49 protein-coding genes and 1 tRNA gene (1 of these 50 running past the window's edge) are annotated in these 57,671 nt (G+C 64.1%); 34 read left to right on the top strand and 16 right to left on the bottom strand.

The genetic code is table 11. The annotated features are described in order from the left end of the window. The first annotated feature begins 23 nt into the window (after window positions 1-23). The 8 genes from BerOc1_RS14285 (at window position 24) to BerOc1_RS14250 (ending at window position 9,448) form a co-directional block, all read left to right on the top strand. Window positions 24-962 carry a ribose-phosphate diphosphokinase gene (locus BerOc1_RS14285; protein WP_071546335.1) on the top strand — a complete coding sequence of 313 codons (939 nt, stop codon included), beginning with the start codon at window positions 24-26 and terminating at the stop codon, window positions 960-962. A gap of 98 nt (window positions 963-1,060) precedes the next feature. Then, window positions 1,061-1,699: a 50S ribosomal protein L25 gene (locus tag BerOc1_RS14280; protein WP_071546334.1), complete on the top strand. Its 639-nt coding sequence runs from the start codon at window positions 1,061-1,063 to the stop codon at window positions 1,697-1,699. Window positions 1,700-1,831: 132 nt separating this feature from the next. Beyond that, on the top strand, window positions 1,832-2,449 hold the full coding sequence (gene pth, locus BerOc1_RS14275; RefSeq protein WP_071546333.1) for an aminoacyl-tRNA hydrolase: 618 nt from the start codon (window positions 1,832-1,834) through the stop codon (window positions 2,447-2,449). An 82-nt stretch (window positions 2,450-2,531) separates the two neighbouring features. After that, window positions 2,532-3,047: a CarD family transcriptional regulator gene (locus tag BerOc1_RS14270; RefSeq protein WP_071546332.1), complete on the top strand. Its 516-nt coding sequence runs from the start codon at window positions 2,532-2,534 to the stop codon at window positions 3,045-3,047. 397 nt (window positions 3,048-3,444) lie between these two features. Beyond that, a complete protein-coding gene (rho, locus tag BerOc1_RS14265) occupies window positions 3,445-4,692 on the top strand; it encodes a transcription termination factor Rho (protein WP_084641697.1) in 1,248 nt (415 codons plus the stop codon). A 369-nt stretch (window positions 4,693-5,061) separates the two neighbouring features. Further along, window positions 5,062-6,504 (top strand): beta-barrel assembly-enhancing protease, encoded by a 1,443-nt coding sequence (locus tag BerOc1_RS14260; RefSeq protein WP_071546330.1) that lies wholly within the window; start codon window positions 5,062-5,064, stop codon window positions 6,502-6,504. A 68-nt stretch (window positions 6,505-6,572) separates the two neighbouring features. Further along, window positions 6,573-7,556, top strand: a complete 984-nt coding sequence (locus tag BerOc1_RS14255; protein ID WP_071546329.1) for a bifunctional riboflavin kinase/FAD synthetase — start codon at window positions 6,573-6,575, stop codon at window positions 7,554-7,556. Between the two features lie 5 nt (window positions 7,557-7,561). Then, the gene (locus BerOc1_RS14250) at window positions 7,562-9,448 is read left to right on the top strand and encodes a chloride channel protein (protein WP_071546328.1); all 1,887 of its coding nucleotides are present in this window, start codon (window positions 7,562-7,564) and stop codon (window positions 9,446-9,448) included. Between the two features lie 6 nt (window positions 9,449-9,454). Here the strand turns inward: BerOc1_RS14250 and BerOc1_RS14245 are convergent, their stop codons facing one another. After that, complete coding sequence (locus tag BerOc1_RS14245; protein WP_071546327.1) at window positions 9,455-10,645, bottom strand: response regulator; 1,191 nt, start codon at window positions 10,643-10,645, stop codon at window positions 9,455-9,457. Window positions 10,646-10,740: 95 nt separating this feature from the next. On the opposite strand from BerOc1_RS14245, the gene BerOc1_RS14240 reads away from it, so the two are divergent. The 6 genes from BerOc1_RS14240 to BerOc1_RS14215 all read left to right on the top strand — a co-directional run bounded on the left by BerOc1_RS14240 (window position 10,741) and on the right by BerOc1_RS14215 (window position 15,999). Further along, window positions 10,741-11,289 carry an O-acetyl-ADP-ribose deacetylase gene (locus tag BerOc1_RS14240; RefSeq protein WP_071546326.1) on the top strand — a complete coding sequence of 183 codons (549 nt, stop codon included), beginning with the start codon at window positions 10,741-10,743 and terminating at the stop codon, window positions 11,287-11,289. 9 nt (window positions 11,290-11,298) lie between these two features. Further along, window positions 11,299-11,838: an ATP-dependent protease subunit HslV gene (gene hslV / locus BerOc1_RS14235; protein WP_071546325.1), complete on the top strand. Its 540-nt coding sequence runs from the start codon at window positions 11,299-11,301 to the stop codon at window positions 11,836-11,838. A gap of 265 nt (window positions 11,839-12,103) precedes the next feature. Next, a complete protein-coding gene (gene hslU, locus BerOc1_RS14230; RefSeq protein ID WP_071546324.1) occupies window positions 12,104-13,486 on the top strand; it encodes an ATP-dependent protease ATPase subunit HslU in 1,383 nt (460 codons plus the stop codon). Window positions 13,487-13,498: 12 nt separating this feature from the next. Next, on the top strand, window positions 13,499-14,284 hold the full coding sequence (speB, locus tag BerOc1_RS14225) for an agmatinase (RefSeq protein WP_071546323.1): 786 nt from the start codon (window positions 13,499-13,501) through the stop codon (window positions 14,282-14,284). A 104-nt stretch (window positions 14,285-14,388) separates the two neighbouring features. Beyond that, complete coding sequence (locus BerOc1_RS14220) at window positions 14,389-15,774, top strand: sensor histidine kinase (protein ID WP_071546322.1); 1,386 nt, start codon at window positions 14,389-14,391, stop codon at window positions 15,772-15,774. Between the two features lie 27 nt (window positions 15,775-15,801). Continuing rightward, window positions 15,802-15,999, top strand: coding sequence for a 2-hydroxymuconate tautomerase family protein (locus BerOc1_RS14215; RefSeq protein ID WP_071546321.1), 198 nt, complete (start codon window positions 15,802-15,804; stop codon window positions 15,997-15,999). 7 nt (window positions 16,000-16,006) lie between these two features. Here BerOc1_RS14215 and BerOc1_RS14210 read toward each other — a convergent pair whose 3' ends face one another. From BerOc1_RS14210 to BerOc1_RS14195, 4 genes are all read right to left on the bottom strand, one after another. Beyond that, on the bottom strand, window positions 16,007-18,112 hold the full coding sequence (locus BerOc1_RS14210) for an acetate--CoA ligase family protein (protein WP_071546320.1): 2,106 nt from the start codon (window positions 18,110-18,112) through the stop codon (window positions 16,007-16,009). Between the two features lie 76 nt (window positions 18,113-18,188). Further along, window positions 18,189-18,560, bottom strand: a complete 372-nt coding sequence (locus BerOc1_RS14205) for a hypothetical protein (RefSeq protein WP_071546319.1) — start codon at window positions 18,558-18,560, stop codon at window positions 18,189-18,191. A 41-nt stretch (window positions 18,561-18,601) separates the two neighbouring features. Next, a complete protein-coding gene (locus tag BerOc1_RS14200) occupies window positions 18,602-20,887 on the bottom strand; it encodes a mechanosensitive ion channel domain-containing protein (protein WP_071546318.1) in 2,286 nt (761 codons plus the stop codon). 69 nt (window positions 20,888-20,956) lie between these two features. Continuing rightward, entirely contained in the window at window positions 20,957-21,682 is a 726-nt protein-coding gene (locus BerOc1_RS14195) for an MBL fold metallo-hydrolase (protein WP_071546317.1), read from the bottom strand. A 110-nt stretch (window positions 21,683-21,792) separates the two neighbouring features. Here BerOc1_RS14195 and BerOc1_RS14190 point away from each other — a divergent pair, with 110 nt between their 5' ends. Both BerOc1_RS14190 and BerOc1_RS14185 read left to right on the top strand, forming a co-directional pair. Then, window positions 21,793-22,167, top strand: a complete 375-nt coding sequence (locus BerOc1_RS14190) for a hypothetical protein (protein WP_071546316.1) — start codon at window positions 21,793-21,795, stop codon at window positions 22,165-22,167. Between the two features lie 65 nt (window positions 22,168-22,232). Beyond that, on the top strand, window positions 22,233-24,260 hold the full coding sequence (locus tag BerOc1_RS14185) for a hydantoinase/oxoprolinase family protein (protein ID WP_071546315.1): 2,028 nt from the start codon (window positions 22,233-22,235) through the stop codon (window positions 24,258-24,260). A gap of 4 nt (window positions 24,261-24,264) precedes the next feature. Here the strand turns inward: BerOc1_RS14185 and BerOc1_RS14180 are convergent, their stop codons facing one another. Continuing rightward, on the bottom strand, window positions 24,265-27,594 hold the full coding sequence (locus BerOc1_RS14180) for a cache domain-containing protein (RefSeq protein ID WP_071546314.1): 3,330 nt from the start codon (window positions 27,592-27,594) through the stop codon (window positions 24,265-24,267). A gap of 190 nt (window positions 27,595-27,784) precedes the next feature. Here BerOc1_RS14180 and BerOc1_RS14175 point away from each other — a divergent pair. The 18 genes from BerOc1_RS14175 to hypB all read left to right on the top strand — a co-directional run bounded on the left by BerOc1_RS14175 (window position 27,785) and on the right by hypB (window position 45,079). Further along, window positions 27,785-27,860, top strand: a tRNA-Thr gene (locus BerOc1_RS14175). Between the two features lie 377 nt (window positions 27,861-28,237). Further along, a complete protein-coding gene (locus BerOc1_RS14170; protein WP_071546313.1) occupies window positions 28,238-28,903 on the top strand; it encodes a polymorphic toxin type 44 domain-containing protein in 666 nt (221 codons plus the stop codon). 42 nt (window positions 28,904-28,945) lie between these two features. Beyond that, window positions 28,946-29,491 (top strand): hypothetical protein, encoded by a 546-nt coding sequence (locus BerOc1_RS14165; RefSeq protein WP_129586546.1) that lies wholly within the window; start codon window positions 28,946-28,948, stop codon window positions 29,489-29,491. A 724-nt stretch (window positions 29,492-30,215) separates the two neighbouring features. After that, a complete protein-coding gene (locus BerOc1_RS14160) occupies window positions 30,216-31,475 on the top strand; it encodes a [FeFe] hydrogenase, group A (RefSeq protein WP_242653014.1) in 1,260 nt (419 codons plus the stop codon). A 14-nt stretch (window positions 31,476-31,489) separates the two neighbouring features. After that, on the top strand, window positions 31,490-31,822 hold the full coding sequence (locus BerOc1_RS14155; protein ID WP_071546310.1) for an iron hydrogenase small subunit: 333 nt from the start codon (window positions 31,490-31,492) through the stop codon (window positions 31,820-31,822). A gap of 396 nt (window positions 31,823-32,218) precedes the next feature. Continuing rightward, entirely contained in the window at window positions 32,219-32,461 is a 243-nt protein-coding gene (locus BerOc1_RS14150; RefSeq protein WP_071547135.1) for a TM1266 family iron-only hydrogenase system putative regulator, read from the top strand. Between the two features lie 17 nt (window positions 32,462-32,478). Next, complete coding sequence (gene hydG / locus BerOc1_RS14145; RefSeq protein ID WP_071546309.1) at window positions 32,479-33,903, top strand: [FeFe] hydrogenase H-cluster radical SAM maturase HydG; 1,425 nt, start codon at window positions 32,479-32,481, stop codon at window positions 33,901-33,903. A gap of 19 nt (window positions 33,904-33,922) precedes the next feature. Continuing rightward, complete coding sequence (locus BerOc1_RS14140; protein ID WP_071546308.1) at window positions 33,923-35,362, top strand: aspartate ammonia-lyase; 1,440 nt, start codon at window positions 33,923-33,925, stop codon at window positions 35,360-35,362. Further along, window positions 35,359-35,988: a hypothetical protein gene (locus BerOc1_RS14135; RefSeq protein ID WP_071546307.1), complete on the top strand. Its 630-nt coding sequence runs from the start codon at window positions 35,359-35,361 to the stop codon at window positions 35,986-35,988. The genes BerOc1_RS14140 and BerOc1_RS14135 overlap by 4 nt, the downstream gene beginning before the upstream one ends. After that, entirely contained in the window at window positions 35,985-36,983 is a 999-nt protein-coding gene (gene hydE / locus BerOc1_RS14130) for a [FeFe] hydrogenase H-cluster radical SAM maturase HydE (RefSeq protein WP_071546306.1), read from the top strand. Before BerOc1_RS14135 ends, hydE begins: the two co-directional genes overlap by 4 nt. Next, window positions 36,973-38,235, top strand: a complete 1,263-nt coding sequence (hydF, locus tag BerOc1_RS14125) for a [FeFe] hydrogenase H-cluster maturation GTPase HydF (protein WP_084641581.1) — start codon at window positions 36,973-36,975, stop codon at window positions 38,233-38,235. Before hydE ends, hydF begins: the two co-directional genes overlap by 11 nt. 774 nt (window positions 38,236-39,009) lie before the next feature. Next, window positions 39,010-40,164 carry an agmatinase family protein gene (locus BerOc1_RS14120; RefSeq protein WP_071546305.1) on the top strand — a complete coding sequence of 385 codons (1,155 nt, stop codon included), beginning with the start codon at window positions 39,010-39,012 and terminating at the stop codon, window positions 40,162-40,164. Window positions 40,165-40,173: 9 nt separating this feature from the next. Next, a complete protein-coding gene (locus BerOc1_RS14115; protein ID WP_071546304.1) occupies window positions 40,174-41,022 on the top strand; it encodes a sirohydrochlorin chelatase in 849 nt (282 codons plus the stop codon). A 26-nt stretch (window positions 41,023-41,048) separates the two neighbouring features. Beyond that, a complete protein-coding gene (locus tag BerOc1_RS14110) occupies window positions 41,049-42,020 on the top strand; it encodes an ABC transporter substrate-binding protein (protein ID WP_071546303.1) in 972 nt (323 codons plus the stop codon). 60 nt (window positions 42,021-42,080) lie between these two features. Further along, window positions 42,081-43,148 (top strand): ABC transporter permease, encoded by a 1,068-nt coding sequence (locus BerOc1_RS14105; RefSeq protein ID WP_071546302.1) that lies wholly within the window; start codon window positions 42,081-42,083, stop codon window positions 43,146-43,148. Further along, window positions 43,145-44,053 (top strand): ABC transporter ATP-binding protein, encoded by a 909-nt coding sequence (locus tag BerOc1_RS14100; RefSeq protein WP_071546301.1) that lies wholly within the window; start codon window positions 43,145-43,147, stop codon window positions 44,051-44,053. Before BerOc1_RS14105 ends, BerOc1_RS14100 begins: the two co-directional genes overlap by 4 nt. Window positions 44,054-44,064: 11 nt before the next feature. Beyond that, window positions 44,065-44,406, top strand: a complete 342-nt coding sequence (locus tag BerOc1_RS14095; RefSeq protein WP_071546300.1) for a hydrogenase maturation nickel metallochaperone HypA/HybF — start codon at window positions 44,065-44,067, stop codon at window positions 44,404-44,406. Window positions 44,407-44,410: 4 nt separating this feature from the next. Next, entirely contained in the window at window positions 44,411-45,079 is a 669-nt protein-coding gene (gene hypB / locus BerOc1_RS14090; protein ID WP_129586544.1) for a hydrogenase nickel incorporation protein HypB, read from the top strand. 224 nt (window positions 45,080-45,303) lie between these two features. On the opposite strand, the gene BerOc1_RS14085 is transcribed toward hypB, so the two are convergent. From BerOc1_RS14085 to BerOc1_RS14040, 10 genes are all read right to left on the bottom strand, one after another. Continuing rightward, window positions 45,304-46,698 carry a uracil-xanthine permease family protein gene (locus BerOc1_RS14085; RefSeq protein WP_242653012.1) on the bottom strand — a complete coding sequence of 465 codons (1,395 nt, stop codon included), beginning with the start codon at window positions 46,696-46,698 and terminating at the stop codon, window positions 45,304-45,306. Window positions 46,699-46,862: 164 nt separating this feature from the next. Beyond that, window positions 46,863-47,882, bottom strand: coding sequence for a molybdopterin-binding protein (locus BerOc1_RS14080; RefSeq protein WP_071546297.1), 1,020 nt, complete (start codon window positions 47,880-47,882; stop codon window positions 46,863-46,865). 7 nt (window positions 47,883-47,889) lie between these two features. After that, window positions 47,890-48,438 (bottom strand): helix-turn-helix domain-containing protein, encoded by a 549-nt coding sequence (locus tag BerOc1_RS14075; RefSeq protein WP_071546296.1) that lies wholly within the window; start codon window positions 48,436-48,438, stop codon window positions 47,890-47,892. 32 nt (window positions 48,439-48,470) lie between these two features. Next, complete coding sequence (locus BerOc1_RS14070) at window positions 48,471-51,188, bottom strand: molybdopterin-dependent oxidoreductase (RefSeq protein ID WP_242653010.1); 2,718 nt, start codon at window positions 51,186-51,188, stop codon at window positions 48,471-48,473. Between the two features lie 18 nt (window positions 51,189-51,206). Continuing rightward, complete coding sequence (locus BerOc1_RS14065; protein ID WP_071546294.1) at window positions 51,207-52,058, bottom strand: FAD binding domain-containing protein; 852 nt, start codon at window positions 52,056-52,058, stop codon at window positions 51,207-51,209. After that, window positions 52,052-52,519 (bottom strand): (2Fe-2S)-binding protein, encoded by a 468-nt coding sequence (locus BerOc1_RS14060; protein ID WP_071546293.1) that lies wholly within the window; start codon window positions 52,517-52,519, stop codon window positions 52,052-52,054. Before BerOc1_RS14060 ends, BerOc1_RS14065 begins: the two co-directional genes overlap by 7 nt. A 2-nt stretch (window positions 52,520-52,521) precedes the next feature. Continuing rightward, entirely contained in the window at window positions 52,522-54,687 is a 2,166-nt protein-coding gene (locus BerOc1_RS14055; RefSeq protein WP_084641575.1) for a xanthine dehydrogenase family protein molybdopterin-binding subunit, read from the bottom strand. Window positions 54,688-54,714: 27 nt separating this feature from the next. Continuing rightward, the gene (locus BerOc1_RS14050) at window positions 54,715-55,800 is read right to left on the bottom strand and encodes a 4Fe-4S binding protein (protein ID WP_071546292.1); all 1,086 of its coding nucleotides are present in this window, start codon (window positions 55,798-55,800) and stop codon (window positions 54,715-54,717) included. A gap of 11 nt (window positions 55,801-55,811) precedes the next feature. Beyond that, window positions 55,812-57,143, bottom strand: a complete 1,332-nt coding sequence (locus tag BerOc1_RS14045) for an amidohydrolase family protein (RefSeq protein ID WP_071546291.1) — start codon at window positions 57,141-57,143, stop codon at window positions 55,812-55,814. Continuing rightward, on the bottom strand, window positions 57,140-57,671 hold the 3' end of the coding sequence (locus BerOc1_RS14040; protein WP_071546290.1) for a dihydroorotase. The gene runs 797 nt beyond the window's last position; only the last 532 of its 1,329 coding nucleotides appear in the window; the start codon falls outside the window, past its right edge; its stop codon occupies window positions 57,140-57,142. Before BerOc1_RS14040 ends, BerOc1_RS14045 begins: the two co-directional genes overlap by 4 nt.

The following is a 57,671-nucleotide window of genomic DNA, read 5'->3' as shown; positions in this document are numbered from 1 at the left end:
AAGATCGCACAGAGGGTAGTCTCATGCACGGCGAATTGAAGATCATCAGCGGATCATCCAGCCCGAAACTGGCCGAGGCCATTTGCGAGCATCTCGGCACCAAGGCCTCCCCGGTCCTGCGGGAACGGTTTTCCGACGGCGAAATCCGCATCGAGATCGGCGAGAACGTACGGGGCGACGACGTCTTCGTGGTCCAGCCCACCTGTTCCCCGGTCAACTTCCACCTCATGGAGCTGTGCCTGATGCTCGACGCGCTCAAGCGCGCCAGCGCGTCCCGCGTGACCGCCGTGGTCCCCTACTTCGGCTACGCCCGCCAGGACCGCAAGGTCGTACCGAGAGCGCCCATCTCCGCCAAGCTCGTGGCCGACCTGCTGTCCACCGCGGGCATGCAGCGGCTGGTGACCATCGACCTGCACGCCGGGCAGATCCAGGGCTTCTTCAACTGTCCGGTGGACAACCTGTTCGCCGCGCCCGTGCTCATCGAGCAGCTGCGCGACCGGGACGACGACTTCGTCATCATCTCCCCGGACGCGGGCGGCGTGGAACGGGCCCGGGCCTACGCCAAGCGCCTCGGCGCCACCCTGGCCATCGTGGACAAGCGCCGCGACGCGCCCAACCAGGCCAAGGCCATGCACATCATCGGCGACGTCAAGGACAGGGTCGCCGTGGTCATCGACGACATGATCGACACCGCGGGCACCATGTGCGCGGCGGCCAACGTGATCATGGAGAATGGGGCCAAGGACGTCATGGCCTGCGCCACGCACCCGGTGCTGTCCGGCCCGGCCTGCCAGCGGCTGGAGGAGTCCGCCTTCTCCGAGGTGATCGTCACCGACACCATCCCGCTGGGCGACAAGCAGGACCAGTGCAGCAAGCTCAAGGTCCGCTCCGTGGCCTCCCTGCTGGCCAAAGCCATCAACAACGTGCACACGGAATCCTCCGTGTCCGTACTGTTCGTATAAGAATTTGAGACCTGGTGGCCCAAAGGGCCGCCGCAACCATTTAAAGCGCGAGCGTCCGTCCATGGTGGACGGCCAGGGCGTAACAAGGAGAAACTCACATGGCAGAACTGCTGAAACTGAACGTCCAGGAACGGACCGAGTTGGGCAAAGGCCCGAACCGCCGCCTCCGTGCCACCGGCATGGTCCCGGGCATCTACTACGACGCCAAAGGCGCCAACATCCCGGTCAAGGTGGAGATGGTCCCCCTGCAGAAGGCCTACGCGGCCGTCGGCAACGCCCAGGTCTTCGAACTGGTCCTGGAACGCGGCGGCAAGAGCGAGACCATGCCCGCCCTGTTGTGGCGCGTGCGCAACGAGCCGGTCAAGGGCGTGCCCGAGCACGTGGACTTCTTCGGCGTGGACCTGACCAAGGAAATCAAGGTCGCCGTCCACTTCGAGATCGTCGGCTCCTCCAAGGGCGTCAAGCTCGGCGGCGTGCTCGAGCAGTACCGCGAACACATCGAAGTGGTCTGCAAGCCCATGGACATCCCCGAGTCCATCGTCATCGACATCACTGACATGGGCATCATGGATTCCGTGCACATCGAGGACGTGGCCTTCCCCGAAGGCGTCACCCCGATCTTCGACGAGAACTACGCCGTCCTGTCCGTCACCGCTATCCAGGAAGACAGCGGCGAGGAAGCGGAAGGGGGCGAAGAGGCTGCCGAAGAGGCCGCCGAAGAGTCCGAGGCCGAATAGCCCGGCAAAGTCAACGACACCACATCCCGGAGCGCGATGTCGTGCTCCGGGATTTTTTTTGCTTCCGGCAAAAGAGACTGATAGACTGAACACCGCAGCGCGTGGCCGCCACGCGGACAACGGACCCGACGCATGGACTTCAAAGGCGCCATAGTGGGACTGGGCAACCCCGGCCCCGAATACGAAACCACCCGGCACAACATCGGGTTCATGCTGGTGGACCATCTCCTGCATCTGGCGGGTGAGCGCAAGGCCATGCGGCTTGAGAAGATCGAGGAGTCCGGCGACTACGACCTGTGGCAATGCAAGTTCGCCGGGGCCTTCCGGCTCCTGGTCAAGCCCCTGACGTACATGAATCTGTCCGGCAAGGCCGTGGCCCGGGTCTGCGGCCGGCACGGGATCGAGCCCGGCGACCTGGTGGTGGTCCACGACGAACTGGACCTGCCCGTGGGCAGGATGAAGTTCAAGCGGGGCGGCGGAGACAACGGGCACAACGGGCTCAAGTCCATCCAGGAGCGGCTCGGCACCGGGGATTACAACCGGCTGCGGCTGGGCATCGGCCGCCCGGGGGACCCGTACAAGCCCATCCCCGACTGGGTCCTGGAGCCCTTCGACGCGCGGGCCGAGGCGGTCCTGCCCGAGATCATCGGACACGCGGCCAAGGGGCTGGACATCTTTTTCCGGCGCGGCATGGGCTTTGCCCAGCAGCACGTCAACGCCTTTTCCCTTCGGGAAGAAGAATCGGAGTAAGCGTGGACTCTTCCCGGCCTTTTCGATATGCTGTCTGTCTGTCGCATGTAAATTTGTAGTTTTTTCAAGAACTGAGGTCCAAGTGTTCAAGGTCGATGAATTGGTTGTGTATCCATCCCAGGGCGTGGGACGCGTGGAGCGTGTCGAATCCCAGGAGATCGGCGGCGTCAAAGCCGATTTTTACATAGTCCGGATCTTGAGCAACAACGTCACCCTCATGGTCCCGGTCGCCAACGCCGTGAACGTGGGGTTGCGTTCCGTGTGCCCGGCCGACGTGGGCCAGCAGATCTTCGAATCCCTCAACGACCGCACCGGGTTCACCGGCTACACCGGCCAGAACTGGAACCGGCGCTACCGCGAATATTCCGAGAAGCTCAAGAGCGGCGACCTGGCCGACGTTGCCTACGTTCTCAAGGAGCTCTTCCTGATCGGCAAGGACAAGGAACTCTCGTTCGGCGAACGCCGCCTGCTGGAACAGGCCATGGGTCTGGTCTCCATGGAGCTGGCCTACTCCCTGGGCCGCGACCAGGAGGCCATCAAGGACGACATCAACGAAATGTTCGCCGATGTCATTGCCGCGCAGGAGAAAAACGACTAGCAGGGCTTGTCAAGGTTCCCTGTTTGAGGTAACTGCCTCCTTGTGCCGCACCGCGGCTTTCAGATCACCCCACTCCCACTTGGTTTTTGAGACGTCCCGAGGCTGTCAGCGCAACTTCAACGAGAGGTATGCTCCCGTTTCCTCACACCCGAACCGTCCGCCCGGAAAGGTTCGTCCGCGACATCCCGAGTTTGATGCACGCCACAGCGGCTCCGCCGTATAGAATTACTGTATCCAATAGTCCGAATTGACATAATCCCTACAACCTCAACAAGAATTTCCAAACATGGTCACTAAAAAGACTGAATCAGAGAGCAAAGGCAAAGGCGCCCCCAAAAAGACCACCCGCAAAAAGACCACCAAGGCCGCTGCCGAACCAAACGGCAACGGCGGCAGCCTGAACCTCACCGAACTCAAGCAAAAATCCATGCAGGATCTGACCGATCTTGCCATGTCCTTCGAGGTGGAGAACCCGAGCACCATGCGCAAGCAGGAGCTCATCTTCGCCCTGCTGCAGCAATGCGCCTCCCAGAACGGCCAGATCTTCGGCGAGGGCGTGCTGGAAATCCTGCCCGACGGCTTCGGATTCCTGCGTTCGCCCATGTACAGTTACATGGCCGGCCCCGACGACATCTACGTCTCCCCCTCGCAGATCCGCCGTTTCGGCCTGCGCAAGGGCGACGTTGTCTCGGGCCAGATCCGGCCGCCCAAGGAGGGCGAGCGCTATTTCGCCCTGCTGCGCGTGTCCGAGATCGGCTTCGAGGACCCGCAGCACTCCAAGAACCTGGTCTTGTTCGACAACCTGACTCCCCTGTACCCCGAGGAGCAGCTTCGTCTCGAAAACGGCGACAAGAACTATTCCGCCCGGATCATCGACCTGCTGGCACCCATAGGCAAGGGCCAGCGCGGCGTGATCGTCGCCCCGCCCCGAACCGGCAAGACGATCATGCTCCAGACCATCGCCAACTCCATCAACGCCAACCATCCCGAGGTGGACCTGATCGTCCTGCTCATCGACGAGCGGCCCGAGGAGGTCACGGACATGCAGCGCACGGTCAAGGCCGAGGTGGTCTCCTCCACCTTCGACGAGCCGCCGACCCGCCACGTCCAGGTGGCCGAGATGGTCATCGAAAAGGCCAAGCGGCTGGTCGAGCGCAAACGCGACGTGGTCATCCTGCTCGACTCCATCACCCGGCTCGGCCGGGCCTACAACGCCGTGACCCCGTCCTCCGGGCGCGTGCTCTCCGGCGGTATCGACGCCAACGCCCTGCAGCGGCCCAAGCGCTTCTTCGGCGCGGCCCGCAATATCGAGGAAGGCGGCTCCCTGACCATCATCTCCACCGCGCTCATCGACACCGGCTCGCGCATGGACGAGGTCATCTTCGAGGAGTTCAAGGGCACCGGCAACATGGAGCTCTACCTGGACCGCCACCTGTCCGACAAGCGCATCTACCCGGCCATCGACATCAACCGCTCCGGCACCCGCAAGGAGGAGCTGCTCCTGGAAGAGGACGTGCTCAACCGCGTCTGGATCCTGCGCAAGCTCCTCTCCCCCATGAACTCCATCGATTCCATGGAATTCCTGCGGGGCAAGATGAAGGGCACCAAGAACAACAGAGAGTTCCTGGATTCGATGAGCAAGTAGGTGGGCGGCTTCCGATAGCGGGCCGTCTGCACATTTTTTCCGGCCGGTGCAATCCTCACGTAGACGGCTACGCTGCGGTTGCCCCGGCCGAAAGAAAATGCACAGCCGCTCCACTCTCGAAAGCCTATCCCGAGGACGATTTTACGGCATAAGAAGAAAGCCGCTGTCGGGTGCTGCGCACTCGAATCGCTCCAGAATGAAAGACAAGGCCTCCGACTCTGCGATGAGTCGGAGGCCTTTTTTATGCCCGTCCGCCGCGAAACGATAAAAATATTTAGGATGGAGAGGGGGATGGGGGGGCCGGGGGCGCATCCCGTGCAGCGGATGGTCTGTGGTTGCTTTGGGCGGGCAAATGGTTACTATGGCGGCATGCGTTCACCCTTCGCCATATTTCCGGCCTTGCTGGCCGCCGTGTTGTTGGTTCTGGTCCCGGCCGCGACCGCGCGCGCCGATCTCGATCTGTTCGGCGGCAAGATGACCCTGCGCGACGAGAACAAGATGGGCCACGATTTCGACCAGATCATCCGCGCCCAACAGAACATGGTGGGCGACACCTACGTCACCGACTACGTGGCCACGGTGGTGGCCCGGGTGGTCACGGGCAAGCGGCCCATGCCGTTCCACGTCAAGAGCGCGGTCATCGCCAACCCGCTGATCAACGCCTTCGCCATCCCCGGCGGATACATCTATATTTTCACCGGACTGATCCAGTCCGTGGACACCGAGTCGCAGCTGGCCGGGGTCATCGCGCACGAGTTGGCGCACGTCTCCCAGCGGCACGTGGTCAGCCGCATTGAAAAGCAGAAGAAGATCTCCCTGCTGTCCACGGCGGGCATGCTGGCCGGGCTGCTCCTGGGTGTGGCCGGGGGCAGCGGCAACGCGGGCCAGGCGGGCCAGGCCCTGGTGCTCGGCTCCCAGGGCGCTGCCACGGCGGCCATGCTGCACTACTCCCAGGAGGACGAGCGCGAGGCGGACCATGTGGGCCTCAACTCCCTGGTCAAGGCCGGGTACAACCCCGAGGGGATGCCCGGGACCTTCGAGATCATGCTCAAGAACAAGTGGTACGACAACAGCTCGAGCATGCCGAGCTACCTGTCCACCCACCCGGGCACCGAAGAACGCATCACCTACCTCAACGACCGCATCGCGCGCATGCCCAAGGCCTTCCTGGAACGCAAGGACGACAACGCCAAACTGAGGCGGGTCCAGGTGCTCATCCGGGCGCGCATGTCCCCGGCCAACACGGCCCTGGCCTACTGGGACGACAAGAAGACAAGCGAATACACGCCCATGGACTACGTGGGACGCGGCATCACCCTGGAGCGGCTCAAGCGCATGGACGAGGCCCAGGCCGCCTTTGAAAAGGCCCTGTCCCTGGCCAAGGACGATCCCCTGGTGGTCCGTGAGGCGGGCATCTTCTATTTCAAGACCGGGCAGGCCGACCGCGCCGTGGGGCTGTTGCAGAAAGCGGCCATCATGGATCCGGACGACGCCATGGCCCTGTTCTACCTGTCCCGGCTCCAGGCCGAGGCCAAACAGTTCGCCGAGGCGGCGAAGAACATGCGCAAGGTCAACGAGCTGGTGCCCGAGGACTGGGAGGTCCACCACCACCTGGGCATGATCCTGGGCGAGTCCGGCGACGCCTTCGGGGGCAACCTGCATCTGGCCTACGCCTCGGTCTATTCCATGCGCCTGGGCAAGGCCCGGGAGTACCTGCAACGGGCCCGCGACCTGGCCCAGACCCAGGAGCAGAAGGACCGGATCAAGGAGCTCGAGGAGACCATCAAGGCCCGCGCCGAGATCGGCAAATAGCCAACCCTTGTCTACCGGGGTGTTTTGGCGTAGGTTGCTCTTTTTTTCAAACAGGAACACCCAACACAATGATCGTCGCACGGACCATACAGGACATCCAGGACGTCATCGCCGGGTCATGCGTGACCATCGGCAACTTCGACGGAGTCCACAAGGGCCACCAGAAACTCATCGCGCTGGCCTGCGAGCGCGCCAAGGCCCGGGATCTCATCAGCGTGGTCGTCACCTTCGACCCCCATCCCCTGCGCGTCCTGCGCAGTGACCGCACGCCGCCCTTCATCACCCTGACCGAACAGAAGGTCGAACTGCTCTCGCAGTACGGGCCGCAGGTCTGCCTGCTGCTCGAGTTCACCATGGACATGGCCAGGCTCTCTCCCGAGGAGTTCGTCAAGACCTACCTGGTGGACGGGCTGAACGTGAAGGAAATGATCATCGGCTACGACTACCACCTGGGCAAGGGACGGGCCGGAAACTTCGAGACCCTGTGCGAACTGGGCAGGAAGTACGGCTTTTCCGTGGACCGCCTCGACCCGGTGACCATCGACAACGCCATCGTCTCCTCCACCCGCATCCGCGACCTGGTCCAGGCGGGCCACGTCTGGGCGGTACGCCCCCTGCTCGGCCGGTTCTACCAGGTCAAGGGCGAGGTGGTGCACGGCATGAACCGGGGCGGCAAGCTGCTCGGCTTCCCCACGGCCAACCTCAAGCTGGTGGACGAGCTCTTCCCCAAGCCCGGCGTGTACGCCATCTGGGCCGAGGTGGACGGGGCGGTTCTCGAAGGCGTGGCCAACATAGGCCTGAATCCGACGTTCGGCAACGACGTGCTCTCGGTGGAGGCCCACCTGCTCGATTTCTCCGGCGACATCTACGGGGACGATATCCGGGTCCACTTCGTGCAGCGCATCCGCGACGAAAAGAAGTTCAACGGCCTGGACGAACTCAAGGCGCGCATCGCCAAGGACGTGGAGCTGGGCCGCCAGATACTCGCCCAGCCCGAAGCGGCCATCAAACTGACCCACCCGGATTTCGGCAAGGGCCCGGAGGTCCGATAAATTTCATGCCCATCACCCGCCTGATCAATTACTGGAAGGATTTCGTCAAATCATACCGCACGGTCACCTCGTTCAGGTGGCTGGTCATCGGCGTGGTCGTCGGGACCATGTCCGGACTCGTGGCCGCGGGCTTCTTCTGGCTGGTGGAGAGCGGCAAGTTCCTCATCCAGCACCAGCTGGCGGGCATCGTCTCCCCGGACCCGGCGGGCGAAGGGCTGTTCGAGGGCCCGGCCGGCGCGTACCGGCCGTGGGTCATCCCGGCCTTCACCACGGGCACGGCCCTGCTCACCGGCTGGCTGGTCAAGACCTTCATCCCCGAGACCATCAACGGCGGCACCGACGGCACGGACTCGACCATCAACGCCTTCCACAACCAGGGCGGCATCATCAAGGCCCGGGTGGCCATCATCAAAGGGCTGTGCTCGGTCCTGACCATCGCCTCGGGCGGTTCGGCCGGGCGCGAGGGCCCCATCACCCAGATGGGCGCGGGCATCGGCTCCTGGCTGGCCAAGATCCTGGACATGTCCGCCAAGGAGCGGCGCATGCTCCTGCTGGCGGGCGCGGCCGGCGGCCTGGGGGCCATCTTCCGGGCGCCGCTGGGCGGCGCGCTGACCGCCGTGGAGGTCATCTACCGCGAGGACTTCGAGTCCGAGGCCATCCTGCCCTCGGTCATGAGCTCCGTGGTCTCCTACTCCATCTTCACCTTCTTCTACGGCACGGACCCGATCTTCGGCATCCCCCGGTTTTCCTTCCACGACCCCCGCGAACTGATCTTCTACGCCCTGCTCGCCTTTGTCTGCGCGGCTGTGGGATGGCTCTACGTCAAGACCTTCTACACCATCAAGTACCACATCTTCTTCCCGCTCAAGGAAAAGATCGGCCTGGTCTGGTCCATGGGGTTGGGCGGCCTGGCCATGGGGCTGCTCGGCATCCTCTACCCGTACACCGCGCACGCGGGCCTGGTCACCGGCGGCATCCTGTCCGGCGGCTACGGCTGGCTGGAGCTGGCCATTCTCGGCCAGATTCCGGCGCTGGGCATGTGCTACATCATCATCGGCAAGACCGTGGCCACCTCGGTGACCATCGGCTCGGGCATGTCCGGCGGCATGTTCGCGCCCGCCCTGTTCGTGGGCGGCATGTCCGGCGGCCTGGTGGGCAAGCTCGGCCATCATTTCTTCCCGAACATCGTCACCGAGCCCGGCGCATACATCCTGGTCGGCATGGCCGCCTTCTTCGCGGGCGTGGCCAACGCCCCCATCGGCCCGCTGATCATGGTCACCGAGCTGACCCAGGGCTACGGCCTGCTCGCCCCGCTCATGCTCGCCTCGGCGCTGTGCATCGTGCTCGGCCGCAATTTCTCGCTCTACGAGCACCAGGTGGAGAACAAGTTCGACTCCCCGGCCCACGCCGAGGACGCGACCATCAACATCCTGGAACAGATGCACGTGGCGGACTTCTACAATCCCGGCGACGTCATCGTCCTGGAGGAAGGCACCACCCTCAAGGCCCTGACCGACATCATCGCCCACTCGGACCAGTTCTACTTCCCGGTGCGGGCCCAGGACGGCACGTATGTCGGCATGGTCTCCATCCACAACGTGCGCAACTGGATGTTCGAGGAAGAGCTGCACGACCTGGTGGTGGTCCGCGACCTCATGTCGCGTCCGGTCTACGTCCGTCCGGACTACGACCTGTACCAGGCCCTGCTGCGCTTCGTGAACACGGACTACGGCCAGATTCCGGTGGTCTCGGAGACCGACACCTCGGACATCATCGGATTGATCAACCGCGACGACGTGTTCCTGGCCTACGCCGAGGCCATCGCCCAGGTGAAGGGCGAGGGCCAGGAGGCCGCTCCGGACACGGAACCCGGGCCCGCGATCAAGGAATAGAAGCCCCTAGGCCAAGGGCAGGTCGAAGGTCACCGAGGTTCCCGGGCGGCTCAGGTTTTCGGAGGACGCGGCGGGCGACTCGATGAGCAGGGTCCCGCCGTGCTCGTCGCAGATGACCCGCTTGACCTTGGTCAGCCCCATGCCCGCACCCTGCGCCTTGGTGGTGTAGAAGGGGTCGGTCACGTACGGCAGGACCTCCCTGTCGATGCCCGGCCCCGCGTCGCTGATGCGCACGCCGTAGCGCCGGCCCGCCGATCCGGACAGCCCGGCCTCGGCCAGTTCGTCCCCGAACATGCCCACCCCGCCCCGGATGGTCAGGCTGGCGCGCTCCTCCCCGGCGAACTCCATGGCGTTGATGATGATCTCGGCCATGGCCGTGACCATGATCCGCTCGTCCACCTTGACCAGGGCGGGCTGCAGCCCGCTCTCCACCGCCAGGTCCTGCCCCGACGAATCGGCGAAGCCGCGCGCCTTGTTCAGGGCCGACTCCACCAACCCGTTGATCTGCACCTCCCTAAACGGCTCGGCGGACAGGGACACGTACTCGCTGATCACCCCGACCAGACTCTCCAGCCGCAGGCTGTCCTCGCGCACGGCCTCGGCATAGGTCGCCAGCGGGCTGTCCTCCGGGGTCTTGCGCAGCAGCAGCCCGGCGATGCCGCCGATGGACATGACCGGATTGCGGATCTGGTGGGCCATGGCGTCGGCAAAATGCTTGAGGCTCTCGACCCGCTCCTTCTGCGCCTGGACGACCTCGGCGGTCCGCTCCCGGACCCGCTCCTCCAGGGCCGTGTTCTGGCTCTGCAACTGCTCCCGGGCCCGCTTGAGGTCCAGGTGCGCGCGCACCCGGGCCTGGACCACAGGCGGGCTGATGGGCTTGGTGATGTAGTCCGAGGCCCCGATGCGCAACCCCCTGGCCTCGTCGTCCGGGGCGTCCAGGGAGGTCACGAAGATGACCGGAATGTCCCGCGTGACCGGGTCGCCCTTGATCTCCCGGCAGACCTCGTGGCCGCTCATGCCCGGCATCATCACGTCCAGCAGGACCAGGTCCGGCCTGGGGTCGCCCGCCACGCGCTCGAGCGCCGTGGCCCCGTCGGTGGCCGCCAACAGGGTGTACAGGGAGTGCAGCGCCTCGATCATGATGCTGATGTTCTCGGGCTGGTCGTCCACAAGGAGTATGGTCTCGGACTTGCTCATAGCCCACACCATAGCACGAACCTGCGGTTGCCGAAAGGTTTTCGAAGGGCATCCCCCTTGCCTTTCCGCGCACAGGCATTACCTAACAAAGCGTCATGCAGAAAACATGGAGCGCAGGCCCCGGACGGCTCTCGGTCCGCGAAGGCGACATCACCCGGCTCAACGTGGACGCCATCGTCAATGCGGCCAATTCCCGGCTGGCCGGTGGCGGCGGCGTGGACGGAGCCATCCACCACGCGGCGGGCATCGACCTGCTCCAGGCCGCCTGCCGGGAGATCATCCGGGAAATCGGCTCCCTGCCACCGGGCGAGGCGGTCCTGACCCCGGGCTTCAACCTTTCCGCATCCCATATCATCCACACCGTCGGCCCCATCTGGCGCGGCGGCGACGACAACGAGCCCGCGCTCCTGGGCAACGCCTACCGCAACAGCCTGCGGCTCGCGCACCGACACGAATTACGCACCGTGGCCTTCCCGGCCATCTCCTGCGGCGTCTACGGCTACCCGGTCGAGGACGCGGCGCGCATCGCGCTCTCCGCCCTCATGGAGGGGCTGGAACAGGGGCTGGTCACCGAGGCGGTCATGGTCCTGCACGGCGAGACGGCCTTCCGCACCTGGTCGCGCATCGCCGAAGACATCCTGTAAGGAGAATCCATGGAACTCAGAGGAACGACCATCGTAGCGGTCAAGGACGAAAACGGCACGGCCGTGGCCGGAGACGGCCAGGTGACCATGGGCCAGAGCGTGGCCATGAAACACACGGCCCGCAAGGTCCGGCGCATCTACAAGGACAAGGTCGTCATCGGCTTCGCCGGAGCCACCGCCGACGCCTTCACCCTGTCCGAGCGGTTCGAGACCAAGCTCGAGACCTATTCCGGCAACCTGCTCCGGGCCGCCGTGGAACTGGCCAAGGACTGGCGCACGGACAAGTACCTGCGCAAGCTCGAGGCCATGCTGCTGGCCGCGGACGGCGAACACATCCTGATCATCTCGGGCACCGGCGACGTCATCGAACCCGACGACGGCGTGGCCGCCATCGGTTCGGGCGGCTCCTACGCCCTGGCAGCGGCCCGCGCCCTGCAACAGAATACCGACCTCAAGGCCGAAACCATCGCCCGCAAGGCCATGGAGATCGCGGCCGACATCTGCGTCTACACCAACAACCACATCACCATCGAGACGCAGTCGAAGTAGATTGAGATGAAGATGCGAGAGGGACACTTTCGAGAAAGTTTCCCTCTCGCGCTCTCCCTTCAAAGCTTTTTGGCGCCACGCCGCCTGGAAGGGACGAGGAACTTGAACAGACGACATGGCGGCGTGGAGGGTGCGTCCCCAAACGGCGTGCCATTGAATCGAGAACACTCCCACGCCGACAGGCGTGCGATAAAAAGTTTTGAAAGGGAGTCCAGAGGGAAAACTTTTTCATAAGTTTTCCCTCTGGCCGCCGGAGGCATCCACAATGAGCAATCTGACACCGCGTGAAATCGTATCGGAACTGGACAAATACATCATCGGCCAGGAAGCGGCCAAGCGGATGGTGGCCATCGCCATGCGCAACCGTTGGCGCAGGCAGCAGCTCGATCCGGAGCTGCGCGACGAGATCGCGCCCAAGAACATCATTCTGATGGGCCCCACGGGCGTGGGCAAGACCGAGATCGCCCGTAGGCTGGCCCGGCTGGCCAACTGCCCGTTCTTCAAGGTGGAGGCCACCAAGTTCACCGAGGTGGGCTATGTGGGTCGCGACGTGGAATCCATGATCCGCGACCTGATGGAGATCGGCGTGAACATGGTCCGCAAGGAGGAGACCGAAAAGGTCCGCATCAAGGCGGAGAAGAACGCCGAGGAGCGCCTGCTGGATCTGCTTCTGCCGGGCAAGAAGCCGCAGAACAACGGCCCCATGGGCTTTTTCCAGGGCGGCCAGAACGGCGACGTGGAGAAGATCGAGCCCCCCAAGGAGGACGGCACCCGCGAGAAGTTCCGCCAGATGTTCCGTTCCGGCCAGCTGGACGAGCGCGAGGTGGAGATGCAGGTCACGGTCCAGAGCGGGGCCTCCGTGGAGATCATGGCCATCCCCGGCATGGAGGAGATGGGCTCCAACCTGCAAAACGCCTTTTCCAACATGTTCCCGGGCAAGCGCAAGGCCCGCAAGATGAAGATCAAGGACGCCTACCAGGCGCTCATCGACGAAGAGGCGGACAAGCTCATCGACCCGGACGCGGTCAATGAGCTCGCCAGGGAGCGCGTGGAGCAGCAGGGCATCCTGTTCGTGGACGAGATGGACAAAATCGCATCGCGCCACGACCAGGCCGGGGGCGGTGCCGACGTGTCCCGCGAGGGCGTGCAGCGCGACCTGCTGCCCATCGTGGAGGGCAGCGTGGTCAACACCAAGTACGGCATGGTCAAGACCGACCACATCCTGTTCATAGCGGCGGGCGCGTTCCATTTCGCCAAGCCGTCGGACCTCATTCCGGAGCTGCAGGGCCGTTTCCCCCTGCGCGAGGAACTGGCCTCTCTGCACAAGGAGGAGTTCTACCGCATCCTGACCGAGCCCAAGAATGCCCTGACCGTGCAGTACAAGGCGTTGCTCGAGACCGAGGGCGTGGCCATCGACTACACCAAGGAGGCGCTGGAGGAGATTTCGGCCACGGCCGAGAAGATCAACGAGGAGACCGAGAACATCGGCGCGCGCAGGCTCTACACCATCATGGAGAAGATCCTGGCCAACCTGTCGTTCGAGGCCCCGGACAAGTCCGGCAACAAGGTCGTCATCGATCGCGACTACGTCCTGGCCCAACTCGACGAGGTCATCGAGAACCGCGACCTGTCCCGCTATATCCTCTAGGAGGCCGGGCGAATGCGACTCATCCCGATCCTCGGCGTCCCGCTGGACCACAACTCTTCCTACCTGCGCGGCTCGGCCAGGGGACCCTTCTCCCTGGTCGGGGCCCTGCACTGCGACTCGGCCAACCTGTGGACCGAGACCGGCTTCGACCTGGGGCCGGTCCTCGACCACCGGGGCGCGCTCGAACTGGGCGAACCGGAAGCGGCGTTCCAGGTGATTGAGGAGGCCGCGGCCCAGGTCGGCAACGACCGTCCCATATTCCTTGGCGGCGACCACTCCGTGACCTACCCGCTGGTCCGGGGACTGAAGCGGACCGTGGGCGATTTCGCCATCCTGCACTTCGACGCCCATCCGGACTGCTACCACGAGTTCGAAGGCAACCCGCACTCCCACGCCTGCCCGTTCGCCCGGATCATGGAGGAAGGATTGTGCACCCGGCTGGTCTCGGTGGGCATCCGCACGGCCCACGGCCACCAGCGGAAGCAGCGGGAGAAGTTCGGCATCCAGTGGCTGGAGATGAAGGACCGGGCGCACTGGCCCGTCCTCTCCTTTGACGTGCCGGTCTACGTCAGCGTGGACCTGGACGCCCTGGACCCGGCATTCGCGCCGGGCGTTTCCCACCACGAACCGGGCGGCATGAGCACGCGCGAGCTGCTGGACGTCCTCCACGCGGTGGACGCGCCGATCATCGGGGCGGACATCGTGGAGCTCAATCCGGACCGGGACCTGAACGGGGTCACGGCCATGGTCGGGGCGAAGATCCTGCGCGAGATCGCCGGGATGATGATCTCGGCCTGAATCCGGCCCCGGACGGCCCGGTCGAAGCCTCTTGCCAGATTCCTCTCATCTGCTATGGTCGGGTAACCGGCAAACTTTTTTCACCCCCAGGAGGACTCCCGCCCATGGCCGACAGCGGACGCCGTGAAACGACCGCCCGCATCCCTCCAGGTGGGCTGCGCTGGCTGATCTTCGGCCGCCGCAGCCGGGGCGGGCACAGCTACCCCCTGCTCGGCATCCTGGCCCTGGCCGTGATCTGCGCCGTGGCCCTGCCCCTGACCAACGCCCTGGTCATCTATCCCGCCTACACCAAGATAATGATCGACACCTTCGAGGAGGCGGCCCAGCGGCTGGCCGTGCTGACCATCCCGCCGTCCATCAAGCACACCCGCCTGAGCCCGGCGGTCCTGGACACGCCCCGGTTCCTGGCCGACGTCTACCGGCTGGAAAGCGACTTCGGCCTGCTCAAGGTCCGGGTGTTCGCGCCGGACGGAAGGATCCTCTACTCCACGGCCACGGGCGAGATCGACGAGGTCGAGTCCGGGAAGATATTCACGGGCACGGTCTCCAAGGGCAGACGATACGCCCGTCTGGGAGAGCTGCGAAGCGAGGCCGCGACCGTGGAAACGGTGGAGACCTTCGTGCCGCTCATGCGCGGTCCGGATTTCCTGGGGGCCTTCGAACTGGTCTTCGACGTGACCGGGCCCAAACAGGAGCTGGAGCGGTTCAACCTCTACGCCACGGCGGGCTCGTTCGCCATCAGCTTCGCCCTGCTCGGCGTGGTCCTGCTCCTGTTGCGCCAGGAGGCGGCCAAGGAGCATTCACGGCTGCAGGCCGAAAAGCTGCGCGAGGACGTGGAGCAGATCACCCGCCACGACATCAAGACCCCGCTGCTGGGCGTGCTGAACGGCATCACCTACCTGGAGAACTACACCACCCTGGACCGGGATCAAAAGGACATGCTCGACGACATGCGCCACACGGCGAACACCGGCATGGACCTGATCAGCCGCTCCCTGGACCTCTACAAGATGGAGACCGGGACCTATGTATACACCCCGGCGGAGGTGGACATTCTGAACGTCTGCCGGAGGGTGGCCGACGACCTGGCCGAACTGGCCCTCACCAGGGAAGTGACCCTGGAGGCCCTGTTCGGGGACGGGCCGATCGCGCGCGAGGACACCCTGCTCCTGTCCACCGAGGAAAACCTGTTCTACGCGGTCCTGGCCAACCTGGTCAAAAACGCGCTCGAGGCCTCCGGGACCGGCGACACGGTGACCGTGCGCATGAAGGCGGACGGCGATTTCACCGTGGCCGTGCACAACCCCGCCCCGGTGCCCGAGTCCGTGCGCGCCAACTTCTTCGACAAGTACGCTACGTCCGGGAAACGTTCCGGCACGGGGCTCGGCACCTATTCGGCCCGGCTCATGGTCGAGGTCATGGGCGGCCGCATAGACATGGATTCGTCCGAGGAGAGCGGCACCACCGTGACCGTGACCCTGCCACGCTGAACGCAACCGGGAAAAGGGAGGAAGACCTTGCCGTTCGTCAACATCCGCATCACCAACGAGGGCGCGACCACGGAACAGAAGCAGCGGCTCATACAGGGCGTGACCGACCTTCTGGCCGACGTGCTGGGCAAGAATCCCAAGACCACTTTCGTGATCATCGACGAGGTGGACACCGACAACTGGGGCATCGGCGGCGAGTCCGTGACCGAACTCAGGAAGAAGTGACTCCGGGCTAGACCCGCAGGGTCATGCGCACGTCCGCGACCAGGGCCCGCTCGTTGTTGACCAGGATCGGATTGAACTCGGCCTCGAGCACCTCGGGCAGGTCCTGGGCCAGCCGGGACATGACCACGATGATCCGCTCCAGCGCCGCGAAGTTCACGGGCTTTTCGCCCCTGAGCCCCTTGAGCAGCATGTAGGACTTGATCTCGCGCACGATCTCGAAGGCGTCCTGCTTGGACAGGGGCGCGAGCTTGAAGGAGATGTCCTTCATGATCTCCACGTACACCCCGCCCAGGCCGAACATGAGCATGGGCCCGAACTGCTCGTCCCGCTTGAACCCGATGATCACCTCGCGCACTCCCGGAGGGGCCATCTCCTGGACCAGGCAGCCCGCGATGTAGGCGTCCCGGCGCATGCGCTGGGCCCGGGCCGTGATCTCCTTGAAGGTCTCCATGACCTCGCGCGCATTGACCAGGTTGACCGCGACCCCGCCCACGTCGGTCTTGTGCGAGATGTTCGGCGAGGCGATCTTGAGGACCACGGGATAGCCGATCTCCTCGGCCGCGGCCACGGCCTCGTCCGAGGTGCGGGCCAGCCTGGTCCTGGGGGTGGGCAGACCGTAGGCCCGCAGAACCTGCTGGGCCTCGAACTCGACCACCTCGGCCTGTCGGCGGCGCAGGTGGTCGTCGATGACCTTGCGCACCGCTTCCATGTCCCGCGTAACTTCCGCGTATTCCGGCTCCGGGCGGTGCTTCCACAGATAGTACTGGTACATGGTCTCGATGGAATGGACCGCCGGCTCCGGGAAGGCGTAGCAGGGCACGCCCGCCTCCATGAGCATCTTCCGCGCCCCGGCCACCTTGGTCTTGCCCATGAAGCAGGCGAAGACCGGCTTGGCCCATCTGCGGGCCGTGCGGACGACCGCTTCGGCGGCCTTCTCGATGTCCACCGAGGCCGTGGGCGTGAGCAGGACCAGGATGGAGTGGACCATGGGGTCCTCGCCGATCACGTCGAGTGTCTGGCGGTAGCGTTTGGCGTCGGCGTCGGCCACGATGTCCACCGGGTTGTAGAAGGCGGCGTAGCTGGGGAGAAATTCCTGGAGCTTCTCGATGGTCCGGGGGGAGAGCTCGGCCATGGACAGCCTTGAGCGGTCCGCCGCGTCGGCGGCCAGGATGCCCGGCCCGCCCGCGTTGGTGACCACGGCCAGATTCGGGCCCTTGGGCAGGGGCTGGCTGGAAAAGGCCTGGGCCAGATTGAACAGGGTGGCCACGTCGCCCACCCGGATGACCCCGGACTGATGGAAGGCGGCGTTGTAGCTCTGGTCCGACCCGGCGATGGCCCCGGTGTGCGAGCTGGCCGCCTTGGCCCCGGCCGCCGTGGTGCCCGACTTGATCATGATCACCGGCTTGTTCAGGCTGGCCCGCCGGGCCTCCTTCAAAAACGCCTCGCCGTGCTCCACGTTCTCGATGTAGCCGAGAATGACCTTGGTGGCCTCGTCCCGGTTGAGGTATTCGAGCATGTCCGCCTCGTCCAGGACCGCCTTGTTGCCCAGGGAAACGAACTTGGAAAACCCGATGTTCGCGCCCAGCGCCCAGTCCAGGATGGCCACGCACAGGGCCCCGGACTGGGAAAAGAAGGCGATGGAGCCGAGCCCGGGCTGGCCCGCGGCGAACGAGGCGTTGACCCCGGCCGCGCCGTTCATCATGCCCAGGCAGTTGGGCCCGAGCAGGCTGATGCCGTATTCCCCGCATACCTCCTTGAGATCTTCCTCGAGATCGTAGCCTTCCTTGCCCGCCTCCTTGAATCCGGCGGTGATGACGATGGCCGACTTGGCCCCGATCTTACCGAGTTCGCGTACGGCCTCGACCACGAATTTGGGCGGCACCGCGATGACGGCCAGGTCCAGGCCGCGCGGCAGATCATTGATGTCCGTGGTCACGGGCAGCCCCTCGATCACCCCGCCCTTGGGGTTCACGGGCAGAAGCTTGCCGGTGTATCCGGCCGAGAGCATGTTGGTCACGACGGTGTGCCCCACCTTGCCGGGGGTGGAGGACGCCCCGATGACGGCCACGGCGTCGGGGTGGAAGAAGGCGTGCAGGTTGTCCTTGAGGGTCAAAGGCTGGGCTCCTGGTCGAGGTGGTCGATGACGATGGGGCACCCTAACCCGAAAGCGGCCACAAGAAAAGACGTGATCAGCGCGTCAGCCAGGCCACGGCGTCCTCTTCGCGGTCGAACACCCGGTAGCTCAGGGAACGGTTGTGGTAGATGGTCTCACAGGCCCGGTACAGCTCGACGAAGCCTGGGTTGCACAGGCAGGCGGACCGTCCGCCCAGGGACTGGACGTTCTTCTCCTCCAGCCGGTTGGCCACCTCGATGATGTCGTGGGCCTCCAGGCGCAGCTCCAGGCCGCGTTCGTCCATGAGAAACCGGGTGACGTTGGAGTCCAGCGCCTTGTGGATCATGGTCCGGATCTTGCGCAGCAGTTGCTCCGGAGTGTCGATTACCCCGGTGACGACGCCGACGATGTAACCGGCGCGGGTTTCGAACGACAGGTCGAACGCCATGTTGCTCCGTCCGCAGGCCGGGGCCGCCCCGGCCCGCCCTGCTAATGTTTCTTCTTTTTGCCCGACTGTTCCTCGGCCACGATCTGCGAGGCGGCCGCCGCCACGTGGGCTTCCCCCTCCGGGGTCAGACGCTCCCGCTCGGGGATGTGCACGGACACGCGCGGCTTGGCGAACTCGATGCCCGCCTCGGCGAAGTACTTGCGCATCTTGGCCAGGACCAGCTTGCGCAGGGTGAACTGCCCGCCGGGTTTGGTCATGAACTTGACCCGCATGCGCATGCCGTACTGCTCCATGGCTTTGACGCCCTGGCTCTTGATGTCGGACAGCATGAACTCGTTGAGCTCGGGCACCGCCCGGATCTCCTTGTTGATCTTCTTGATGATCTTCTTGATCTCATGGATGTCCGTGTCGAACGGCACCAGGTATTGCAGCTTCATGACCGCCCAGTCGCGGGTCATGTTCTGGACCTCTTTGATGGACCCGAACGGGATGGTGTACAGCGGGCCCAGGTGGTGCCGAAGCTTGAAGGAGCGCACCGAAATCTCCTCCACCGTGCCCATGGCGTTGCCCACGATGATGTAGTCGCCCACCCTGAAGGCGTCGTCCATGAGGAAGAAGATGCCGGAGATGATATCCTTGACCAGGGTCTGGGCCCCGAAGCCTATGGCGATGCCGAAGACCGACGCGCCCGCGATGAGCGGGCCGATGTCCACGCCCAGGGAAGAGAGGATAATCAGCACGGTGACCACGGACAGCCCCGCGAAAATGAATTTCTTGACCAGCTGGAGCAGGGTCGAGAACCGGTCGCCTCCCGGCCCGCCGCCGCCCTCGCCGTCCCCGTGCTCCTCGCCCGGCTCGGTCTTGGCCTTGAGCCGCCGCTCGATGTAGTTCGAGATGAACACCCAAAAAATATAGGCCAAAACCAGTGTCAGCAGGATGTCGATCCCCGCGCCCACCGTGGCCTCGCCCAGAGCCAGGTCGATGCCCCAGATGCGGAGCAGCAAAAACGCGGCCCCGGCCAGGACCAGGACCCGGAAGCCCACGGACAGGAAATGCTGGAACCGGCTGATGTCGGGCACGCCCTCGACCACGGTCTGCCCGCCCATGTCGTCCAGGGGCGTTTCGGCCAGCCCGGCGGCAAAGCCGACCAACCTCTGGCAGCCCCAGTCCACCAGCAGGTAAGCCGGGACCAGGAGCAAGGTGTAGATGCCGGTGAGCATGGCGTGATTGCCGAAGACCAGCATGGCGGCCACCCAGAAGAACCAGAAACCCAGGGCATAGACGATGACGCCCACATGCCACGCCCCGGCCAACTGGAAGCGCAGGCTGCGGGGCGGCACGGCCCGGCGGATGGCCTCGGCCACCGGCCGCTTGTTCCACAGGGCCAGCAGACTGACCGTGGCCGCCACGACGAAGCCGGTGGCGGACACGATGAGCAGGAAGACCAGCTCGCTGCCCCGGGTCATGCCCACCAGGGAGCTGGCCAGGATGCCCACGGCCACCACCCAAGCCACGCGCACGATCCACTTGTACAGGTAGCGGGCCGCGTTGTCCGAAAGCGGCAGGAAGCGGATGGCCCCCATTGCCGGGGCCAGAACGAAACGCGCGGCCAGCCGAACCACCTCCACGATGAGCATGGCGGCCAGCCAGACGAAGATGACCGGACGGCCCTTGGCGGGCTCGTTGAAGATGAGCAGGTACGGGATCAGGGTGATCAGGGCCACGCAGGCCACGGCGAGCACGTCGAAGAACGACCGGACCAGCAGCCGTCCCGCCTTGACCGGCAGGGACGCGCCCGGGTCCACGTCCTCGATGCGCCTGCGCAGCCCGGCCAGACGGCGGGCCACGAACCAGCGAGACAGGAACCACAGGACCGTGACCGCGAGCAGCCCCAGGCCGAGCTCCCCGGGCGGGTGCACGCCCGCGCCGGTCACGGACTCGCGGAAGGCCTCGGGCAGCAGCGTCGGGGCCTGGGCCGCGCCGGAAAAGAGGTAGGCGAACCGTTCCCGGACCTTCTGGACGAACTGCCGGGCATGGACTATGGCCCCGGCCACGCCCCCGGGTCCCTTGTCGGTCGCCGGGGGAACCGCGTCCTTGCGCAGTTCCTCGATGAGCAGGCGGCGGACCTGCTGGTCGCTCATGGAGGCCAGGATCTCGTTCAGCTGGCCGGGGGTGGCGTCGGGCGGGATGACCGTCTTCTTGGCCTTGCCGGACCCGCCGGTCACGGCGGCCAGGGAGGCCGGGGACGCCCCGAGGGCGGCCAAGGGCGCGGCCAGGTGGCAGACCAGACACAGGAATATGGCCACGGACACGGCTCGCTTCGACATGAGGCCCCCGGGAAAAGTTGACTGACGCATTATGCGCAATCTGTAACAAGCTCAATAAATACTTGTAAACTAAAAAGAGAATGACTCCACATCGCCCATACGGGCGTACTGGAAGAGCCGGGACGGTTGCCCTTCCACGCGCCGGGCCAGGGCGGCCGGAACCGAGATGTCGCCAAAGGTGTGCATGGGCACGAATACGGGCGCGCCGATGATCCGGCAGGCCGCTTCGCCTCCGGCCAGGTTGTCCAGCCTGGGATCCGTGTTGGCAAAGGCCACCAGCGGCTTGAAATCGCGGGCCCGCTCCATGGCCGCCTTGAAGAATCTTGCCGTGAACTCCGCCTCGGCCGGGGACGCGCCGGGCCATATCCACTCTGCCAGGTCGCCGCCGTAGTAAAAACGGAAGCATCCGTCCTCCACCAGGAAGGCCACGCCCTGGTCGTTGGAGGTAAGGGTCTCGATGACCATGCCGCCGAAGCCGTAGGTCTCGTCCGGCTCGACCATGAGCACCTGGCCGTTGCCGGGCACGGCCTCGGGCCTGAGCTCCTCCACGTCGTCCGAGATCACGTAGCGCACCTGGGTCGCCGTACCGGTCACCGAGGCGAGATCGCCGTTCAGGTGGTCGGCGTGGCCGTGGGAGATGAACACGGTCAGGTCGGTCCCGGCCACGGTCCGGCGGACCAGGTCGTCCGCCCCCCGGGGCAGGTGTTCGTTCTCGGGGTAGTCGAAGAGATAGGCGCGCCTGTCCGTGCGCAGGACAAAGGCGCTGTGGTGGATGTAGGTGATGTCGCAGTGCATGGGCTCGCCCGCTCCTTTTTTCTCCGGGTTAGCACAAACCGGACGCCCTGTCCCCAATCTTGCCACACGGGAGTGGGCGCGATATATATGCTATAAATAAGGGAGTGCCGATGGCAGTCAAGGTATCCATAACACCCAACGCCGACCACCTTCTGGTCAAGGTCGCGGGCGAGGTCCGGACCGTCGAAGACGTCGTAAGCTATACGACGGTATTCCGGCCCGAGGCCGTCCGGCTCGGGCTGCGGCGGGTGCTCCTGGACTATGTGGATGCCCGTTTCAGCCTGGATTATTACGACTTGCGGGAAGTGGCCGAGATCGGCGTGCGCAAGGATTTTCCGCAGCTCGGTCTGCGCATCGCGGTGGTCTGCCGGACCGAGGACCTGGACCGGCACCGCCTGTTCGAGACCATCGCGGCCAACCGGAGCATCGTCTACCGGGTCTTCACCGCCCCGGACAAGGCCCTGGCCTGGCTTCTGGCCTCCTGACCCGGTCCTGGCGGACCGCGCCCGATTCCTGTATCCTCGCCCCTTCACCTTTCGCGGGAGGCTCCATGCTCACCATCGGCGTCGACACCGGCGGCACCTTCACCGACTTCACCTATGTCCACGGCCCGGACTCCGGCACGTACAAGACCCTGTCCACGCCGCGCAACCCGGCCGAGGCCGTCCTGTCCGGCCTGCGCCGCATCCTCGCCCTGCGCCTGCCCGGCGCGCGCCTGGGCGAGGCAGACCTGGCCGTGGTCCACGGCTCCACCGTGGCCACCAACGCCATCCTGGAGCGCAAGGGCGTGGTCACGGCCCTGGTGACCAACGACGGATTCACCGACGTCATCGAAATCGGCCGCCAGAACCGCGCCGCCCTCTACGACCTGCACTACCGGCGCCGGGCGCACATCGTGCCCGCGAGCCTGCGCTTCGGCGTGCCCGGCCGGATCACCGCCGAGGGCGAAACACTGGTCCCGTTCGACGAGACCGAGGCCAAACGGGTGGTGGATCGGATCAAGGCCTCGGGCGCGCAATCCGTGGCCGTCTGCTTCCTGTTCTCCTTCCTCGACCCGGCCCACGAGCGGCGCATGGGCGAAATGCTCCGCGGACTCGGACTGCCTGTGTCCCTGTCGAGCGATATCCTGGCCGAATTCCGCGAGTTCGAGCGGACCTCGACCACGGTGGTCAACGCCTACGTCTCGCCGATCATGACCCGCTACCTGACCGACCTGCGGCGGGGCATCGGCTCCGGGAGCGGACAAGGGAACGGGCGCGGCGCGGGCCTGCGCATCATGCAGTCCAACGGCGGGTCCATCTCGGCGGACACGGCCATGCGCGAGTCGGTGCGCACCATCCTGTCCGGCCCGGCCGGGGGCGCGGTGGGCGCGCTGGCCCTGGGCCGCGCCGCCGGGTTCGACCAATTGATCACCTTCGACATGGGCGGCACCAGCACCGACGTCAGCCTCATGGACGGCGGCCTGCCCCTGACCATGGAGTCGAGCATCTCCGGTTATCCGGTCAAAGTGCCCATGATCGACATCCACACCGTGGGCGCGGGCGGCGGGTCCATCGCCTCCAGGGATCCCGGCGGCTCCCTGGCCGTGGGCCCGGAGAGCGCCGGCGCGGACCCCGGCCCCATCTGCTACGGCCGGGGCGGCGAACGGGTCACCGTGACCGACGCCAACCTGTACCTCGGGCGCATCGTGCCCGGGCGTTTTCTGGGCGGGGGCATGCGTCTGGACGCGGACGGCGCCCGCAAGGGCATCGAGCGGCTGGCCGTGGAACTGGGCCTAGGGCCCGCCGAGCTGGCCGAGGGCGTCCTGGCCGTGGCCAACGCCAACATGGAGCGGGCCATCCGGGTCATCTCCGTGGAAAAGGGGTTCGATCCGCGCGAATTCACCCTGCTCTCCTTCGGCGGGGCGGGCGGTCTGCACTGCGCCGAACTGGCCCGCCTGCTGGGCATGCCCAAAGTTCTGGTGCCCGTCGATCCCGGCATCCTTTCGGCCACGGGCATGCTCATGGCCGACGTGGTCAAGGACTACTCGCGCACGGTCATGCGTCCGGCCGGCGAATTCTCCGGCCAGGCCATGGAGGCTTCCTTCGCCGAACTGGAACGGGACGGGCTGGCCGAGCTGGCCGCCGAGGGCGTGCCCGAAGAACGGGTGGTCCACGAGCGGTTCCTGGACATGCGCTACCAGGGCCAGTCCTTCGAGATCGTGGTCCCCTTCGGCCCGGACATGGCCGAGCGGTTCCATGCCCTGCACGAAAAGCGCTACGGCTATCGTAACGCGGACAAGCCCGTGGAGGTGGTCAACGTCCGGCTGCGCAGCCGGGGAATCGCGGACGGAAAGAAGCCCGAACCGGGCGAAGCGCGCGGAGAGGAAGTGGCGGCCGAGGCGCTGCTGGGCTCGCAGCGGGCGGTCTTCGACGGCGCGGCCGTTACCGCCGCCGTCCTGGAGCGCTCGGCGCTCATGCCGGGCAACCGGTTCACGGGCCCGGCCATCGTCACGGAATACACCTCGACCATCGTTGTCCCGCCCGGGGCCGAGGTACGTGTGGACCCGTGGTCCAACCTGGTCATGGAGCTCGGCTGACCGGTCAGTCCCGCTCGCCGGGCAGGACGACGTGAAATATAGCGCCCCCGCCCGCCCCGGACCGGGCCCAGACCCGGCCGCCCAGCTTTTCCACGACCATGCGGCACAGGGCCAGCCCGAGTCCCGCACCCTTGATCTCGTCCACCAGCGTGTCGCCGGTCTCCACCTGGTGGAACGGCTTGAAGATCGCTTCCAGTTCGGCCTGGGGGATGCCCTTGCCCGTGTCGGACACGGTCATTTCCAGCCCCTTGCCGTCCGGGCTGGACACGCGCACGGTGATGTTCCCGTCGCTGGTGAAATTGCAGGCGTTGCCCAGGAGATGGCCGAGCACCCGCTTGAGGTGTTCCGGCAAGACGTTGAGTTCGGGCAGCTTGTCCTCCATCTTCAGGACCACGTCGAGGCCCGCGCGGTCCCGGCAGACCGTCCGGGCGTCCGCCACGGCCCGCCGGATGGTCTCGTCCACGGGATAGGTCTCGTCGGTGCGCAGGTCGCCGCCCGCCTCCATGTCGGCCAGCTCCATGAACTGATCGACCAGCAGGTTCAGCCGCCGGCCCTCGATCTCCTGGACATCGAGGTTGCCCAGGGCCCGCTGCAGGCTCTCGCCGTTGCCCTCGCCGTGCACGGACCGGTCCAGCTCCCTGCGCGCCAGGGCCCCGTATCCGAGCACCGAGGTCAGCGGCGTGCGCATGGCGTGGGACACGGTGGTCAGGAAGGAGGATTTGAGGTCGTCGAGCCGGGTCAGCTCGGCATTGGCCCGTTTCAGCTCCTCGGCCTTGAGGGCCAGGTCGGAGGTGCGTTCGGCGATGATCGCCTCCAGGTCCTCCTCGGCCCGCTTCAGGGTGGTGATGTCCACCAGGGAGACGAGGTCGGCGAACGCGCCGTTGACCCGGGTGGTCCTAGAGTGGATCTCCACCCATTTGACCCGGCCCGTGCCGGTCACCGCCCGCCAGGTATAGGCCGGAAGCGCGTCGGGTTCCCCGGCCTGCTTGCGCCGGGCCTGGTCCATGACGAAATCGCTGTCGTCCGGGTGCAGGTAGCGGCGGAAACCGCCGGGCGGCAGGGCCAGAAGTTCCTCCACCGTGGCCTCGAGGATGTCCGCCGCGGCCTTGTTGACAAAGGTCACCCGGTCGTCCTGCAGGACGCACAGGCCGAGCATGGTCTGTTCGGAGAAGGTCCTGAATCGCTCCTCGCTCTCGGTCAGTTCGTCCAGGATCAGGGACACGTTGAGCCCGTCCGACAGGCGGCGGCCCGCTTCGGTGAACAGCCGGATTTCCTCGTCGGTCCAGACGCGGGCGTCGCGGCACTGGTGCAACCCCAGGCACCAGGGCCTGCCCACGTTCGGCCGGATGGCGAACATCAGCTGGGAGCGAACGCCGTACCGCTCGGTCAGCAGGTCGTCCATGGGCAGCCCGGTGGACGGGTCGAAGGCCATGGCGATGTTGCTCTCGAGCAGGTTCCGGAAATCCCGTCGGGTCTTCTCGCTCAAAGCCATTCTGCCGCCTTCCATGCTGTCCAGCGCATATTCGGGGTCGGTCCGCAGCACCTTGACCACGAAGGAGCCGGCCTCGGGGTCGCAAGGGTGCACCAGCCACGCCCGGTCCGCGCCAAAGGCCAGGCGGACGGCCTCCATGGTGGCCGCGAGCATATCGTCCGTGGAGGAACCACTGTGCATGGCCCGGTCGATGCGGTCGAGGGTCTCCAGGAAATGAATGTGGTTGTAGTACTCCTCCTCGGCGTGCTTGCGGTCGGTCACGTCGAAGACCACGCCGTCGATGCGAACCGGTTCGCCCTGGTCGTCGTGCAGGACCCGGCCGCGTTCGGACATCCAGCGGACCTCGCCGTCGCGGCGGATGATCCGATAGTCCGCCAGGTAGGTCTGGCGGTGCTCCAGCCCTTGGCGCAGGGAGCGCTCCACCCACTCCCGGTCCTCGGGGTGGACGATGGACAGGAACGACCGGCTGCCGCCCTCCATGAATTCCTCGGCCGGGTAGCCGGTCACGTCCAGGGCCGTGCCGCTGACGAACCGGTTGACCCAGCCGTTCTCGAAATCGGTGTGGTAGACGACGCCCGGGATGTTCGCGACCAGTGAGCTGAACCGCTCCAGGCTCTCGGACAGGGCCTCCTGCACCGCCTGCCGCTCGGCGACCATGCGGTTGGCGGCCTCGGCCAGGGATTTGAACTCGGCGTAGTCCAGGGAGGCCACATCGATCTCGCCCTGCCCGGAGGTGGCCCGCTCCCAGACCTTGGTGAAGGAGGCCACGTTGGTCTCGATGTTCCGGGCCATGCGGCGGGACAGGTACAGGGCCAGCAGGCTGAGCAGGGCCATGCCGGACAGGATGAGCAGGACGCGGTCCTGGATGTGCTGTTCGAGCTGCTTGCGCTTGAGTTCGACCACCCCTTCGATGTCGCCCACGAAGGCCCCGGTGCCGATATACCAGCCCCAGTCCGGGATGGGCTCGGCGTAGCTGACTTTGGGCTCGTTGCGCTGCCCGCCCAGCGGCGGCATGACGTAGGTGACGAACCCGCCGCCCTGCTTGGCCGCCTTGATCAGTTCCTGGACGATCCTCACGCCGTTGGCGTCGGTGATGTTCCACATGTTCTGGCCGACGGCCGGGCCGAGAATGGACTCGCCCTCCATGGTCCCGCCGAACAGGGAGCCGTTCTTGGTGTAGCGAATGTCCCCCAGCTGCCGCAGGGCCACTTCCTTGACCGCTTCCTCGGCCATCTCGAGACAGGCCCCGGCCACCACGCGCAGCCCCTGGGCCTCGAACTCGTTGACCTTGACCAGCAGGGTGTACCGGCTCATGCCGTCGGCCACCTTGAGGGCCAGCTTGCGCTGCCCGTTGGTCACGCCGGAGAGCTCGGTCTCCACCTGGGACAGGGCGTCCTCGCGGTCGACCCATTTCGGGAAGGGTGAAAAAAGGTAGATGGTGTTGCCGCGAATGGCGTAGAGCCGGGCCTCGCTGCGGTCCAGGGCGGCCATGAGCCGCACCGTGGCGACGCGCAGCATGGTCGGGTCGGTCCCCTTGGCCAGGTCCCGCCCCAGGACCTCGTTCAGGGCCCGGACGTCGCGTATCTTGGACTCGAGCTTGCGCGCCAGGTCCTCGGCCGCGGCCCGCCTGATTCGCGCGACCAACTCCACGGCGTCCCGGACCTCGTCCCTGACCAGGCTACGCCGGTCCTCGTAGCGCTCTTCGCGGATACGGTCCGCGTCGGCCTTGAAATCGGCGAACATGGAATACAACCAGGCCCCGCCGATGACCAGAATGGAAATCCAGGAGACGGCCACCATGCCCACCAGTCCGGCCCTGCCGATGGTCCTTCCGTTGCTCACCCGACAAGTCTCCCGTCCACGGAACCGCCCGGACAGCCCGTTGATTTGATGACTGAACCTTCCACAAACCCCACAATACCAAGGTCCCCAGGAAAAGCCACCCCATTGTTTTCCCCCACCCCGATCGCCCACCCCCACTCTTTTGCCTTGACCGCCCCCGCCACCTGGTATAAAAATCGACTCCCGTTTCGCCAGGATAGCTCAGTTGGTAGAGCAACTGATTCGTAATCAGTAGGTCGTCGGTTCAATTCCGATTCCTGGCTCCAGGAAAAGTTTGGCCCCTCAGTGAGTTATGTCACCGAGGGGCTTTTCCTATTTCTGCTTGAAACGCTTGAAACTGATTGTTCCGCGCGTACAATCTGCGGACACTTGCAACTCGCACTCAATGATTTCAACGAGTTGCCAGCCGCCGACTACTGATTCCGTCCAAGCTCAAATCGGTTGGTCACAACGCCTGCATCTTACCCCGCAACCAGCCTTTCAAAAACCTGTCAAGCCGTATTTGCGGTTTCCCATCCGTATTTCACCGCCACCTCTTTGCATTTCACCGGCAGGCTCCGTGCGCGACGCATCATCGTCCAAAACCCCGTGTTATGCTTTCCGCAAATCAAGACAGCCTTTTAAAGGCAAAAGGAGAAAGAACATGGGAGAAAGATGGATTCAACACATCGGTGATGATCAACTGGTGAACGGCATGCCGAAACACATGTCCGCACAGGCCGGAACGGACACGGCAGACAGCGACACGCCCAACGAACCGAAAACCTATTGGCGATACAAGCCCAACCCCCATGCCTGCGAGAAATGCCAAGCCATGAAAGACGTCTGGTTTGAAGAAAGGCCCGGCCCGGTTCACCCGAACTGCAAGTGCGAGATTGAAGAGTTCGAGGCGATCAAAGTCACGGGACGATCCCGGGCCATCATTGTGCCACAAGGTGTCAATTTGGCAGCCAATATTGCAGAAGCAAGACGGATAAAAAGGATTTGTGAGCCATTCATTTTTAACTTCCCGCCATATTCCACAGCAAGTTTCTCATTGAAATGCATATGGGTATTCTTCAATTTCAAAGATGGAGCCAAATACGACTACAAACGAGGTGGGCATCCCGAATACGAGGACTTCGGCAATTACCACTATGGTCTATATACAAAAGCACTTGGATTGAATGCCTCTTTTACCCAAGCTGCAGCTGGAGCGGCTCAGGTATTTTCGTTAACCTCCAAGATGAGCTTCTGGAGAACTTGGTTCGACGACCCCAGGGACAATGAGATGGTCATTAAAGGACAAAAATCTCCTTTACTCAAGTAAACGAGGCGAGTTTCTTGTCGTCATTGGAAGTGGGTATGCGAAATGGCAGCCCCACTGCCAATGCTTGACTACAGCCCATCAGCAGCACATATAAACAACATGAATTACCAAGAACAACTGTATCGTAATGTACCTAGAGCTGTTCGTATGATCTTGCTCCTAGGGCTATCGGTCCAGACAATCGCTGTTGGCGCATTTTTAGTTATGGGTACCGGCCTTTTTCTGCTTGATGCGATCACACTCAGTTTCAACTACTGGAGCCCATTGGCATGGGTTCTATGGGGTGCGATGGCTGCTTTCGTACTTGCCAATACGCACCTCATTGCCAGGCTCATTAACAAATGGCCTGAACGATACAAAAGACGCTCTCTGGACATACTCGCTTCACTCCCCTCTATCGCTTTCCCCGGGTGGGCCTGCATATCATTAATTCTTGATGGCAATTGGGATCTCGGCAACGCCCTGTTCTACGGCGTTCCCACAGCGTTCAACATCGCCGTCCTTTGCTTCGCAACCTTGCCACCACTTCGCAGGCATTTCTTTGAATATACCACCATGAAAACGGGGAATGACACACCTATACATTGACAACGCCAATGGGCAAAATGCCCCCTCATGAACTGTACGCAAACTGTACGCAAACTGCGGACACTTTTCGGTAGTTTTAGACAGTTTTAGGCACTTTTAGGCACTTTCCAGGGCATACAGACTTCTCGGCATTTCAAGCAATATCAATCTGTTCAAAGCAATACAGGCTTCTCACTAAAAACCTCCATACCAATTCGTAATCAGTAGGTCGTCGGTTCAATTCCGATTCCTGGCTCCAACGAAATCAATGGGTTAGCATACTGCTAAACCCTTTTTTTGTTATTCCACAGAGTTTTTGGGGCAATATTGGGACACTAGCTCATTCCGTGGGCGTTCAACGCCTGTCGCACACCATCAAAGGGCTTGAACTTTCAAAATGCGGATACTGAAAGACATCAAAGTTTCTCGCCGCAACTCCATCCAACAACTTGTGAAGTTCATGTGGTAAGCAGGCCTCGGCCGATTAAGCCCCCCAACGGTCATGCCCCGGACTTTGCCCTTCACTTCCTTGACATTTCTCCCGGCTCCTTCATCTTGACAGAGGTACTATTTATAAAATAGTACCTTTATTGTGTTATTAATTTTATATTTGTGCTAACGGCCCATTCCTCCGGAAAGGGCTGTCGGCCGAGGAGGGTATCCTATGTCAGGATGCACACCCAAGTCCGCACCGGCGGTGGTGCCAGCGGACCTGTCTTCAATCCACCCCAACAAGGAGGGCACAATGAAACCGATTGAAGGCGTGATGACCCAAACCAACGCACCCAGGGGGATCGATCCGGACAGCCTGTTTTTCGTCCAGGTCGACGCCACCAAGTGCGAAGCCTGCGGTACCTGCGAGGAGCACTGCGCCACCGGGGCGATCCAGTCCATCAACGAGGAGGGCATCCACCAGGTGGTGGATCCGGCCGCCTGCATGAACTGTGGCCAGTGCCTGGTCAACTGTCCCTACGACGCCATCTACGAGGGCGTATCGTACGTCGATGAGATCTTCGAGAAACTGAAAGACCCGAACACCATCGTGGTCTCCATGCCCGCCCCCGCGGTGCGCTACGGCCTGGGCGAGTGCTTCGGCGCGCCCACCGGCACCTACGTGGGCGGCCAGATGCATGCGGCCCTGCGCCAACTCGGCTTCAACTACATCTGGGACAACGAGTTCACCGCCGACGTGACCATCATGGAGGAAGGCACCGAACTCATCCAGCGGGTCAAGGAGCAGGGCCAGAAGGATGCCCGTCCCCTGCCCCAGTTCACCTCCTGCTGTCCCGGCTGGGTCAAGTTCGCGGAGACCTTCTACCCCGACCTGCTGCCCAACATGTCGAGCTGCAAGTCGCCCATCGGCATGCTCGGCCCCCTGGCCAAGACCTACGGCGCCGAAGAGACCCACACCCCGGCCCAGAAGATCTACACGGTCTCGATCATGCCGTGCATCGCCAAGAAATACGAAGGCATGCGCCCCGAAATGGCGGACAGCGGGTTCCGCGACATCGACGCTACCATCGACACCCGCGAGCTGGCCTACATGATCAAGACCGCGGGCATCGACTTCAACGCCCTGCCTTCCCAGGGCCCGGACCCGATCCTCGGCGACTCCACCGGCGCGGCGACCATCTTCGGCAACTCCGGCGGCGTCATGGAAGCGGCCCTGCGCCTGGCCTATGAAGTCCTGTCCGGCCAAAAACTGAACAATCCCGACATCAAGGTCGTGCGCACCCACGAAGGCATCAATACCGCCGACGTGAAGGTGCCCAACTTCGGCACGGTCAAGGTGGCCGTGGCCAGCGGCCTGCAAAACGCGGCCAAGCTGTGCGACGAGGTCCGTGCAGGCAAGTCCCCGTACCACTTCATCGAGATCATGACCTGTCCCGGCGGCTGCGTGAACGGCGGCGGACAGCCCGTCGATCCCGAGATCAGGGCCTCCCTGTTCCGGTCCACCGTCGCCCAGATCAACAAGCGCTTCCGGGCCCGCAGGGTCGGCGCATAAGGAGGAATGAAACCATGAAACTGAACAGACGCGGATTCATCAAGGCCTGCGGCTTCATGGCCGGCTACACCGTGCTCGGCCTGAACATGACCAAGGTAGCGGTCGCCGCCACCATGGACTTCGTCGGCCTGCGCCAGAAGTCCGTCTACGACGCCGACGCAAAGATCTACAAGATCAGGAAGTCCCAGGACAACCCGATGATCAAGAAGCTCTACAACCGCGAGGACGGGTTCCTGCATGAAGGCCCCTGCGGCCACATGTCCCACCACCTGCTGCACACCCACTACGTGGACCGCAGCTCCAGGGTCACCGCCCTCAAGGAAAAGGGCTACAAGTTCAACTTCTAAGCACCGACAGCTTCGACCTGCGGCAAGGACCCCCTCTGATCCTAGGGCCAAGCTTCCCCCTCCCCTTCTTTCCTTCGAATGCCCCCCGACGCGTCTCTATTCTTCGCGACTTGGTAATACTTTTTATAAAAAGTTATGCGCTCAGTATAATTTTTTATTGATTAGTAATATTTTTTCCCGTAAGGATTGTCTCCGGAACACCTCCAAACCGGAGAAGATCTGCCTGCGGGAAGGGTTCGCCTGAACCTCAGGGTGGAGCCGCCTGGCCCTGCCCGAACTCCACGGCAGAGACACCGTCCAGACGCTCCATCCCCGTTTCCGCAAGCAGAAGGCCCGGGAGTGCTAAACCGGGCTTTTCTCTTTGCGGAGCCAATCCATGAACAGGGAGGAACAATGATGCAGAAGCGACTCGGCATCATCGGCATCATCATCAAGGACAGGCAGCGGGCGGCGAGCGCCGTGAACACCATCCTCAGCGACCATGGCGAGATCATCGTCGGGCGCATGGGGCTGCCTTTCAGGGACAGGGGCGTCAGCATCATCGACCTGATCATCGAGGCGACCACCGACGAGGTGGGGGCATTGACCGGCAAACTGGGCAATCTCGAAGGCGTTCGGGTCAAATCACTTCTCGTATAACTACACGGAGGCAACCGATGAAACAGGACAGCACGCTGGGCGAGGGCCTGCACAATTTCGTTGACGAAGCGACCATCCGCGAAGAGATGGCCCGGTTCGAGAACCCGGAACCCGGCCGTATCCGGGAAATCCTGGCCAAGGCGCGGGAAAAGCAGGGGCTGGACCCGGAGGAGGCCGCCGCGCTGCTGCGCAACAAGGACCGCGACCTGGACGAGGCCATCTTCGAGACGGCCATGCACATCAAGAAGGCCATCTACGGCAACCGGCTGGTGGTCTTCGCTCCGCTGTACATCACCAATGAATGCAAGAACCGTTGCGCCTACTGCGGATTCAAGGCCTCCAACAAGGAACTCGACCGGCGCACCCTGACCTCGGAGGAGATCAAGCGCGAGGTGGAGGTTCTGGAGGACCTGGGCCACAAACGGCTGCTCCTGGTCTATGGCGAGCACCCGAAGCTCGGCGCGGACTGGATCGCCCAGACCGTGCGCGACGTCTATGCCGTGACCTCGGCCAAGAGCGGCGAGATCCGCAGGGTGAACATCAACTGCGCACCCCTGGACGTGGAAGGATTCCGCAAGCTCCACGAGGTGGGCATCGGCACCTACCAGTGCTTCCACGAGTCCTACCACCGGCCGACTTACGAAAAGCTGCACGTGTCCGGCCCCAAGCGCGACTTCCTGTGGCGGCTGCACGCCATGCACCGCGCCCAGGAGGCGGGCATCGACGACGTGGGCATGGGCGCGCTCTTCGGCCTGTACGACCCGGTCTTCGAGGTCCTCGGCCTGCTCCATCACGCGAAGCAGCTCGAACGGGACTGGGGCGTGGGCCCGCACACCATCTCCTTCCCCAGGCTGGAGCCCGCGCTCAATGCGGACATCGCCTACAACCCGCCCTATCCGACCACGGACCACGAGTTCAAGAAGATCGTGGCCGTGCTCCGGCTGGCCGTGCCCTACACCGGCCTGATCCTGACCACCCGCGAGAACTCCGAATTCCGCAGGGAGCTGATCGAGGTGGGCGTGTCCCAGCTGTCCGGCGGGTCCCGCACCTACCCCGGCGCGTACTCCGACCCGGAATACGACCGGCCCGACGTGCAGCAGTTCTGCGTCGGCGACAGCCGCAGCCTGGACGAGGTCATCCGCTCCATCGCGGGCGACCACGGTTACGTGCCGTCCTGGTGTACGGCCTGCTACCGGCTGGGCCGCACCGGCGAGCACTTCATGGAGCTGGCCAAGACCGGCTTCATCCAGAAGTTCTGCCTGCCCAACGGTCTGCTGACCTTCAAGGAATACCTCGAGGACTACGCCTCGCCCGAGACCAAGGCCATCGGCGAGGCGCTGATCCGGAAAGAGGTCGACAATTTCCCCGACCCCGACCGCAAGCACCTGCTGACCGACCGGTTGGCGCGCATGGAGGCGGGCGAGCGGGACCTGTACCTGTAACCCCTGGCCGAGGCGAAAGATGCCGAAAAACAGGCCGGAAGGTACCCGGATCGAGCGCGACGGGCTGGGCTCCATGTCCATTCCCGCGGACGTTTATTGGGGCGTCCACACCTCGCGGGCCGTGCGCAACTTCCCCTTCTCCGGATACCGCCTCCCTCCGGCCTTTATTCGGGCCTTCGCCCGGGTCAAACAGGCATGCGCCAGAACCAACGCGCTCCTCGGATACCTGTCCGGGGAGCGCGGACCGGCCATCGTCGAGGCCTGCTCCGAGATTGCAGAAGGCGGACTCCACGACCAGATCGTGGTCGACGCCTTCCAGGGCGGCGCAGGGACCTCGACCAACATGAACTTCAACGAGGTCATCGCGGCGAGGGCCGCCGAACTCCTCGGCGGCGAGCGGGGCGACCGGGAATTGGTCGATCCCCTGCGCCACGTGAACATGCACCAGTCCACCAACGACGTGTACCCGACGGCCCTGCGCGTGGCCGTGCTGGCGATGCTGGCCGGGCTGGAGGAGGCCGTCTCGGACCTCCAGGCGGGCCTCCAGCGCAAGGAGGCCGAGTTCCGCGACGTGGTCAAGGTGGGCCGGACCGAACTCATGGACGCGGTGCCCATGACGCTGGGCATGACCTTCGGGGCCTTTGCCGAGGCCGTGGCCCGCGACCGCTGGCGCATCTTCAAGTGCCGGGAACGCATAAAGCGGGTCAACCTCGGCGGTACGGCCGTCGGCACCGGGCTTGGCGCGCCGCGCGACTACGTCCTGGCCGTGGCCGGCAACCTGGCCGAGGTGACCGGCTTGCCCGTGTCCCGGGCCGAGAACCTGGTGGACGTCACCCAGAACGCGGACGTCTTCGTCGAGGTCTCGGGCATGCTCAAGGCATGCGCGGCCAACCTGCTCAAGATCGCCTCGGACCTGCGCCTGCTTTCCAGCGGCCCGGCCGCCGGGCTGGGCGAAATCGTTCTCCCCCCGCTCCAGGCGGGCTCGTCGATCATGGCTGGCAAGATCAACCCGGTCATGCCCGAGGCCGTGACCCAGGTCGCCCTGCGGGTCATGGGCAACGACCAGGTGGTGACCATGGCCGCAGGACTGGGCCAGCTCGAACTCAACCACCTGCTGCCGCTCATCGCCCACTCCCTGCTCGAGTCGCTGAGTCTGCTGACCGCCGCCTGCCGGGGGCTGGCCTGGGGCTGTGTGGACGGCATCAAACCCCGGCCCGAACAGTGCCGCAACCACGTCGAGCAAAGCATGGCCCTGGCCACGGTCCTTGTTCCGGCGCTGGGCTACGGGGCCGTGGAGCGGATCGTCAAGGAGGCGGACGACAGGGGCGAGACCGTGGCCGCCCGGATCGAGGCGACGGGCATCGCCTCCAGGGAGGCCGTGGAGCGGCTGCTTTCGCCCCGCCGGTTGTGCAAACTGGGCTTCACGCCCGAGGAATTCGAGGAGGTGCGCAGACCATGAAGCTCGTCGTCGGCATCGATCAACTCGACACCCCGGCCCTGTTCGCCGCGGGCCGCAGGATCATCCTGCACGCGGCCGTGTATGGGGCCTTCGCCCGCTCGCGGCCGCACCGGGATGCCCTGACCACGGCCCTGTCCCGGCCCGACTTCGAACGACTGGACATCATCGTCCTGGAGCCGGAAAGCCGCGAGCCCTGGGTCAGGCCGTTTCTGGATGCCCTGCGCTTCGGCATCTCCACCCAGGCCACGGACGACGAGGTGGCCCTGTCCCACCGCTACATGAGCGAGCTGGCGGCCGGCCATCCGGACAAGGTGCGCCTGCACCCGGCCCGGCGGCTGCCCTGCCTGCCCGTGCTCATCGTGGACGACGTCATCATTTTCGGCCAGTACGCCCACTCCGGGGCGCACGCCCCCCAGGGATTCTGGGGCATGATCCGCGCGGACGTGCCCACCCTGCTCTCCTGGACCATGGCGGGCAAGCCCCCGGCCCATGCGGACGAGGAAGCCGTGGCCGCCTTCCGCCTGGTCAACGAGTGTGCGCGGGCCATGTGCGCCTGCCGCTCGCTGGCCCCCGACTCCGCGCGCAACCTCGACCTCCGGGACCGCCCGGCCACGACAGCCCCATGAACACCCACGACATTCTCGACGCCCTGACCGGCTCGGACGACGCCTTCCTGTTCGCCCGCGCCCACGAGATGCGCCGCTGGATATTCGGCAGCGACGTCTATCTGCGGGCCATCATCGAATTCTCCAACGTCTGCGACAAGCAGTGCCGCTACTGCGGCCTGCGCGCCGGAAACCGGCACCTCAACCGCTACCGCATGGACTCGAACGCCATCCTCGAGAGCGCGGCCCTGGCCGTGGCCCAGGGGGCCGGGACCGTGGTCCTGCAATCCGGCGACGACACGGCCTATTCCAGGGAACAGATCGGCGCGCTGATCCGTGCCATCAAGGCCGACCACGACGTGGCCGTGACCCTCTCCCTGGGCGACCGGGGGGTCGACGAGTACGCCCACTGGCGCGACTGCGGGGCGGACCGCTGCCTGATCAAGCTCGAGACCACGGACCCGGCACGCTACAAGGACCTGCGCAAGGGCGAGGACTTCACCGCCCGGCTCCACCGGGTGGAGGAGCTGCGCCGTTTGGGCTTCGAGGTCGGCTCCGGGGTCATCGCCGGTCTGCCCGGCACCACGCCCATGGACGCCCTGCGCGACATCCTCTTCCTGACCGAACTGGATCTGGACATGATCGCGGTGGGCCCGTTCGTGCCCAATCCGGACACCCCGCTGGCCTCGTTCCCGCCCGGCTCGGTGGTCCTGTCCCAGCGCATGACCGCCCTGCTGCGCCTGCTCAATCCCAAGGCGAACATCCCGGCCACCTCGGCCCTGGACGCCCTGCACCCCGGCGGCCGCGCCCAGGCCCTGGCCAGGGGATGCAACGTGCTCATGCCGTCCATCACGCCCGACGAGCTGCGCGGCGATTACACCATCTATCCGGGCAAGAACGCCGACGGCCTGGACAGGACCGGGTCTCTGGACTCGGCCAGGCGGACCATCGAGGCCATGGGTTTCGTCCCGTCCGCATCCAAGGGGTTCTCCCCGAGGAGGGACCATGTCGGGTAAGGCGCCGCGCGGGGTCAGGCTGGTCATCGCCCTGGCCGGACGGCGCAACGCGGGCAAGTCCTCACTGATCAACGCCCTGACCGGCCAGGAGACGGCCATTGTCTCGGATACGCCCGGGACCACCACGGACCCGGTGGCCAAGCACTACGAGTTGCTCCCGCTGGGCCCGGTGACCTTCTACGACACGGCCGGGCTGGACGACGAAGGCGAGTTGGGCGCATTGCGCGTCAAGGCCACGCGAAAGGTCCTCTACCGCTGCGACGTGGCCGTGATCGTCCTGGGCGAGGAGGGATTCACCGATTACGAGAAAGATCTGCTCAGGACCATCCGCGAGATGGACATCCCGCACGTCGTGGCCTGGAACAAGGCGGACCTGCGGCCCGAGGAGCACACGCCCGAGGGGCTCGACGCCCCGTTCCTGCACGTCTCGGCGGCCACGGGGCGGGGCGTGGACCGGCTCAAGCGCCGGCTCATCGACAGCGTTCCGCCCGAGTATCGCCAGGAGCGGCTCATCCTCGGCGACCTGATCCGCGAGGGCGACCATGTGGTCTGCGTGGTGCCCATCGATCTGGCCGCGCCCAAGGGCCGCCTGATCCTGCCCCAGGTGCAGGTATTGCGTGAAATTCTGGACTGCGACGCCCTGGGCACCGTGGTCAAGGAGCGGGAGATCGAGGCCGCGCTCCTGGGGATGCGCACCCCGCCCGCCCTGGTGGTCACCGACTCCCAGGTGGTCATGAGCGTGGCCGGGGACGTGCCGGACGACATCCCCCTGACCACCTTCTCCACCCTGTTCGCCCGGTACAAGGGCGACCTGGACAGCCTGGTGGCAGGGGCCTCGGCCGTCGACACCCTCAAGGACGGCGACACCGTGCTCATCGGCGAGGCCTGCTCACACCACGACGTGGCCGACGACATCGGGCGGGTCAAGATCCCGCGCTGGATGGCCCAGTACACGGGCCGGGACCTCAATTTCGAGGTCTACGCCGGGCACGACTTCCCCGAGGACCTGGAGCGCTTCGCCCTGGTGGTCCACTGCGGAGCATGCATGCTGAACCGCACCGAGATGCTCCGGCGCATCGCCGAATGCAAACGCCGTGGCGTGCCGATCACCAACTACGGCGTGGCCATCTCGAAACTCCAAGGCGTGCTGCAACGTGTTTTACGCCCCTTCGGAGTGATGCCAAACACAATCACAACACCCACAGAAACCCCTCACACAATCAGTGCGTCAAAATTAGATAATATATCGTAATAATTTATTATTTATTTTTACGCAGATTCGTAATCAGTAGCTCGTCGGTTCCATTCCGATTCCTGGCTCCAACGATAATTAAGCCTCACAATGACTTGCGCCATTGTGAGGCTTTTTTTATTCCTTACCAGGAAAGAAAAACTGATACCGCACATTGCGGACAAGACACATACGGTTGACTATTATATTATATAATTCAATATATTAGCATGATCAGCATACTAAGCACAGGCCAGTGGCTCAGTTTCAATTTTCGGCACTCATCAAATTTCCCATTTTTGTGCAACCCAATTAACGGGCAATCCTCTCAAAGCTCTTGTTATGGCTCATTCTCCACGCGGCTGACGACTTAGCCCTTACCTCTTTCGAAAATAAACATTTTTGTCATCTTTTTATACGGACATAGACATAATCAGCGAGTTCCGCCACAGGCTAAACTAGCCATAACATCCCAATATAGCTTGGCTGGCAAAGCGAACTACCTCAAAGTCACCCTTTCTGGTCCGAAATGTGCATTAGCTCTTGTTCTATGAAAGCATTCATGAAGCGATACCGCTACCTCTACAATGCACAGCAGGTCATCCCGATCTGCGGACCGCCCATTTCATAGCCTCGCACGAGGCCGCATGACCGATTGCGTCGTTCAGCCTCATCTTCCACTGGATACACCACTCGCGCAGTTCCGGCGCAATAATTCGCAGCTTTATGGCGTCGTCTTGTACGTGCGCCGTTTGGACGCCGCTGGTTCCGCATTTACTCTTACCGGAGGTATTTATGAGCTTCTACAAGAAGCATGCGCCCAATTTTCGGGAGCATGACCGGGAACTCCCCGACACGTCGCATCTGGAAGGCATGATCGCTCGAGAACTGGAAAAGGACATCCCCGAAGAAAAATGGTGGGAAGAGGTCAGGCGGGGCAAGGAACTCGGCCTGGAACCGGCCGATTCCATCGAAGACAAGACCGTCTTTTCCACCTTCCAGCGCGGCGAGTTGCCCCACTGGTCCGGCATCAACACCTTCCTCAAGGCTCCCTATCTGGAAGACGTCAACAAGGTCGGAGAATATGACGCCGCCATCGTCGGTGTGCCCTTCGACATCGGCGTCACCTATCGCTCGGGCACCCGATTCGGCCCCCAGGCCATGCGCCGCATCTCGTCGCTGTACACCACGTACAACTATGAGCTGGGCGTGGACCTCCGCGAATCCCTGGCTCTGTGCGACGTGGGCGACATCTTCTGCCCGTCCAACATCACCAAGGCGCACGACCAGATCGCCAAAGGCGTGGCCCACATAATGGATCAGGGCACCATGCCCATCATCATGGGCGGGGACCACTCCATAGGCTACCCGTGCGTCCGGGGCGTTGCCGAGTGCGTGGAAGGCAACGTCGGCATCATCCACCTGGACCGCCACGTCGACACCCAGGAAAAGGACATGGACGAGATCATGCACACCTGCCCCTGGTTCCACGCCACCAACATGCCCAACGTGCCGCCCAAAAACCTCGTCCAGATCGGGATCGGCGGATGGCAGGTACCCCGCCCCGGCGTCAAGGCCGGGCGCGACATGGAATGCACGGTCATGACTGTCCAGGATGTGGAGAAAATGGGCATTCAGGATACCATCGACATGGCCCTTGAGGTGGCCTGGAAAGGTGCGAGCGCGGTCTACCTGTCCTTTGACATCGATTCCGTGGACGCCGGTTTCGTCCCCGGCACCGGCTGGCCCGAACCGGGCGGCCTGCTCCCCCGCGAGGCGCTGGCGATCATGCGCGGCGTGGCCGCCGAAGGCGTGGCCGCCATGGAGGTGGTCGAAGTCGCCCCGCCGTACGACGTGTCGGACATCACCGCATTGCTCGGCGTTCGTTCCATCGTCGACGTCCTGGCTACCATGGTCAAGCACGACCGCCTCGGCGGCAAACTCAAATAGGCGGCCCGCATGTCCCGCAAAGATCAACTGCGCATCCTCTTGCCGCACACCTCGCTGGGTATCGGCCGCCAACCCATGGCCCTGCGGGCCGCGGAAGCCCTTGCGGCCGAATGCTCCGAAGCCATCGGCAGTGAGGTCAAGGCGGAGTTCGTCCACCTCGACCCTCTCTGCCCGGGGGCTGGGCTGGAAGAGACGCTGCTCGGGGCGAGCGGCGAAGCCGAAGCAGTGTTCATGCTCCCGGCGGAGATGCACATTGACCTGTTCGTCAAGCGGGCATTGGCCGATGCGGCTGTCTGGGCGCGTAAGAAAAATCACGACGCCCGGATATTCTATGACGGCGTTGAACCTTGTCACCCCCTGTTGCTGGCGTCCCTGGCGGACGCCGGCCGCAGGGCGGCCATGGACCTCGGGGTCACCGGCCCGGGCCAATTCCGTCTGCTCTTGGCCGCCTCCGGCGACGGCGACCCGGAGGTTCGGGCCGAATCCTACAAGCTCATGCGGCTGTTGTGGGAAGAGATAGGCGCGGCCACCGGAGAGATCGGCTTCGTCCGCCATGGAAATCCCATGCTCGCCCCGGCCCTCAAACGGTTCGCCGCCGGGCCTCTCCCGACCATAGTGGCGGCCCAGTACTTGTGGCCGTGCGAACACCGGGATTTCGCGGAAACCATGGTGGGGGACATCTCCGGCGAGCTCGGCCGGCCGATTCCGCTCACCGTTCCCATCGGCGACCATCCGAACGTGGGCGCCTGGTTCCGCCAACGCGCAATGGGCATGTGGTGGGATTACCGTCTGAAGACCCAACGCCCTGCCATCAAGTTGTCCGAAGGACTGAGCATAAACACCAAGAACACAGCTTAACCAACAACTTACATATGGAGAGTCCCATGTCCCGTTTACCCCGCATCGTTCTATTCCTGGCCCTGGCCCTGTTCGCGCTCGGCAGCGTGACCGCCCACGCACGTCCCCTCAAGGTTGCCTACAGCGACTGGCCCGGCTGGGTCGCCTGGGACATCGGCATCCAGAAAGGATGGTTCAAGGAAGCAGGCGTTGACGTCGAGTTCGTCTGGTTCGAATACGTCCCGTCCATGGACGCCTTTGCCGCCGGCAAGGTCGATGCCGTGACCATGACCAACGGCGACGCCCTGGTCATGGCCTCCCAGGGCGCCCCGTCCGTCGGCATTGTCATGAACGACTACTCCAACGGCAACGACATGGTCGTGGCCAGGCCCGGCATCAAGTCCGTCAAGCAGCTCAAGGGCAAGAAGGTCGGCGTCGAGGTCGGTTTCGTGAGCCACCTGCTCCTGCTCAACGCCCTGAAATCCGCAGGCATGTCCGAATCCGACATTGAAATCGTGAACATGCCCACCGACCAAACGCCGCAGGCACTGGGCTCCGGCGAGGTCGACGCCATCGTCGCCTGGCAGCCCAACTCCGGCCAGGCCCTGCGCGAAATGCCCGGCTCCGAGGCCGTCTTCAGCAGCGCCGACGTACCCGGCATCATCTACGACCTGCTCTGCGTCAACCCCAAGAGCCTGGTCGAACACAAGGCCGAATGGGCCAAGGTCGTCAAGGTCTGGTTCAAGATCGCCGACTACATCGCCGATCCCTCCAACCGTGACGAGATCCTGGAAATCATGAGCAACCGCGTGGGGCTTTCCCCGGCGGAGTACGCCCCGCTCATGAAGGGAACCCACTTCCTGGGCCAGGCCGGCAACAAAAAGCACTTTGTGAAGGGCGACACGCTCGAATCCGTTTACGGCTCCAACAAGGTCGTGGACGAGTTCAACGTGGACAACGGCGTGTACAAGAAACGCATCGCCGACGGCGAACACCTCGATCCAACTCTCGTCCAGTAAATACAACGAGCCGCGCCCGGCGAACCGCCGGGCGCGGCTATGCCTCCAGGAGCTCACTCGATGTTCAGCAGTTGGTTCACCGTCAGAAAAGAACTGAACCCCAGAAGAAAACTGATCCTCACGATCATGTCGTTCATCCTGCCTCTCGTTGCATGGTCGATCGTCAGCTATTGCCCGTACGTCTGGCATCCGCTGGTTGAGATAACCAACGCGGGCGACACCTCGGTGAAAGGCGATTACGATTACGTCGCCAAAGGCCAGCTTGTGGAAAAGGACGTCTTCGAATCCCGCAACAAGGAACTCGCGGCGGCCGGAGCCACGCTGGCCCAGGGCGATCCGGCCAACCCCATCTACCTGCCCGCGCCGCACAAAGTCGCCCGCGCCTTTTACACGGCCTTCACCGCCGAACCCCAGCGCAGGGGAGACAAGTGGCTGCACGAATCCCTGTGGCACAGTTTCAAGATCATCTTCTGGGGCTTTCTCTATTCGGCATTGCTCGGTGTTCCTCTCGGAATCATGTGCGGCACCTACGACTTCTTCACCCGGCTGACAGAGCCCTTCGTGGATTTCATCCGCTACATGCCCGCGCCCGTCTTCGGCGCCTTGGCCGTGGCCATCCTCGGGCTCAAGGACGCGCCCAAAATCACCGTCATTTTCATCGGCACGTTTTTCCAGATGGTCCTCATCGTCGCCAACACCACCCGGCAACTGGACGGCTCGCTCCTGGAGGCGGCCCAGACGCTTGGTGCCAGCAGCAGGCAATTGCTGACCAAGATCGTCATCCCCGGCATTCTTCCACGCCTGTACGCCGACATGCGCATCCTCATGGGCTGGGCCTGGACCTACCTCGTGGTCGCGGAACTCATCGGCGAAAAATCGGGCATTACCTCGTTTCTCTACCAGCAGCAACGATACCGGAATTTCGACAACGTCTATGCGGCCATCATCATGATCGGCCTCATCGGCCTGCTTACCGACCAGGTCATGGCCTTTTTCGGACGCCATCTCTTCCCCTGGGAATCCGAAACCGGCTCCATCTGGAAAAAAGTCCAAATCAACTTGAGGGCCGAAAACACCGGCCCGTCCGGCAATGCGGGATACGCCAGCAGCTGTGGAGGGACCCGATGACCGCTGTCAACAACCTTGATCTGCCCGATTACCGGGAACAAGCTCCTGAAGTCGCATCCCGTTTCGCGTCCATCAAGGAACGTCCGGTGGTCATGACCGTGGACCACCTGGGCAAGGTGTTCCCCAGCCCCCAAGGCGAAGTAACGGCCCTCAAAGACGTCTGCTTCGACGTGCACCGAAGGGAATTCATCTCGGTCATCGGTTCGTCCGGCTGCGGCAAATCCACCCTGGTCAGGATTCTCGCGGGCCTGGAGACCCCGACCTCCGGACAAGTTCTGCTCGACGGCAAGCCCATTGAAGGCCCCGGTGCCGACAGGGGCATGGTCTTCCAGGGCTACACGCTATTCCCGTGGCTCACGATCAAGCAAAACGTCATGTTCGGCCAACGCATGCGGGGCGTCGGCGAAATCGCCGCCGGCCAGGAGGCCATGCAGTGGCTCGACATCGTTTCCCTGACCGACTTCGCCAACCACTATCCCCACCAACTCTCGGGCGGCATGAAGCAGCGCGTGGCCATCGCCCGCGCCCTGGCCAACCAGCCCCGGGTCCTGCTCATGGACGAGCCCTTTGGGGCTCTCGACGCCCAGACCAGAGCGTTCATGCAGGCGTACCTTCTGGAAATCTGGCGCAACGTGGACGTGACCATCATCTTCATCACCCACGACCTCGACGAAGCGGTCTACCTGGCGGACCGGGTCGTCTTTCTCGAAGCGCATCCCGGGCGCGTGGGCGAGATCATTGAGAATCCGGTGCCCATGCCGCGCTCCCCGGAGCAGTTTCTTTCGCCGCAGTTCCTCGCCACCAAGAAGCGGCTGGAGGAACTCATCCATCCACCGGACAAGCGGTCCGAGGAGCCGGTCATCTCCATCCGGCGCCAGACCCGGGTCGGGGACGACGTCTTTTAGAGGAGCGGATCATGCACGAAATGTCCATTGCCGAAGCCATGCTCGACACCATTTCCGACGCCCTTGGAGGCCGGGCCGATCTCGTATCGGCGTCCTGCACCATCGGACCACTGTCCGGCATCAACGCAGAGTCGCTCAAATTCTGTTTCACCGAAGTGGCCGGCCAGCTCGGCTTCGGCCAACCGGAACTCATCGTCACCAAAGTCGCGGCTCCGGCCCACTGCCTGAGCTGCGGCACGGATTACACCTTCATCAACCCCTACGACCGATGTCCGTCCTGCGAATCCCTGTCCCGCGAAGTGCGGGGCGGCGACGACTTCACACTGGATGCGGTGGACATCGCGGAGGCATAATACAATGGCACGACAGGAAACCACACGAGTTGAAATACAATCCCCCGTCCTGGCGAAAAATGACGCCCAGGCGGACAGGAACCGCGCCCGTTTCAAGGAACTCGGCGTTTCGGTCATCAACCTGATCAGCTCACCCGGCAGCGGCAAGACCACCCTGCTCGAAGCCATGGCCCGGGAGCTCGGCGGCAAACTGGCCGTCATCGAAGGTGACCAGCAGACGGAACGCGACGCCGATCGCGTGCGCAGGGCCGGAGTCAAGGCGGTCCAGATCGAAACCGGCGATGCCTGCCACCTGGACGCCAAGGCCGTGTCCGAAGCCATCGATGAACTGGACCTTGAGAACAGCGGCGTCGAAGTCGTGGTCATCGAAAACGTCGGCAACCTCATTTGCCCGTCCAGTTACGATCTCGGCGAGAACCTCAAGGGCGCACTCCTCTCCCTGCCCGAGGGCGATGACAAGGTGCTCAAATACCCCTCGGTATTCTGCCGCGTCGGCGTGCTGCTCATCACCAAAATGGATCTGCAGCCCTACATGGATTTCGACGTCGAACGCGCCATTGAGGAGACCTCCAGCCTAAACCGTGAGTTCGAGACATTCAAGATTTCCGCCAAGACTGGCGATGGCGTCCCGGAGTTTTGCGACTACCTCGTGAATCTATCCCGCGCGTCCTAACCGTACGCAGCGTGTTGGCAAAAGCGCACACGCTTCCGGTAGTCCAGGCGGTTTCGGCCGTTCTCGGAAAACACCGGCTTCGCCAATTTGAAACAAGGACAACAAAATCCAATAAATGCGGATTTGTCGCACCGGCCGACAAAACAACAGAGGGGATGCCGAACGCATCCCCTCTGTTTCATTGATTGGCGGTAATGCCCCCGCCGACTGACGTGGCGGGCGGCCTAGAGCATGTCTTTCAGAGGCTCGTCCACATGCAGCTTGCGCAGGTCATGGGGCAGGATGATGTTCAGCGCGATGGCGGTGAGGCCGCCGGTGGTGATGGCCGAGCCGAAGACGCCCTTGAAGAAGGGCGGGAAGGACTGCAGGATCTCGGGCACGAACACCACGCCCAGGCCGGTGGCGAAGGACAGGGCCATGATCAGCACGCCCCGGCGATCGATGATGCTGCTGGAGATGATCCGGATGCCGGCGGCCGCGACCGTCCCGAACATGATCAGCGTGGCGCCGCCCAGAACGGAGTTGGGGATGATCGAGAAGACGCCGCCCACCACCGGGCACACGCCGAAGAGCACCAGCAGGCCGGCGATCCAGATACCCACATAGCGGCTGGCCACGCCGGTCATCTGGATGACGCCGTTGTTCTGGCTGAAGGTCGTGTTGGGGAAGGTATTGAAGACGGCGGCCAGGGCGGAGTTGATGCCGTCGCCCAGGATGCCGCCGGAAATGCGCTTCATGTACACGTCGCCCACCACGGGCTCGCCGGAGACCATGGAGGTGGCCGTGAGGTCGCCCATGGATTCCACGGTGGTGACCAGGAACAGCAGCGCCATGGGGATCAGGTGGGGCCAGCTCACGCTCACTCCGAACTTGAAGGGGATGGGCAGGGCGACCGCCTCAAGCTTGGAAATGGCCGAGAAATCCACCTTGCCGAGGAAAGCGGCAACGACGTACCCGGCGATCAGGCCGAACACGATGGCGCCCATGCGCAGCCACTTGTTGCTGCTCCTGTTGAACAGGATGATCACCAGCAGGACGATGCCCGCCAGCGTGAGGTTCATCGGGGAGGCGAAGAGCTCGGGTTTGTTGCGCAGCAGCCAGGCGCCTCCGCCCACATCGGTGAGGCCGACCTTGATCAGGGACATGCCGATCAGGGTCACGACGATACCGCTCACCAGAGGGGTGATGATCCTGTTGAGCAAGGGGATGAACCGGCTGAAAATCATCTCGACCGGGGAGGCCAGAAGGCAGGTGCCGAAGATGGCGGCCAGGACCTCGTGCTCGGAGCCGCCGGCCGACTTGACCGACAGGCCTATGCCGATGCACAGCGACAGGAAGGTGAAGCTGGTTCCCTGGATGCTCAGCAGGCCGGAACCGACAGGACCGATCTTGCGGCACTGGATGAAGGTGGCCACGCCCGAGACAAACAGGGACATGCTGATCAGGTAGGAGGACACCTCGGTGCTGAACCCCAAAACGCCCGAAATAACGATTGCCGGAGTGACGATCCCAATGAAGATCGCCATCAGATGTTGCAGTGCGGCGAAGAACGCCTTGACGGGGCTCGGACGATCCTCAAGCTTGAAGATCATCTCTCCGCCGTGTTGTGAAGTAGCCACAGAACTCTCTCCTTCTTAGCTATTTTGTTTGCTTACAACTCTCTCTCAAATCAAAAAACATGGATGCGCGTTGCCGTTTCCCGTACCGCCGGATTCGACATCTCCCGGGGGAATGGCGTCCGATCCCTGCGCCGCACGGTAAACACGCCCTGAAGAGCGGTCGCCTACTTGCCGAACGGACAATCCGGGTAGGTGCAGTCGGGGCAGTTGAGGCAAAGCCCGCCGTGCGCCTTGCTCAACAGAAACTCTCGGGAGATCCTCTGCCCGGCGAACAGGCGAGGCAGCACGAGATCGAGGACCGTCGTCTTGTTGTACATGCCGCAGGCCGGAACGCCGATGATGGGCAGTTCGCCCCGGTATGCCGCCATGAACATGGCCCCGGGCAGGACGGGAGAACCATAGGCCACGATGTCCGTCGCGATGGAGGCGATGACCCCCGGGGTCAGGTCGTCGGGGTCGACGCTCATGCCGCCGGTCAGCACGAGCAGATCGATCTCCTCCCGCAGGACATCCGCAACCCTGTGGCGGAGCGCGTCCGTATCGTCCGGAGCGAGGGCCTTTTTCACGATCCGGCCTCCGTAGGCCGCCACCTTCTTTTCCAGAACCGGCGAGAAGGTATCCTTGATGCGGCCGTGGTAGACCTCGGAACCGGTGACCACCATCCCGACCCTGAGCGGGAGGAAAGGCCTCACCCGCAGCAGAGGGCCGGTTATCCCGGACGCCATCTCGATCTCGGCCAGCAGGCTCTTTTCCACGGTCAGGGGAACGATCTTGGCCCCGGCCAGGGTATCCCCTTTGCGGACGACGGAATCCGTGTGCCGAGTGGCGACGACGATCTCGGGGTGGGCGTTGACGAAGTCGAGCAGCGAACGATTGACGTCGAGAAGCCCTGTGCAGCCGCTCATCAGATCCACCCTCCCCTCCCGGGCGCCGGACAGGCCGACGTTGTCCCCGGCGAGGGACTCCGCCAGGCGCAGGGCGCCGTCGTTCTCGTGCAGGGAGGTCCCCGGAACGTCGAGCGCGTACAGATGGTTCCTTCCCATATCCTTCAGCATGGGGAGATCGCGCGCTTCGATCACGTGCCCCCTCTTGAAGGCCACCCCTTTGCTCTCTCCCGCGACGACGCGGGTCAGGTCGTGGGCCAGCACGGTGCCGATCATTTCGTCAACTGCAATGCGTTTCATGATTTTCCTAGAACAGAGGCGGGGTAATGGTGGATATGAAGATCAGCATGTCGGAACCGATGTTCCTGATCTGGTGGGGGATGCTGCCCAGGTAATAGATCGTGTCGCCCTCCTCCAGCGTGTACTCGTCGTTGCCGACGCAAATCCACATCGTCCCCTTCAGGACGTAGGTCACCTCTTCGCCGGGATGGGGCAGCGGTTCCTCGCAGGTCACGGCCCCGGGCTCCAGTTCCCCCATGAACATCTCCATCTGCCGGTTCAGGTCCGGGGAAAGCAGCTCGTAGGTCATGTGCGAGTCATGGAAGTTCAGCTTCCTCCGCTCGTCCTTCTTGACCACCGCCCTGGTGTCGTCGTCGTCGATCAGAAAATAGAAAACGGCCACGTTGAGCGCCTTGGCGATCTTGCGCAGCGAGGTGATGGAGGGCTCGGCCAGATCGCGTTCGATCTGGCTGAGAAACCCGGGCGTCAGGTCGGTCATCTCGGCCAGCCCTTTCTGGCTGATGCCCAGCTCCATCCGTTTTTCCTTGATCTTCTTCCCCAGCGTGAATTGCTCCATGGTCCCGTCCTCTCCTCTCGATTGGTCGTCAATTAGGATTTCAGCGCCGCGAGGATTCTCTCGGGCTTGATGGGCAGCTCGGTGATGCGCTTGCCCACGGCGTCGAACACGGCGTTGGCGATGGCCGGGGCCAACGGATTCAGCCCGACCTCGCCCATGCCCTTGGCCCCGAAGGGTCCCTTGTCCTGGGCCTCCTCCACGTAGGTGGCCACGACCGGGGGCATGGTCTCGCTGGTCAGCAGCCCCAGCGAGCGCAGGTCCTTGTTGTGAATCTTCTCGCCGTCCACCACGAACTCCTCGGTCAGCCCGAGCCCGACGCCCATGGCCACGGAGCCCTCGATCTGGCCGATGACGTTCTTGGGGTGCACGGCCTTGCCCACGTCCTGGGAGGAATGGACCTTGAGCACCTTGACCTCGCCGGTCTTCTCGTTCACTTCCAGCGCCACGGCCGAGGAGGCGAAGCAGTAGGAATAATGGATATCGTAGGTGGACCGGTCCTCGCCTTCCCTGTAGTTGGCGTCGGTCCGGTGGGCGTGGGTCTTGGGCGGGTAATAGTCGTGCTCGATCCTGGTCCGCACCCCGTCGCGCGCCGCCCTGGAACGGATGTCGAGCAACGTCGCCTCGGTGATTTCCGGGACCCCGTTCAGGTAGTCCGCGAGGTTGTCCCTGAGCAGTTGCGCCGCCTCCTTCACGGCATTGCCCGTGACGAAGGTCTGCCGGGAGGCGGTGGTCATGCCGCCGTCCGGGCAGGTCAGGGTATCGCAGGCGACGACGTCGATGAGGCCGTAGGGTATGCCCAGCACGCTGCCCGCTATCTGGGCGCTCAGGGTGTCCACGCCCTGCCCCATGTCCGTGGCCCCGATGCTGACCAGGACGCGGCCCCGGTCGGTGATCTCCACAAAGGCCCCGGCCTTGTCGGCGAGCCCGGTGCCGATGCCCACGTTCTTGTAGGCGCTGGCGATGCCGAAACCGACCTTGATGTGGCCGGGCCGCTCAAGTCCGGCGAACTCCTCCTTCATCTCCAGCAGTCCCTTCTCGGCGTTTTCCAGCGTCTCCAGGTAGCCGATGCCGTCGCGCAGCATCTGCCCGGTGCTGGTCTCCACCCCCGCGGCGAATCCGTTGATTCTGCGAAGCCGTACCGGGTCCATGCCGATGGCGGCGGCGAGCTGGTCCATCTGGCTCTCGCAGGCGAAGCTCGCCTGAGTGCTGCCGAACCCGCGAAAGGCGCCGTGGGGGTTCTTGGTGGTGCAGACGCCGTAGGAATCGGCCTCCACGTTCTGCACGAAATAGGGTCCGGACGCGGTGACCGCGGAGCGGAAGATCACGGGCTTGGTCTGGGAGACGTACGCTCCCGCGTCGCCGATGACCCGGGAACGCATGGCCGTGATGCGGCCGTCCCTGGTGACGCCGTGCTTCATCCATATCTTCATGGGATGGCGCTTGGTGCTCATGCGGATGGAGTCTTCCCGGCTCATGACCATCTTCACGGGCCGCGTGGTCAGATGCGTGCCCAGGCAGGCCAGGAGCTGGACGGTGGGCTCCTCCTTGCCGCCGAAGCCGCCGCCGGTGGCGGTGAAGACGACCCGCACCCGGTCCTCCCCGAGGTTGAGGTTCTCCTGGATCATCTTCTTGTAGGCCAGGGAGCCCTGGCTGCCGGAATACAGGGTCAGGACGCCGTCGGCCATCTTGGACAGACAGGCCTCCGGCTCCAGGTAGGCGTGCTCCACGGCCTGGGTCTGGTACACGTTCTCGACGATCGCGTCGGCTTCGGCAAAGCCCTTTTCCACGTCTCCCTTGCGGACGCCGACGTGGTGGACGATGTTGTTTTCCGTGTCGTCGTGCAGAAGCGGCGCGCCTTCCTTGAAGTTCTCCTCGGGGTCGAGCATGGGCTCAAGCACCTTGTACTCGACCACCACCTTGCCGGCGGCCTCTTGGGCGGCCTCCGGGCTCGTCGCGTAGACGCAGGCGACCACGTCGCCGAGATATTTGACCTTGTCCCGGCAGATGACCGGCTGCTGGGGAACGAACAGGCCGAACTTGTTCATGCCCGGCACGTCCGCGCCGGTCGCGACCAGCTCCACTCCCGGGACCGAGGCCGCGGCGGCGGTGTCCACGGACAGGATTTCCGCGTAGACATGCTCGCTGAACACGGGAACGCCGTGGAGCATGCCCTCTTCCTTCAGGTCGCCCGCGAAGATGGGCGCGCCCGTGACCTTGGCCACGCTGTCCTTCTTGGGCACGTCGGCCCCGACGTATTGTCCGCCGTCAAACACGGGCGCCTCGTAGACCATGTCGCCGCGCAGGACGGCGGCGGCCTTGGACACGGCCCGGAACACGGCCCCGTAGCCGGTGCAGCGGCAGATATTGTGCTTCAGGGCGGCGCGGACCTCCTTTTCGGTGGGGGACTGGTTCTGGTCGAGCAGCGCCTTGGCGGCCATGATCATGCCGGGGGTGCAGAATCCGCACTGGACCGCGCCTTCGTCGATGAAGGCGGTCTGGAGGGGATGGAGGCGGCCGTCCCTGCCGAGGGACTCGATGGTTTCGATGGACCGGCCCGCGCAATACCCCATGGTCACGACGCAGGACCGCTTGGCCTGTCCGTCGATGATCACCGTGCAGGCGCCGCAATGGCCGACGCCGCAACCGTTCTTGCTTCCCATGAGGCCCAGCTCTTCCCGCAAATAGGAAAGCAGCCGCTGTTTGGGATCGACACGGGTTTCCATTTTCCGGCCGTTAATCGTGAATTCCATGGTCTTCAAATCGCCCCCTTAGCGCTGATGCGTGCTGTCGGTCGTCAAATAGTGGTACAAAAGATTCAGCGCGACCCGTTTGCGGTAGGCAGCCGTGGAGCGCTGGTCGTCGATGGGCGTCAACAGCCCGTAGAGTTCATTCTTGAGTTCGCCCCGGTCCAGGTCGGCCAGGGGAAAAGTCTTGCCCAGGCACATGGCCCGGATGGAGTCGGTCATCAGGGCCACCTTCGGCCCCATGGCCCCGAACGCGGCGTCCACGTCCCTGACCACGCCCTCTTCCACGGCCAGGCGCAGGGCGAAGGAGGCCTTGGAGATGGCGTCCGCCTTGCGGTTGCCCATCTTTTCGAAGACGTAGACATACGGCTCGGACAGAAACTCGTCAGGGATGCGGATGCTCACCAGCAACTCGTTTTCTTGCCTGAGCGTCCGCCCCGGCCCGGTGATGAATCGGTCGAGGGGGACGACGCGTTCCCCTTCCAGCGAAGCCAGGACCATCTCGGCCCGGAAAAGATAGAGCAGCGGCAGGGAGTCGCCCGCCGGGGAGGCGTTGCAGACGTTGCCGCCCAGGGTCCCCTGGTTGCGGATGGCCGGAGAGCCGATCTGGGCCAGGGCCGACCGGAACACAGCCGGAACCGCCGGGTTGGCGATGATCCCGGCCAAGGGCTCGCAGGCCCCGATGGACAGGAATTCGTCCTTGCGGGTCACGCCCCTGAGCTCCGGCAGCGCCCCCAGAAAGAGCGGGGTGGCGGGCATGGCGGCCGGGGCCTTGAACCGGACCATCAGGTCCGTGCCGCCGGCCAGGGGCGTGACGGCCTCGGCCTGGGCGAAGCGCAGGGCGTCCCGAAGGTCGGCAGGCACGTATCCTACCACAGCCCACCTCCGTTCTTCGCGGCCAGCAGGACCGCCTCGACGATCATGTTGTAGCCCGTGCAGCGGCAGAGATTGCCCGAAAGCGCTTCCCGCGCCTCTTCCACGGACGGGGACGGATTCTTCAGGAGCAGGGCCTGGGTGGCCAGGATCATGCCCGGCGTGCAGAACCCGCACTGGACCGATCCGCATTGGGCGAAGGCCGCGTCGATGCATTGGAACTGCGGCGAGCCCTTGAAGCCTTCGATGGTCAGCACCCGTTTCCCGGAGACGTTGCCCAGGGGATAGATGCAGCTGGTGTGCAGATTATCGTCGATGAGCACGCTGCACGCGCCGCACTCGCCCTCGCCGCACCCTTCCTTGCCGCCCATGAGGCCGAACCGGTCGCGCAGGACGTGCAAAAGGGGCGTGGCGGGCGGCAGGTCGACGGACACGGCCGCTCCGTTCAAGGTAAACGATATCACGGCTAACCTTCCTCCCGGGCTTCCAGGGTCTCCAGGATGTGTTCCGGAGTGAGGGGAAGACGGTGAAAGGCCGCCCCGAGGGCGTCCTCCACGGCGTCGAGCAGGGCGGGCCCCCCGCCGATGAAGGTCAGCTCGCCCGCGCCCTTGGCCCCCATGGGCCCGTTTTCATAGGGATTGTCGTACAAATAGCTGTCGATGGGCGGGGCGTCCATGGAGGTCGGCGGGCCGTAGTCGGAAATGGTCCTTTGCAGGATGCTTCCGTCCCGCCGCTGCATGTTCTCCATGTATCCCCAGGCCACGGACTGGACCACGCCGCCGTCGATCTGGCCCCGGAGGATACGGTCGTCGATGGCCTTGCCCACGTCGTACGCGGCGTCCACGTGGTCCACGTCGATGTGGCCGGTGAGGGTGTCCACGGTCACCTCGACCATGTTCACGCCCCAGGAATAGGCGGGATAGGCGTCGCCGGTGAAACGCTCCTGGTCCCAGGGGATGGCCGACTCGTCGTGCACGTAGCACTCCTCCACGACCATCTCCTCGCCGGGCCTCCAGCTCTCCTTGAGGCGCAGGGCCGCCCGTTCCAGGATTTTGCCCACGATCATGATCGTCCTGGACGCCACGGTGGGGCCGGAGTCCGGCGCGCAGGCCGTGTCCGGGTAGGGAAAGCGCACGTCCTTGTAGTCGATGCCCAAGGAACTGCCCACGATCTTGCTCATGGTGGTCAGCAGTCCCTGGCCCATGTCCACGTTGGCGATGCGGATGACGACCTCGTCTTCGGCCGTCTTCTCCAGCCGGACCACGGACTTGATCAGATCGCGCTCGCCGCTGCCGGTGAACCCGCACCCGTGGAGAAAGATCGAGACGCCGACGCCCTTGCGGAACCGGGAATTGGACCTGTTGAACTCGACGAACCGGGCCTTGCGCTCCGCGTAGCCGCGCCGCTTTTTCACGTCCGCGACCATGGCTGGCAGCAGCACCGGGTCCCGGAACAGGCCGCCGGTCAGCGACCGGCTCCCCTGCGTGACCATGTAGGGTTCCTTGTAGCTGAGCGGGTCCACGCCGTGCTCCCTGGCGATGTGCGCCAGATGGGCCTCCAGGGCGAAGGCGCTCTGCGGCGCGCCGAACCCCCGGAAGGCGCCGTTGGGGACGTTGTTGGTGAAGACCACGAATCCCTGGACCGAGACGTTGGGGATGGAATAGACCCCGATGCTGTTGATCAGCGCCCGCTGGAGGACCACCGAGCTCAGACCCTGGTTGGCCCCGCCGTCGAAATAGACCTCGATGTTCATGCCCAGAATCCGCCCTTCCCCGTCCAGGGAGGTCCGGTAGCGGATCAGGGACGGATGGCGCTTGGTGGTGAACATCATGTCCTCGTGCCGGTCGAAGGTCAGCAGCACGGGCTTCTTGAGGATGGAGGCGGCCAGGGCGACCTGGCAGCCGATGGAACAGGGAAAATCCTCCTTGCCCCCGAACGCCCCGCCCATGGGGGCCTGGATGACCCGCACCTCGTCGGCGGACAGGCCCAGGGCGTTGACCACGGCGTTCTTGACGTAATAGGGGCACTGCATGCTGCCTTCCACGGCGACCCGCCCCTGGTCGTCCACGAACCCCTTCACGGTCTGGGGCTCCAGGTAGACGTGCTCCTGCATGGGCGTCCTGAACTCCTCGACCTTCACGCGGCGGGCGCGCTCCTCGACCTCCAGGGTCTTCTCGCGCGCGCAGCCCAAATGATAGCCGACCATGTGCTCCAGGTCCGGGTCGCAGCGGCTCTCGAAGTCGAGAATGGGCTCATGCCGGTCGTACTCGATCTCGATGGCGTCGCCGATTTGCCGGATGACCTCGCGGTCCTCGCCCACGATCAGGAAAATGGGCTCGCCGATGTAGGTCACTTTGCCGTCCGCGAACACGGGCTGGTCCTCGGCCACGAGCTTGACGAAGTTTTTGCCCTTGAGGTCCCTGGCCCCGAACACGTGGTACCCTTCGGGCAGTTCGGGCAGGACCCAGGAGACGATGTCGGCAGAGGCTTCACTGGAGCGATAGAGCCGCCCGTACAGGAGCCCTTCCTCGACGCTGTCGCCGAGATATTTCAGGGAGCCGTCGCACTTCTCGCAGTGGTCCTTCTTGACCACCGACCCGGTGTCGGCCTTCAGATTCGAACATTCACACATGGCAATGCCTTGTCACACCGTACCGGGCTAGGCCCCGAAGGAGACGGCGTTTTTGGGGCAGACCGACGCGCACAGCGTGCAGCCGAAACACTTGCCCCCGTCCACCAGGATGGCGTCCCCCTCATGGCGCAGGGCCAGGTAGGGACAACCGCGCACGCACTTGTCGCACAGGATGCACGCCTCCCGGTCGATGACGGGCAGACGCCGCTCGTAGGATACCTCGGGAATGATCAGGTCCGTCTCGATGACCTCGCGCACGGAGGAAAAGCCGAAATGTTCCAGCCTGCCGGGCAGGTCCTCGACGATCTTTCGGTAGAGATCGACCCCCTTGAGCATGGCCGCGGAGAGCATCTGCACCGCACTGGCTCCGGCCAGCAGGAACTCCAGCACGTCGTCGGCCGAGGCCACGCCGCCCACGCCGATGATCTCGCATTCCGGGATGGCGCGCCGGATGCGGGAGATGAAGGCCAGCGCGATGGGCTTGATGACCGGGCCGGACATCCAGACCTCGCCCTGGCTGTTGCCCATGGGCACGGACCGGGTGGCCAGGTCCACGGACATGGCCGGGCCCAGCGAGTTGATGGCCACGATGCCGTTGCCCCCGTTCTCCAGGACCATCTCGCAGAAGGCCACCGGATCGGGCATGTGCGGCGAAACCTTCATGAAAAACGGCTTGTCGGTCAGGGAGCGGATGGTCTTCACGGTCTCCCTGATGACGGACAGGTCCTTGCCCACGTAGTGGGTGGAGACCTCGAAGGCCTCGGCGAACCGGTCGAGCGCGGGAATGAGCGTCTCCATGTCCTGTTTGGTGTAGCCCACGCTGACCAGCAGCGGCAGGTCGAGCTCCGCGCGCACGGCCGGGAAGATGTCGTCCCGCCACTTTTCCAGGGCATATTCGGACCAGAGTTCGGCGTTGGTGATGCAGTTCTTGCCCGAACGGATGCACGGGCGGGGCACCTCGGCCCCCTTGATGGAAACGGTCTTGCTGACCATGCCCCCCACGCCCAGGGCGGCCAGGGCCAGCATCTTTTCCGCGTCCCCGACCAGCGGGCCCGACGCGGGCAGAAGAGGATTCTTGAACTCCAAACCGGCAACTTTCGTCTTCAAATTCATGCTATGCTCCTTTACCCCTTCAAAATGTCCCGCCACAGCCGTTCGGCGACCCGGCGCGCCTCGCCGCGCCTGTAGACGGCCTCATCGGCCAACGCGCCGTCCCGGATACGCAGCCGCCCGCCGGTCCACAGGAACGACGGCGACAGGTTGTCCAGGAGGCCGAAAAAGAAATGCCCGAAAATATTATCCTGGTTCACGGGGGTGATGGAGGCATACGGAACCACGAAAAAGTCCGCGTCGTACCCTTCCTGAATACGGCCGATCCGGCATCCCAGCAGATCGTTCACGTAGCCGTATCCCCTCGTAATGCTCCCCAAGAGCCAGCCCCAGTCGAAGCTGCCCGGCCCGTGCGCGAGCTGGTGGGTGAACAGCAGGTTCTGGTAATCCCGGTTCATGTTGAATCCCAGGCCGTCGTTGCCGACCAGCCAGGGAACGCCGTTGTCCACGGCCTTGGCCAAGGGCGGCAGGCCGACCCCGTTGTTCATGTTCGAAGTGGGGTTGAAGACCATGGAGCACCCCCGCTCGGCGAGCAGCGCGAACGCGTCGTCCTCCATGTGCACGCCGTGGGCGATGAGGCTCTTTTCCCGCAGCAGCCCGAAGCCGTCGAAACGCTCGACAATGGACTTCCCGCAACGCTCGCGGGTCCGGTCCACGTCTTCCCGGCTCTCGGCCACATGGACGTGCACGGGCATGTCCCCGGAGGCCTCACTGATCTTTTTCAGGGAGTCGTCGGACAGGCTGGACGAGGCGTGCATGCCGAACATGCCCCCGCAGCGTCCCTGGCCGTCGGACCGCCGGGCTTCGTGAAAGGAGACGTTCTCCTCGATGCACTCGTCCACGTCGAAACGGTCGCTGGTCTCGAAGCAGAACAGCGCCCGCAGGCCGCCCTCGTCGACCACGCCCTGCTTGAGGGCGTCGAGGCTGCCCTTGATCGTCCGGCCGCTGGCGTGGTGGTCGATGATCGTGGTCACGCCGTTCTTCAGAAATTCCCCGGCACCGGCCAGGCCGCTCAGGTAGACCTCTTCGCGGCCCAGCGCGCGGTCCAGCTTCCACCACAACTGATCGAGCACGTCCTGGAACGAGGCGGGATCAAAGGGGGTCAGCCAGCCCCGGGCAAAGGTGGAGTACAGGTGCGTGTGCCCCGCCACCAGGCCGGGAAGCAAAATCCCACCCTTGCCGTCGGTCACGGCGCAGTCGTCCCTGGTCACGCCCAGCCCGGCCAACGTGGCGTCCAGCTCGGCCATGGGTCCCACGGCCAGGATGGCCTCTTCGAAGAGCACGAACCGATCCGCCGCATAGGTCTGAAAGTCGTACGTCGAAACGTTGATGACGAGATTTTTCATCGGCGTCCCCTTGGTATGAATGTTCCCTGATGGTCCAGGACCTCGCCGTCCCGCATGACCGCCCGGCCGCGCACGAAGGTCGCGACGACCTCTCCCTGGGCCCGCACCCCGTCATAGGGGGAAACGGAACCGTCCCGGCCCAACGCGCGATGCCAGGGCATGTTCCCGTCAAAGACATAGGACCTGGCGGGATCGAAGATGACCACGTCGCCGTCGCTGCCCTCGCGCAGGACCCCTTTTCGGGGATACAGCCCGTGCAGACGGGCGCTCTCGTGGGTCATCTTGGCGATCACCCGCTCCCCGAACAGGGGGAAAAGGGCGGGCAGCGTGTACGGAATCCCTTCGATGCCGTTGGGGATGTCGTCCAGGCAGGCGTGATCCTTGGCCTCTTCGGGATACGGGCAGTGGTCCGTGGCAATGACGTCCACGTCGTCGAAGAGCGAGGCCAGCCTTTCCCTCTCGCCCGCCGGGCGCAGGGGCGGGGTCATCACGTAGCGGTAGCCCAGTCGGTCCGCGTAGCGGGAATCG

The sequence above is a fragment of the Pseudodesulfovibrio hydrargyri genome (assembly GCF_001874525.1).
GTDB classification, from domain to species: Bacteria; Desulfobacterota; Desulfovibrionia; order Desulfovibrionales; family Desulfovibrionaceae; genus Pseudodesulfovibrio; species Pseudodesulfovibrio hydrargyri.
This window is presented reverse-complemented; position numbering and strand designations above follow the sequence as displayed.

Excerpts from the sequence above, each read along its gene's own strand:
- BerOc1_RS14285 (WP_071546335.1), top strand. The coding sequence starts at position 24 with ATGCACGGCGAATTGAAGATCATCAGCGGATCATCCAGCCCGAAACTG.
- BerOc1_RS14280 (WP_071546334.1), top strand. The coding sequence starts at position 1,061 with ATGGCAGAACTGCTGAAACTGAACGTCCAGGAACGGACCGAGTTGGGC.
- pth (WP_071546333.1), top strand. The coding sequence starts at position 1,832 with ATGGACTTCAAAGGCGCCATAGTGGGACTGGGCAACCCCGGCCCCGAA.
- BerOc1_RS14260 (WP_071546330.1), top strand. The coding sequence starts at position 5,062 with ATGCGTTCACCCTTCGCCATATTTCCGGCCTTGCTGGCCGCCGTGTTG.
- BerOc1_RS14255 (WP_071546329.1), top strand. The coding sequence starts at position 6,573 with ATGATCGTCGCACGGACCATACAGGACATCCAGGACGTCATCGCCGGG.
- BerOc1_RS14250 (WP_071546328.1), top strand. The coding sequence starts at position 7,562 with ATGCCCATCACCCGCCTGATCAATTACTGGAAGGATTTCGTCAAATCA.
- BerOc1_RS14245 (WP_071546327.1), bottom strand. The coding sequence starts at position 10,645 with ATGAGCAAGTCCGAGACCATACTCCTTGTGGACGACCAGCCCGAGAAC.
- BerOc1_RS14240 (WP_071546326.1), top strand. The coding sequence starts at position 10,741 with ATGCAGAAAACATGGAGCGCAGGCCCCGGACGGCTCTCGGTCCGCGAA.
- hslV (WP_071546325.1), top strand. The coding sequence starts at position 11,299 with ATGGAACTCAGAGGAACGACCATCGTAGCGGTCAAGGACGAAAACGGC.
- hslU (WP_071546324.1), top strand. The coding sequence starts at position 12,104 with ATGAGCAATCTGACACCGCGTGAAATCGTATCGGAACTGGACAAATAC.
- speB (WP_071546323.1), top strand. The coding sequence starts at position 13,499 with ATGCGACTCATCCCGATCCTCGGCGTCCCGCTGGACCACAACTCTTCC.
- BerOc1_RS14220 (WP_071546322.1), top strand. The coding sequence starts at position 14,389 with ATGGCCGACAGCGGACGCCGTGAAACGACCGCCCGCATCCCTCCAGGT.
- BerOc1_RS14205 (WP_071546319.1), bottom strand. The coding sequence starts at position 18,560 with ATGGCGTTCGACCTGTCGTTCGAAACCCGCGCCGGTTACATCGTCGGC.
- BerOc1_RS14200 (WP_071546318.1), bottom strand. The coding sequence starts at position 20,887 with ATGTCGAAGCGAGCCGTGTCCGTGGCCATATTCCTGTGTCTGGTCTGC.
- BerOc1_RS14195 (WP_071546317.1), bottom strand. The coding sequence starts at position 21,682 with ATGCACTGCGACATCACCTACATCCACCACAGCGCCTTTGTCCTGCGC.
- BerOc1_RS14190 (WP_071546316.1), top strand. The coding sequence starts at position 21,793 with ATGGCAGTCAAGGTATCCATAACACCCAACGCCGACCACCTTCTGGTC.
- BerOc1_RS14185 (WP_071546315.1), top strand. The coding sequence starts at position 22,233 with ATGCTCACCATCGGCGTCGACACCGGCGGCACCTTCACCGACTTCACC.
- BerOc1_RS14170 (WP_071546313.1), top strand. The coding sequence starts at position 28,238 with ATGGGAGAAAGATGGATTCAACACATCGGTGATGATCAACTGGTGAAC.
- BerOc1_RS14165 (WP_129586546.1), top strand. The coding sequence starts at position 28,946 with ATGGCAGCCCCACTGCCAATGCTTGACTACAGCCCATCAGCAGCACAT.
- BerOc1_RS14160 (WP_242653014.1), top strand. The coding sequence starts at position 30,216 with ATGAAACCGATTGAAGGCGTGATGACCCAAACCAACGCACCCAGGGGG.
- BerOc1_RS14155 (WP_071546310.1), top strand. The coding sequence starts at position 31,490 with ATGAAACTGAACAGACGCGGATTCATCAAGGCCTGCGGCTTCATGGCC.
- BerOc1_RS14150 (WP_071547135.1), top strand. The coding sequence starts at position 32,219 with ATGCAGAAGCGACTCGGCATCATCGGCATCATCATCAAGGACAGGCAG.
- hydG (WP_071546309.1), top strand. The coding sequence starts at position 32,479 with ATGAAACAGGACAGCACGCTGGGCGAGGGCCTGCACAATTTCGTTGAC.
- BerOc1_RS14140 (WP_071546308.1), top strand. The coding sequence starts at position 33,923 with ATGCCGAAAAACAGGCCGGAAGGTACCCGGATCGAGCGCGACGGGCTG.
- BerOc1_RS14135 (WP_071546307.1), top strand. The coding sequence starts at position 35,359 with ATGAAGCTCGTCGTCGGCATCGATCAACTCGACACCCCGGCCCTGTTC.
- hydE (WP_071546306.1), top strand. The coding sequence starts at position 35,985 with ATGAACACCCACGACATTCTCGACGCCCTGACCGGCTCGGACGACGCC.
- hydF (WP_084641581.1), top strand. The coding sequence starts at position 36,973 with ATGTCGGGTAAGGCGCCGCGCGGGGTCAGGCTGGTCATCGCCCTGGCC.
- BerOc1_RS14120 (WP_071546305.1), top strand. The coding sequence starts at position 39,010 with ATGAGCTTCTACAAGAAGCATGCGCCCAATTTTCGGGAGCATGACCGG.
- BerOc1_RS14115 (WP_071546304.1), top strand. The coding sequence starts at position 40,174 with ATGTCCCGCAAAGATCAACTGCGCATCCTCTTGCCGCACACCTCGCTG.
- BerOc1_RS14110 (WP_071546303.1), top strand. The coding sequence starts at position 41,049 with ATGTCCCGTTTACCCCGCATCGTTCTATTCCTGGCCCTGGCCCTGTTC.
- BerOc1_RS14105 (WP_071546302.1), top strand. The coding sequence starts at position 42,081 with ATGTTCAGCAGTTGGTTCACCGTCAGAAAAGAACTGAACCCCAGAAGA.
- BerOc1_RS14100 (WP_071546301.1), top strand. The coding sequence starts at position 43,145 with ATGACCGCTGTCAACAACCTTGATCTGCCCGATTACCGGGAACAAGCT.
- BerOc1_RS14095 (WP_071546300.1), top strand. The coding sequence starts at position 44,065 with ATGCACGAAATGTCCATTGCCGAAGCCATGCTCGACACCATTTCCGAC.
- hypB (WP_129586544.1), top strand. The coding sequence starts at position 44,411 with ATGGCACGACAGGAAACCACACGAGTTGAAATACAATCCCCCGTCCTG.
- BerOc1_RS14080 (WP_071546297.1), bottom strand. The coding sequence starts at position 47,882 with ATGAAACGCATTGCAGTTGACGAAATGATCGGCACCGTGCTGGCCCAC.
- BerOc1_RS14075 (WP_071546296.1), bottom strand. The coding sequence starts at position 48,438 with ATGGAGCAATTCACGCTGGGGAAGAAGATCAAGGAAAAACGGATGGAG.
- BerOc1_RS14070 (WP_242653010.1), bottom strand. The coding sequence starts at position 51,188 with ATGGAATTCACGATTAACGGCCGGAAAATGGAAACCCGTGTCGATCCC.
- BerOc1_RS14055 (WP_084641575.1), bottom strand. The coding sequence starts at position 54,687 with ATGTGTGAATGTTCGAATCTGAAGGCCGACACCGGGTCGGTGGTCAAG.
- BerOc1_RS14050 (WP_071546292.1), bottom strand. The coding sequence starts at position 55,800 with ATGAATTTGAAGACGAAAGTTGCCGGTTTGGAGTTCAAGAATCCTCTT.
- BerOc1_RS14045 (WP_071546291.1), bottom strand. The coding sequence starts at position 57,143 with ATGAAAAATCTCGTCATCAACGTTTCGACGTACGACTTTCAGACCTAT.